The sequence below is a fragment of the Helicobacter sp. WB40 genome, from assembly GCF_027859275.1.
Classification (GTDB): domain Bacteria; phylum Campylobacterota; class Campylobacteria; order Campylobacterales; family Helicobacteraceae; genus Helicobacter_D; species Helicobacter_D ibis.
Map to the genome: position 1 here is coordinate 115,343 of NZ_JAQHXS010000003.1, position 54,339 is coordinate 169,681.

At 32.2% G+C, this 54,339-nt stretch carries 71 protein-coding genes and 2 tRNA genes (1 of these 73 running past the window's edge); 62 read left to right on the forward strand and 11 right to left on the reverse strand.

Annotation, left to right across the window (positions count from 1 at the left end; genetic code table 11):
- Positions 1 to 1,560 carry the 3' portion of an ATP-binding protein gene (locus PF022_RS03085; RefSeq protein ID WP_271020470.1) on the forward strand. Its footprint begins 90 nt before the window's first position, so only the last 1,560 of its 1,650 coding nucleotides appear in the window; the start codon falls outside the window, past its left edge; the stop codon is at positions 1,558 to 1,560.
- Here PF022_RS03085 and PF022_RS03090 read toward each other — a convergent pair.
- The 4 genes from PF022_RS03090 to PF022_RS03105 all read right to left on the reverse strand — a co-directional run bounded on the left by PF022_RS03090 (position 1,557) and on the right by PF022_RS03105 (position 4,244).
- Positions 1,557 to 2,096: a YqiA/YcfP family alpha/beta fold hydrolase gene (locus PF022_RS03090; RefSeq protein ID WP_271020471.1), complete on the reverse strand. Its 540-nt coding sequence runs from the start codon at positions 2,094 to 2,096 to the stop codon at positions 1,557 to 1,559. The two genes, PF022_RS03085 and PF022_RS03090, sit on opposite strands and share 4 nt — an antisense overlap.
- Entirely contained in the window at positions 2,096 to 2,590 is a 495-nt protein-coding gene (gene tpx / locus PF022_RS03095; RefSeq protein ID WP_271022752.1) for a thiol peroxidase, read from the reverse strand. Before tpx ends, PF022_RS03090 begins: the two co-directional genes overlap by 1 nt.
- A gap of 68 nt (positions 2,591 to 2,658) precedes the next feature.
- Entirely contained in the window at positions 2,659 to 3,654 is a 996-nt protein-coding gene (gene tsaD, locus PF022_RS03100) for a tRNA (adenosine(37)-N6)-threonylcarbamoyltransferase complex transferase subunit TsaD (protein ID WP_271020473.1), read from the reverse strand.
- Positions 3,654 to 4,244, reverse strand: a complete 591-nt coding sequence (locus PF022_RS03105; RefSeq protein ID WP_271020474.1) for a hydrogenase-4 component G — start codon at positions 4,242 to 4,244, stop codon at positions 3,654 to 3,656. Before PF022_RS03105 ends, tsaD begins: the two co-directional genes overlap by 1 nt.
- A gap of 62 nt (positions 4,245 to 4,306) precedes the next feature.
- On the opposite strand from PF022_RS03105, the gene PF022_RS03110 reads away from it, so the two are divergent.
- The 4 genes from PF022_RS03110 (at position 4,307) to PF022_RS03125 (ending at position 9,171) form a co-directional block, all read left to right on the forward strand.
- Positions 4,307 to 5,377 (forward strand): agmatine deiminase family protein, encoded by a 1,071-nt coding sequence (locus tag PF022_RS03110; protein WP_271020475.1) that lies wholly within the window; start codon positions 4,307 to 4,309, stop codon positions 5,375 to 5,377.
- A gap of 63 nt (positions 5,378 to 5,440) precedes the next feature.
- Positions 5,441 to 5,525, forward strand: a tRNA-Leu gene (locus PF022_RS03115).
- A gap of 88 nt (positions 5,526 to 5,613) precedes the next feature.
- Positions 5,614 to 7,665, forward strand: a complete 2,052-nt coding sequence (locus tag PF022_RS03120) for a hypothetical protein (protein WP_271020476.1) — start codon at positions 5,614 to 5,616, stop codon at positions 7,663 to 7,665.
- Between the two features lie 84 nt (positions 7,666 to 7,749).
- Complete coding sequence (locus PF022_RS03125; RefSeq protein ID WP_271022754.1) at positions 7,750 to 9,171, forward strand: major outer membrane protein; 1,422 nt, start codon at positions 7,750 to 7,752, stop codon at positions 9,169 to 9,171.
- Between the two features lie 25 nt (positions 9,172 to 9,196).
- On the opposite strand, the gene PF022_RS03130 is transcribed toward PF022_RS03125, so the two are convergent.
- A complete protein-coding gene (locus PF022_RS03130) occupies positions 9,197 to 9,925 on the reverse strand; it encodes a tRNA (5-methylaminomethyl-2-thiouridine)(34)-methyltransferase MnmD (protein WP_271022755.1) in 729 nt (242 codons plus the stop codon).
- A gap of 95 nt (positions 9,926 to 10,020) precedes the next feature.
- Between PF022_RS03130 and accD the strand changes: the two genes are divergently transcribed.
- From accD to fumC, 5 genes are read left to right on the forward strand one after another with little or no spacing between them, the layout of a single operon-like run.
- Positions 10,021 to 10,869: an acetyl-CoA carboxylase, carboxyltransferase subunit beta gene (gene accD / locus PF022_RS03135; RefSeq protein WP_271020479.1), complete on the forward strand. Its 849-nt coding sequence runs from the start codon at positions 10,021 to 10,023 to the stop codon at positions 10,867 to 10,869.
- Positions 10,870 to 10,872: 3 nt separating this feature from the next.
- A complete protein-coding gene (locus PF022_RS03140) occupies positions 10,873 to 11,340 on the forward strand; it encodes a 23S rRNA (pseudouridine(1915)-N(3))-methyltransferase RlmH (protein WP_271022757.1) in 468 nt (155 codons plus the stop codon).
- A 10-nt stretch (positions 11,341 to 11,350) separates the two neighbouring features.
- Positions 11,351 to 11,710 (forward strand): RNA polymerase-binding protein DksA, encoded by a 360-nt coding sequence (dksA, locus tag PF022_RS03145; protein ID WP_271020481.1) that lies wholly within the window; start codon positions 11,351 to 11,353, stop codon positions 11,708 to 11,710.
- Positions 11,707 to 12,723: a hypothetical protein gene (locus PF022_RS03150; protein ID WP_271022759.1), complete on the forward strand. Its 1,017-nt coding sequence runs from the start codon at positions 11,707 to 11,709 to the stop codon at positions 12,721 to 12,723. The genes dksA and PF022_RS03150 overlap by 4 nt, the downstream gene beginning before the upstream one ends.
- A gap of 60 nt (positions 12,724 to 12,783) precedes the next feature.
- Positions 12,784 to 14,166, forward strand: a complete 1,383-nt coding sequence (gene fumC, locus PF022_RS03155; protein ID WP_271020483.1) for a class II fumarate hydratase — start codon at positions 12,784 to 12,786, stop codon at positions 14,164 to 14,166.
- A gap of 11 nt (positions 14,167 to 14,177) precedes the next feature.
- On the opposite strand, the gene PF022_RS03160 is transcribed toward fumC, so the two are convergent.
- Both PF022_RS03160 and hypB read right to left on the reverse strand, forming a co-directional pair.
- The gene (locus PF022_RS03160) at positions 14,178 to 14,441 is read right to left on the reverse strand and encodes a HypC/HybG/HupF family hydrogenase formation chaperone (RefSeq protein ID WP_271020484.1); all 264 of its coding nucleotides are present in this window, start codon (positions 14,439 to 14,441) and stop codon (positions 14,178 to 14,180) included.
- Positions 14,419 to 15,099, reverse strand: a complete 681-nt coding sequence (hypB, locus tag PF022_RS03165; protein ID WP_271020485.1) for a hydrogenase nickel incorporation protein HypB — start codon at positions 15,097 to 15,099, stop codon at positions 14,419 to 14,421. The genes PF022_RS03160 and hypB overlap by 23 nt, the downstream gene beginning before the upstream one ends.
- 83 nt (positions 15,100 to 15,182) lie before the next feature.
- Here hypB and ribA point away from each other — a divergent pair, with 83 nt between their 5' ends.
- Genes ribA through PF022_RS03180 form a run of 3 tightly spaced genes read left to right on the forward strand, consistent with a single transcriptional unit; the run spans position 15,183 to position 18,164 of the window.
- Positions 15,183 to 15,764: a GTP cyclohydrolase II gene (gene ribA, locus PF022_RS03170; protein ID WP_271020486.1), complete on the forward strand. Its 582-nt coding sequence runs from the start codon at positions 15,183 to 15,185 to the stop codon at positions 15,762 to 15,764.
- Positions 15,761 to 16,981: a molybdopterin molybdotransferase MoeA gene (locus tag PF022_RS03175; RefSeq protein ID WP_271020487.1), complete on the forward strand. Its 1,221-nt coding sequence runs from the start codon at positions 15,761 to 15,763 to the stop codon at positions 16,979 to 16,981. The genes ribA and PF022_RS03175 overlap by 4 nt, the downstream gene beginning before the upstream one ends.
- Entirely contained in the window at positions 16,974 to 18,164 is a 1,191-nt protein-coding gene (locus PF022_RS03180; RefSeq protein WP_271020488.1) for a glycosyltransferase family 8 protein, read from the forward strand. The genes PF022_RS03175 and PF022_RS03180 overlap by 8 nt, the downstream gene beginning before the upstream one ends.
- A gap of 33 nt (positions 18,165 to 18,197) precedes the next feature.
- On the opposite strand, the gene PF022_RS03185 is transcribed toward PF022_RS03180, so the two are convergent.
- The gene (locus PF022_RS03185) at positions 18,198 to 19,271 is read right to left on the reverse strand and encodes an ATP-binding protein (protein WP_271022761.1); all 1,074 of its coding nucleotides are present in this window, start codon (positions 19,269 to 19,271) and stop codon (positions 18,198 to 18,200) included.
- Positions 19,272 to 19,428: 157 nt separating this feature from the next.
- Here PF022_RS03185 and rpsJ point away from each other — a divergent pair, with 157 nt between their 5' ends.
- The 32 genes from rpsJ (at position 19,429) to PF022_RS03345 (ending at position 35,700) form a co-directional block, all read left to right on the forward strand.
- Positions 19,429 to 19,740, forward strand: coding sequence for a 30S ribosomal protein S10 (rpsJ, locus tag PF022_RS03190; RefSeq protein WP_271020490.1), 312 nt, complete (start codon positions 19,429 to 19,431; stop codon positions 19,738 to 19,740).
- Between the two features lie 9 nt (positions 19,741 to 19,749).
- Positions 19,750 to 20,328, forward strand: a complete 579-nt coding sequence (gene rplC, locus PF022_RS03195) for a 50S ribosomal protein L3 (protein WP_271022763.1) — start codon at positions 19,750 to 19,752, stop codon at positions 20,326 to 20,328.
- Positions 20,325 to 20,939: a 50S ribosomal protein L4 gene (gene rplD / locus PF022_RS03200; protein ID WP_271022765.1), complete on the forward strand. Its 615-nt coding sequence runs from the start codon at positions 20,325 to 20,327 to the stop codon at positions 20,937 to 20,939. Before rplC ends, rplD begins: the two co-directional genes overlap by 4 nt.
- A gap of 2 nt (positions 20,940 to 20,941) precedes the next feature.
- Positions 20,942 to 21,223, forward strand: coding sequence for a 50S ribosomal protein L23 (locus tag PF022_RS03205; protein WP_271020493.1), 282 nt, complete (start codon positions 20,942 to 20,944; stop codon positions 21,221 to 21,223).
- A 10-nt stretch (positions 21,224 to 21,233) separates the two neighbouring features.
- Positions 21,234 to 22,061 (forward strand): 50S ribosomal protein L2, encoded by an 828-nt coding sequence (gene rplB / locus PF022_RS03210; protein ID WP_271020494.1) that lies wholly within the window; start codon positions 21,234 to 21,236, stop codon positions 22,059 to 22,061.
- Between the two features lie 9 nt (positions 22,062 to 22,070).
- Complete coding sequence (rpsS, locus tag PF022_RS03215) at positions 22,071 to 22,352, forward strand: 30S ribosomal protein S19 (protein WP_271020495.1); 282 nt, start codon at positions 22,071 to 22,073, stop codon at positions 22,350 to 22,352.
- Positions 22,353 to 22,361: 9 nt separating this feature from the next.
- Complete coding sequence (gene rplV, locus PF022_RS03220) at positions 22,362 to 22,682, forward strand: 50S ribosomal protein L22 (protein ID WP_271020496.1); 321 nt, start codon at positions 22,362 to 22,364, stop codon at positions 22,680 to 22,682.
- Between the two features lie 9 nt (positions 22,683 to 22,691).
- Positions 22,692 to 23,396, forward strand: coding sequence for a 30S ribosomal protein S3 (rpsC, locus tag PF022_RS03225; protein ID WP_271020497.1), 705 nt, complete (start codon positions 22,692 to 22,694; stop codon positions 23,394 to 23,396).
- A 2-nt stretch (positions 23,397 to 23,398) separates the two neighbouring features.
- A complete protein-coding gene (gene rplP / locus PF022_RS03230; RefSeq protein WP_271020498.1) occupies positions 23,399 to 23,824 on the forward strand; it encodes a 50S ribosomal protein L16 in 426 nt (141 codons plus the stop codon).
- Positions 23,811 to 24,002, forward strand: coding sequence for a 50S ribosomal protein L29 (rpmC, locus tag PF022_RS03235; protein ID WP_271020499.1), 192 nt, complete (start codon positions 23,811 to 23,813; stop codon positions 24,000 to 24,002). The genes rplP and rpmC overlap by 14 nt, the downstream gene beginning before the upstream one ends.
- On the forward strand, positions 24,002 to 24,271 hold the full coding sequence (gene rpsQ / locus PF022_RS03240) for a 30S ribosomal protein S17 (protein ID WP_271020500.1): 270 nt from the start codon (positions 24,002 to 24,004) through the stop codon (positions 24,269 to 24,271). Before rpmC ends, rpsQ begins: the two co-directional genes overlap by 1 nt.
- Positions 24,268 to 24,636: a 50S ribosomal protein L14 gene (rplN, locus tag PF022_RS03245; RefSeq protein WP_271020501.1), complete on the forward strand. Its 369-nt coding sequence runs from the start codon at positions 24,268 to 24,270 to the stop codon at positions 24,634 to 24,636. The genes rpsQ and rplN overlap by 4 nt, the downstream gene beginning before the upstream one ends.
- On the forward strand, positions 24,636 to 24,866 hold the full coding sequence (gene rplX / locus PF022_RS03250; RefSeq protein WP_271020502.1) for a 50S ribosomal protein L24: 231 nt from the start codon (positions 24,636 to 24,638) through the stop codon (positions 24,864 to 24,866). Before rplN ends, rplX begins: the two co-directional genes overlap by 1 nt.
- A gap of 3 nt (positions 24,867 to 24,869) precedes the next feature.
- Positions 24,870 to 25,424 carry a 50S ribosomal protein L5 gene (gene rplE / locus PF022_RS03255; protein WP_271022767.1) on the forward strand — a complete coding sequence of 185 codons (555 nt, stop codon included), beginning with the start codon at positions 24,870 to 24,872 and terminating at the stop codon, positions 25,422 to 25,424.
- Entirely contained in the window at positions 25,417 to 25,602 is a 186-nt protein-coding gene (locus tag PF022_RS03260) for a type Z 30S ribosomal protein S14 (protein ID WP_026943278.1), read from the forward strand. The genes rplE and PF022_RS03260 overlap by 8 nt, the downstream gene beginning before the upstream one ends.
- A 9-nt stretch (positions 25,603 to 25,611) precedes the next feature.
- The gene (rpsH, locus tag PF022_RS03265; protein WP_271020504.1) at positions 25,612 to 26,007 is read left to right on the forward strand and encodes a 30S ribosomal protein S8; all 396 of its coding nucleotides are present in this window, start codon (positions 25,612 to 25,614) and stop codon (positions 26,005 to 26,007) included.
- A gap of 9 nt (positions 26,008 to 26,016) precedes the next feature.
- Entirely contained in the window at positions 26,017 to 26,553 is a 537-nt protein-coding gene (gene rplF / locus PF022_RS03270) for a 50S ribosomal protein L6 (RefSeq protein WP_271020505.1), read from the forward strand.
- Positions 26,554 to 26,562: 9 nt separating this feature from the next.
- Entirely contained in the window at positions 26,563 to 26,919 is a 357-nt protein-coding gene (gene rplR, locus PF022_RS03275) for a 50S ribosomal protein L18 (RefSeq protein ID WP_271020506.1), read from the forward strand.
- 8 nt (positions 26,920 to 26,927) lie between these two features.
- A complete protein-coding gene (gene rpsE / locus PF022_RS03280; protein WP_271020507.1) occupies positions 26,928 to 27,368 on the forward strand; it encodes a 30S ribosomal protein S5 in 441 nt (146 codons plus the stop codon).
- A gap of 9 nt (positions 27,369 to 27,377) precedes the next feature.
- On the forward strand, positions 27,378 to 27,779 hold the full coding sequence (rplO, locus tag PF022_RS03285; protein ID WP_271022768.1) for a 50S ribosomal protein L15: 402 nt from the start codon (positions 27,378 to 27,380) through the stop codon (positions 27,777 to 27,779).
- Entirely contained in the window at positions 27,779 to 29,038 is a 1,260-nt protein-coding gene (secY, locus tag PF022_RS03290) for a preprotein translocase subunit SecY (protein ID WP_271022769.1), read from the forward strand. The genes rplO and secY overlap by 1 nt, the downstream gene beginning before the upstream one ends.
- Position 29,039: 1 nt before the next feature.
- Complete coding sequence (gene map / locus PF022_RS03295) at positions 29,040 to 29,798, forward strand: type I methionyl aminopeptidase (RefSeq protein ID WP_271022771.1); 759 nt, start codon at positions 29,040 to 29,042, stop codon at positions 29,796 to 29,798.
- Between the two features lie 2 nt (positions 29,799 to 29,800).
- Entirely contained in the window at positions 29,801 to 30,019 is a 219-nt protein-coding gene (infA, locus tag PF022_RS03300; RefSeq protein WP_006801843.1) for a translation initiation factor IF-1, read from the forward strand.
- Positions 30,020 to 30,170: 151 nt separating this feature from the next.
- Positions 30,171 to 30,284 carry a 50S ribosomal protein L36 gene (gene rpmJ, locus PF022_RS03305; protein WP_005022299.1) on the forward strand — a complete coding sequence of 38 codons (114 nt, stop codon included), beginning with the start codon at positions 30,171 to 30,173 and terminating at the stop codon, positions 30,282 to 30,284.
- A gap of 12 nt (positions 30,285 to 30,296) precedes the next feature.
- A complete protein-coding gene (rpsM, locus tag PF022_RS03310; RefSeq protein WP_271020511.1) occupies positions 30,297 to 30,665 on the forward strand; it encodes a 30S ribosomal protein S13 in 369 nt (122 codons plus the stop codon).
- A 9-nt stretch (positions 30,666 to 30,674) separates the two neighbouring features.
- On the forward strand, positions 30,675 to 31,067 hold the full coding sequence (rpsK, locus tag PF022_RS03315; protein WP_271020512.1) for a 30S ribosomal protein S11: 393 nt from the start codon (positions 30,675 to 30,677) through the stop codon (positions 31,065 to 31,067).
- A 9-nt stretch (positions 31,068 to 31,076) separates the two neighbouring features.
- Positions 31,077 to 31,703 (forward strand): 30S ribosomal protein S4, encoded by a 627-nt coding sequence (rpsD, locus tag PF022_RS03320; RefSeq protein WP_271020513.1) that lies wholly within the window; start codon positions 31,077 to 31,079, stop codon positions 31,701 to 31,703.
- A gap of 20 nt (positions 31,704 to 31,723) precedes the next feature.
- The gene (locus PF022_RS03325) at positions 31,724 to 32,713 is read left to right on the forward strand and encodes a DNA-directed RNA polymerase subunit alpha (RefSeq protein WP_271020514.1); all 990 of its coding nucleotides are present in this window, start codon (positions 31,724 to 31,726) and stop codon (positions 32,711 to 32,713) included.
- Between the two features lie 12 nt (positions 32,714 to 32,725).
- A complete protein-coding gene (gene rplQ, locus PF022_RS03330; protein ID WP_271020515.1) occupies positions 32,726 to 33,076 on the forward strand; it encodes a 50S ribosomal protein L17 in 351 nt (116 codons plus the stop codon).
- 22 nt (positions 33,077 to 33,098) lie between these two features.
- Positions 33,099 to 33,605, forward strand: coding sequence for a ubiquinol-cytochrome c reductase iron-sulfur subunit (petA, locus tag PF022_RS03335; protein WP_271020516.1), 507 nt, complete (start codon positions 33,099 to 33,101; stop codon positions 33,603 to 33,605).
- A 10-nt stretch (positions 33,606 to 33,615) separates the two neighbouring features.
- Positions 33,616 to 34,848, forward strand: a complete 1,233-nt coding sequence (locus PF022_RS03340) for a cytochrome b (protein ID WP_271020517.1) — start codon at positions 33,616 to 33,618, stop codon at positions 34,846 to 34,848.
- A 9-nt stretch (positions 34,849 to 34,857) separates the two neighbouring features.
- A complete protein-coding gene (locus PF022_RS03345) occupies positions 34,858 to 35,700 on the forward strand; it encodes a c-type cytochrome (protein ID WP_271022772.1) in 843 nt (280 codons plus the stop codon).
- 20 nt (positions 35,701 to 35,720) lie between these two features.
- On the opposite strand, the gene hypF is transcribed toward PF022_RS03345, so the two are convergent.
- On the reverse strand, positions 35,721 to 38,003 hold the full coding sequence (gene hypF / locus PF022_RS03350; RefSeq protein ID WP_271022774.1) for a carbamoyltransferase HypF: 2,283 nt from the start codon (positions 38,001 to 38,003) through the stop codon (positions 35,721 to 35,723).
- 27 nt (positions 38,004 to 38,030) lie between these two features.
- On the opposite strand from hypF, the gene PF022_RS03355 reads away from it, so the two are divergent.
- From PF022_RS03355 to PF022_RS03365, 3 genes are read left to right on the forward strand one after another with little or no spacing between them, the layout of a single operon-like run.
- On the forward strand, positions 38,031 to 38,654 hold the full coding sequence (locus PF022_RS03355) for a thiamine phosphate synthase (RefSeq protein ID WP_271020520.1): 624 nt from the start codon (positions 38,031 to 38,033) through the stop codon (positions 38,652 to 38,654).
- 55 nt (positions 38,655 to 38,709) lie between these two features.
- Complete coding sequence (locus PF022_RS03360; protein WP_271020521.1) at positions 38,710 to 40,215, forward strand: Na+/H+ antiporter NhaC family protein; 1,506 nt, start codon at positions 38,710 to 38,712, stop codon at positions 40,213 to 40,215.
- Positions 40,212 to 40,505, forward strand: coding sequence for a YciI family protein (locus PF022_RS03365; protein WP_271020522.1), 294 nt, complete (start codon positions 40,212 to 40,214; stop codon positions 40,503 to 40,505). Before PF022_RS03360 ends, PF022_RS03365 begins: the two co-directional genes overlap by 4 nt.
- Here the strand turns inward: PF022_RS03365 and PF022_RS03370 are convergent.
- On the reverse strand, positions 40,502 to 40,789 hold the full coding sequence (locus PF022_RS03370) for a hypothetical protein (protein ID WP_271020523.1): 288 nt from the start codon (positions 40,787 to 40,789) through the stop codon (positions 40,502 to 40,504). The two genes, PF022_RS03365 and PF022_RS03370, sit on opposite strands and share 4 nt — an antisense overlap.
- Before the next feature lie 116 nt (positions 40,790 to 40,905).
- On the opposite strand from PF022_RS03370, the gene tatB reads away from it, so the two are divergent.
- Genes tatB through PF022_RS03400 form a run of 6 tightly spaced genes read left to right on the forward strand, consistent with a single transcriptional unit; the run spans position 40,906 to position 44,232 of the window.
- A complete protein-coding gene (gene tatB, locus PF022_RS03375) occupies positions 40,906 to 41,322 on the forward strand; it encodes a Sec-independent protein translocase protein TatB (protein WP_407081398.1) in 417 nt (138 codons plus the stop codon).
- Complete coding sequence (tatC, locus tag PF022_RS03380; protein WP_271022776.1) at positions 41,315 to 42,055, forward strand: twin-arginine translocase subunit TatC; 741 nt, start codon at positions 41,315 to 41,317, stop codon at positions 42,053 to 42,055. The genes tatB and tatC overlap by 8 nt, the downstream gene beginning before the upstream one ends.
- Positions 42,048 to 43,088 carry a tRNA preQ1(34) S-adenosylmethionine ribosyltransferase-isomerase QueA gene (gene queA / locus PF022_RS03385; protein WP_271022779.1) on the forward strand — a complete coding sequence of 347 codons (1,041 nt, stop codon included), beginning with the start codon at positions 42,048 to 42,050 and terminating at the stop codon, positions 43,086 to 43,088. Before tatC ends, queA begins: the two co-directional genes overlap by 8 nt.
- Complete coding sequence (rsmG, locus tag PF022_RS03390) at positions 43,085 to 43,657, forward strand: 16S rRNA (guanine(527)-N(7))-methyltransferase RsmG (protein WP_271020527.1); 573 nt, start codon at positions 43,085 to 43,087, stop codon at positions 43,655 to 43,657. Before queA ends, rsmG begins: the two co-directional genes overlap by 4 nt.
- Positions 43,642 to 43,863, forward strand: coding sequence for a PP0621 family protein (locus PF022_RS03395; RefSeq protein WP_271020528.1), 222 nt, complete (start codon positions 43,642 to 43,644; stop codon positions 43,861 to 43,863). Before rsmG ends, PF022_RS03395 begins: the two co-directional genes overlap by 16 nt.
- Positions 43,864 to 43,872: 9 nt before the next feature.
- Positions 43,873 to 44,232 carry a hypothetical protein gene (locus tag PF022_RS03400; protein ID WP_271020529.1) on the forward strand — a complete coding sequence of 120 codons (360 nt, stop codon included), beginning with the start codon at positions 43,873 to 43,875 and terminating at the stop codon, positions 44,230 to 44,232.
- 6 nt (positions 44,233 to 44,238) lie between these two features.
- Here the strand turns inward: PF022_RS03400 and PF022_RS03405 are convergent, their stop codons facing one another.
- Positions 44,239 to 44,619: a histidine triad nucleotide-binding protein gene (locus PF022_RS03405; RefSeq protein ID WP_271020530.1), complete on the reverse strand. Its 381-nt coding sequence runs from the start codon at positions 44,617 to 44,619 to the stop codon at positions 44,239 to 44,241.
- Positions 44,620 to 44,729: 110 nt separating this feature from the next.
- Here PF022_RS03405 and pheS point away from each other — a divergent pair, with 110 nt between their 5' ends.
- The 8 genes from pheS to PF022_RS03445 all read left to right on the forward strand — a co-directional run bounded on the left by pheS (position 44,730) and on the right by PF022_RS03445 (position 54,149).
- The gene (pheS, locus tag PF022_RS03410) at positions 44,730 to 45,725 is read left to right on the forward strand and encodes a phenylalanine--tRNA ligase subunit alpha (RefSeq protein ID WP_271022780.1); all 996 of its coding nucleotides are present in this window, start codon (positions 44,730 to 44,732) and stop codon (positions 45,723 to 45,725) included.
- Positions 45,722 to 48,091, forward strand: coding sequence for a phenylalanine--tRNA ligase subunit beta (pheT, locus tag PF022_RS03415; RefSeq protein ID WP_271022782.1), 2,370 nt, complete (start codon positions 45,722 to 45,724; stop codon positions 48,089 to 48,091). The genes pheS and pheT overlap by 4 nt, the downstream gene beginning before the upstream one ends.
- Positions 48,088 to 49,377 (forward strand): 3-phosphoshikimate 1-carboxyvinyltransferase, encoded by a 1,290-nt coding sequence (aroA, locus tag PF022_RS03420; protein ID WP_271022784.1) that lies wholly within the window; start codon positions 48,088 to 48,090, stop codon positions 49,375 to 49,377. Before pheT ends, aroA begins: the two co-directional genes overlap by 4 nt.
- Positions 49,367 to 50,191: a 4-hydroxy-3-methylbut-2-enyl diphosphate reductase gene (locus tag PF022_RS03425; protein WP_271020534.1), complete on the forward strand. Its 825-nt coding sequence runs from the start codon at positions 49,367 to 49,369 to the stop codon at positions 50,189 to 50,191. Before aroA ends, PF022_RS03425 begins: the two co-directional genes overlap by 11 nt.
- Positions 50,192 to 50,258: 67 nt before the next feature.
- The gene (locus PF022_RS03430; RefSeq protein WP_271022786.1) at positions 50,259 to 51,923 is read left to right on the forward strand and encodes a 30S ribosomal protein S1; all 1,665 of its coding nucleotides are present in this window, start codon (positions 50,259 to 50,261) and stop codon (positions 51,921 to 51,923) included.
- A gap of 8 nt (positions 51,924 to 51,931) precedes the next feature.
- Positions 51,932 to 52,417, forward strand: coding sequence for a hypothetical protein (locus PF022_RS03435; protein ID WP_271022787.1), 486 nt, complete (start codon positions 51,932 to 51,934; stop codon positions 52,415 to 52,417).
- Between the two features lie 10 nt (positions 52,418 to 52,427).
- The gene (serA, locus tag PF022_RS03440) at positions 52,428 to 54,011 is read left to right on the forward strand and encodes a phosphoglycerate dehydrogenase (protein ID WP_271022788.1); all 1,584 of its coding nucleotides are present in this window, start codon (positions 52,428 to 52,430) and stop codon (positions 54,009 to 54,011) included.
- A 51-nt stretch (positions 54,012 to 54,062) separates the two neighbouring features.
- Positions 54,063 to 54,149, forward strand: a tRNA-Leu gene (locus tag PF022_RS03445).
- Positions 54,150 to 54,339 lie beyond the last annotated feature (190 nt).

A 54,339-nucleotide genomic window follows, 5' to 3' on the forward strand; every position in this document is an offset into this window, starting at 1 on the left:
TTTTTGGAAAGAGAGTTGTTTTTAAAGTTAGAATCCAGTGCTAAACAAGTAAAAGATTCTGCTAATAAATACATAAATGGCGAGTTAAAATATATAAGTCATCATAGATTGACTATTATTAACAATGATGGCGAGGTTTTGTATGATAACTTTGCAGATATATCTAAATTAGACAATCATATATTAAGGCATGAGGTGCAAGAAGCGTTTAAAAATGGGGTTGCTAAGAGCATTAGGTATTCAGATACATTACAAGAAAAAACCCTATATTATGCACTAATGCATGATAATTTAATTATCCGTCTATCAAATACTCATGATTATCTTTTTGGCTCCATAGTAAGATTTATGCCATATTTTATTGTTGAATTTTTTGCATTTTTGTTTCTATCACTCTTACTTGCAAAAGTCCTTACAAGAAAAATTCTAAAGCCAATTATTGAATGCGATATTGATAGTTTGAGCAAGGATAGCTCATATAAAGAATTGCATAGTTTTGTAAAAAAAATAAAATTTCAAAATAAAGTAATAAAGCAAAAGCAAAAAGAAATATTGCTATTAATAGAAAATATGAGCGATGGCATTATATGGCTAAATAGACATGGAAATATCCTAAGCGTCAATAAAAGTGTATCTTTATATTTTAGTGATATAGAATCTACTCTTAGTATATATCAGTTATCTGATTGCACATTTTTAAAAATAGCATTAGAAGCATTAGAGGAATTCAAAAAAAACAAACAACAAGAAAATAAAATTTTGCAATTAAAAATTGCACATTATGAATGTGAAGTAGTCTTATCATCGATTATTTCAAAGAATAAGTTTAAAGGAATGGTGATTGTAATACGCAATATAACAGAAAAAAAGATAGCCCAAAAACTTCAAAGAGAATTTAGTGCAAATGTAACACATGAGCTAAAAACTCCCCTTACTTCGATTCTTGCAAGTAGTGAGATGATAAGAAATAAGTTAGTAGCAAAAGAGGATTTAGATAGTTTTGTAGATAGGATTTATTGTGAATCTAGACGACTTTTGTCCATGATTGATGAAATCCTTAAAATATCATTCTTTGATGAAGGGAAGGAAGATAGATTAAAGAAGATTCGTATAAATTTAAAAAATATAGTTGAGAGAGTGAGTGAGAGATTGAGCTTGATTGCAGAAGGTGCCCTAGTGACAATTAAGCTTGATGTTTGTGATTGCCATATTTTTGGCGTTGAAGATTTAATAGAAGATAGTATTTTCAATATATGTCATAACGCAATAAGATATAACAAACCAAATGGAGAAGTGCTAATTACATTGCATAAAGAAAATGACGCAATAAAACTATCCATAAAAGATACAGGAATAGGGATTCCACAAGATAGTCTACCTAGAATCTTTGAGAGATTCTTCTGTGTTGATAAGGGTAGGAGTAAGAAGCTTGGAGGTAGTGGGCTTGGGCTATCGATAGTTGATACTGCACTAAAATATCACAATGCAACAATAGATGTAAAGAGTGAAGTTGGGATTGGAAGTGAGTTTATAATTACTTTTAAAGAAGTCGAATCTTAGGAGTTTGCAAAGCTTCTAATAATTTCTATTTTTGATTGGAAGTTTTCAAATCTATGGCTTCCACCATCTTCAATTATTGTTTTTGAATCTTTGAATCTCTCTTGTGCTTCTTTGTAGTCTAGGATATTATCGCCCTTTTGTAAGAGTAGTAAATAAAGTTCATAGTTTATGTTATTTGTTTTATAATCCTTTAAGCTCTCTACCAAGTCCAAGCTCCAAAAGAAGTGTTGTTTGTTATATGATATAGGTATTGTGCCAATAGCAGGTAGTAGTGTTTTGTAGGCATTTATTACAGGATTTATTAAGACTGATTTTATTTTGTATTTTTCTGCTAGAAATGTAGCATAATATCCACCTAATGAGCTACCTATAATACATTTTATATTGTTGTTTTTTATTATGTTTTCTGCTAGGTTTATGGCTAATTTTGGGACATATGGCAAGTCTGGCAAAATAGAATTAGGAAGGCTAGAGAAGATTATCCTCCCCTTATAGCACATTCCTATACTTCTAAATCCATGCAGGTATAAAAACATTATTTAATAGCACCAAGAGCAGCTTCGTAATTTGGTTCTGTTGTGATTTCTGATACTATTTCTTTATGCACGATTTCTCCATTTGGATTTACCACAAATACCGCTCTACTTAGCAGTCCTTCTAGTGGAGAACCATCAATAATTACACCATATTTCTCACCAAATTCTTTGCTTCTAAAATCACTTAGTGCAACTACATTGCTAATCCCTTCAGTAGAGCAGAATCTTCCTTGTGCAAATGGTAAGTCAAGAGAGATTACAAATATTTCAGCATTGCTTAGAGATGATGCTTTTTCATTGAATTTTCTTGTTTGTGTAGCACATACCCCAGTATCTAACGAAGGCACTACATTTATTATTTGGTATTTTCCACTAGCACCACCTACTGATTTTAAGCTTAAATCACCAGATACAAGCTCTACTTTAGGTGCTTTTGCTCCAACTTCTATATTTTGTCCTTTTAGATTTACAGAATTTCCTTTAAAAGTAACCATATTTTTTCCTTTTTTAAAAATAGATAAGTTTCAATTTTTAAATAATTTTGCTAAAAGAAAAATTAATTTTAAAAGCTTTGAATCTTTGGAGTTATCTTTATGTCTTTTATATCTACAAAGTCGCCTATAAGATAAGATTCAACTGCCACTCTACCTATCATTGCAGCATTATCAGAACAAAAGCTTAGAGGTGCTAGTAGTAATTGCTTATTATATGAATCTGCTAGGTTTTGAATTTGTTCTCTTAAAGATAGATTCGCACTAGCACCACCTACGATAGCAAAGTGTTGCCATGTATTTGATTGTTTGTTTAATTCAAAAAAGGTTTTGCACTTTTGCACTATGTGAGAAATTGCAACTTTTTGAAATGAGGCACAAATATCGTTAATAAAATTATCATTGATTGTATTTTTTTCTATTTCTAATCTTACGGCATTTTTTAGCCCAGAGAAGCTAAATGCTAGATTATTTTTGTTATTTAATGGTTGTGGGAGGCTGATATTTGCATTGCCCATTTTAGCTCTTAATTCAACTATCGGTCCTCCAGGATATCCTAAAGATAGCATTTTAGCAACTTTGTCAAAACTTTCCCCAAAGCTATCATCAATGCTTTGTGCAATTATTTTTGTTTCATTTAGTCCTTTTGATTCTAGTAGCATGGTATGTCCGCCAGATACAAGCAAGATTCCAAGTGGAAAGATTGAATCTTTTTCTAAAAATAAAGAGTATATATGTCCTTTTAGGTGATTTACTGATATTAGTGGCAAATTTAGTGCATAAGCTAGGCTTTGAGCCATAACCACACCTTCAAGTAAAGTTACGCTAAGACCGGGTTCTGTCGTTACTGCTATTGCCTTTAATTGATTTAAAAATTCTTTGCATTCTTTTAGAATCTGTGGAAGTAATTTTGCGTGTAATCTACTTGCTAGTTCAGGGACTACACCGCCATAGTCTTTATGTGAAGATTCTTGGGATATTTTTTTGTGGAATATTAGCTTTTTGTCTTTTATGCGTGTGATAGCTATCGAGCTATCATCACAACTACTCTCTATGCTTAGAATCATTACGCATTTTGCTCTAGGACATTAGCACCTAGTGAAGAGATTTTTTGGTCTATTTTTTCTAATGCTTTTTGTATCGTCTCTTTGCTTATATCAGGTAGCTCTCCTCCCCATGCCTTCTCTGCCATTTCATAGCCTTTTAGTATGCCTTCTCTGCCTTGTTTTAGCTTTTCTATATCATCTCCAGCACCTGCTAGGACAAAGTCAGCAATCCTATTTGATGTGTTTTTCACACCAAAGAATCCATCTTCGCTTATTAGCTCTTGTGCTTCTTTTTGTGTTAATTGATTAATAGGTTTTCCATTATAACCTATATCGCTTAGTCCAACACCATTTAAAATATCATCTAAAGTTGGCATTGGTTTGCCACTTGCTGTGTTTCCGATTCCACTTTGGATTCCGAAATTTATAGTAATTTGAGTGATGGAGATTTCAAATTGCATAGTATAGCCATTCATTATTGACTTTGCGTCTAAGTTGGAGGCCACCTCTTTTATTTTGTCTGTATTATTGCTATTGAAACTATTTGCTGTGTTAAAGTCTTTTGTATTTGCATTAAAAGTGTTGTTGTTATTTAATGATGTAATTGCCATAACTTCCTCCGTTAATAAATTTATTATAATAATATCGACAATTTTTTAAAAAAGAGTAACTAATGAAAAGATTTTATGCTGAATGGGAATATCAAGATTGTATTTTATTTAGCTTCCCTCATGAAGATTCTGATTGGAGTGCCTATTTAGATGAGGTAAGAGATGTGTATTGCAAGATTATTTACGAGGTTTTGTGTTGTGAGAGTTGTATTTTAATTGTAAAAAATAAAGATGAATCTAGGGAGTATATTAATAATTACTTTGAGATTCATAAGTTAAAAACTGATGTGTTAGATAGATTATATTTAATTGAGATTCCTAGTAATGATACTTGGACTAGAGATTTTGGGGGGATTACAATTTGCAAAGATGATAAAAATATAGTTCTAGATTATGGATTTAATGGTTGGGGGTTAAAATTCCCAGCAAATTATGACAATAACATAACAAGCAAATTAAGCAAATTTGGAATCTTTAACCACAAAATAAAAACCAAAAAGATAATTTTAGAAGGTGGAAGTATAGAGAGCAATGGAGATGGTATAGTTCTTACTAATACACAATGTCTATTAGAGAAAAATAGAAATCCAAGTTATAGCAAAAAGAAGTTAGCAAAGATTCTAAAAAAAGATTTTGGTTTAAAGGATATAATTTGGCTAAATAGTGGATATTTAGCCGGTGATGATACTGATAGCCATATAGATACTCTAGCTAGGTTTATAAATAAAAATACCATAGCATATATTTCATGTGACAATAAAGATGACGAGCATTATGGATCTCTAAAAGCTATGGAAGAGGAATTGTTGTGTATAAAAAAAGATTCCTCATACAAGATTAACTTAATAAAACTTCCTTTTACTTCTGCAAAATATTATAACAATCATAGGTTGCCCGCTACTTATGCGAATTTTTTATTCATAAATGGTGCTCTCTTGTTGCCTATATATAATGATAAAAATGATGAAAACGCCATAAGTATAATGCAAAATGCTCTGCCAAATCACAAGATAATACCAATTGATTGCTCTATTTTGATACGGCAACATGGGAGTTTACACTGCATAAGTATGCAATTTCCAAAAAATACAATAAATTTTAAAAATCTAAAAGAATTTGTTTTTGATTCGTAAAATAATTTTATATTAAGAATTATGAAGTAAAATAACGACTTTATTTTACTTCTGTAACTAAAAGCGGAAATGGCGAAACTGGCAGACGCACCAGACTTAGGATCTGGCGCCGTAAGGCATGGAGGTTCAAGTCCTCTTTTCCGCACCATTCTTTCTTAATTTTAATTGCTTTGCATTTTATGGATAATTTTAAGTCTTATGATATAATGAGCTATCTTTGTATTTTAAGGATAGTTATGGAGCAATCAACAATCAATCTTTTAAGCAGGTATATGCCTATCTTAAAGAGATATCAATCACAATTTTCTTCTTTGAACACCTTACTTGGAAAGACCACTTTGACTGGAAAAATAAGTTCTTTAGATATTGCTGAAAATTTGTTTGATTATATGGAAGAAACACAAGAGAAGTTTGAGAATCTACAAGAAAAGCTGATAAATACTATAATGAATCAAAGTTTTTTAAATAGATATGAAGAAGCACAAACTTCAATGCAAATTGCAAATGATGTACTACGGGATTATTTTCAAAAATCTTTAGAAGATGTATCTGTATTTATTAGTAGTAGGCGTGTTTTTGAGATTTCTTCACGCATAGTGCCAAATGAGTTTGAGACTGCCACAGAACTAATATCATGCATGGAGAACTTCATGTCATCGGCTAGTGGATATAAAGATATACTTTTGTATAGCAACGATGGTAGATTGATACAATCCTTAAAATACAACGCAACACCAAAAACTAGTTGTGTTGATGTTATTAATACAGATTCAATAGAAAGTTATGAGTGCTTTTACAAAAGGGTAGATTTTTACAAACAAGATGGAAGTAATGAATTTTACTTTGTGGCGCCAATACGAATTGCAAGAGAACAAAGTCCACTAGTTGTTATTGTGTTTGTCTTGAATTTAGAAGCAAGATTTAAGGAATTATCAGAGCAGTTTCCTTATCACTTTGCACATTCTAGGCTTTTAGTGGTAGATTCTAAAAATTCTATATTATTATCTGATTCTACAAAGTCATTTTCTGTTGGTCATTCTATTAATTTTATTGTAAATAAAGACTACTCCTTTGCAGAGTATAAATCTAAAGTATATATGGTAGCAAGCAAGAATATAGATAGCAAAATAGACTTTGTATCTCATTGGAGTGTGTGCAGGATAGTGCCTTTGCAGTCTGTATTTGATATAAAAAAAGAAGAAAAGAATGAAATAGAATCTTATTTGCTTGATTTGGAGACTTCGCTACTTATTACAGAAGAGCTAGATGAAGTCATAGTTGACAGCGAAAATATAAATGAAGAGCTTGGCGATGTTGTAATAAACGGTGAAATAATCGCATCAAAAAGACATTCTTACGCACTTAATCCTATTTTGAATAATATAAGAATCCTAAGCGAAGAGATGAATGGACTTTGTTTGGAACTTGCTACTTCTATACAAAAGAGTAATTATGAAACTCTATTTAATATAGTTAGATATTATTCTAAGTATTCTATTGTCTCTGTTAATGAATTGCTTGCAGAGAGTTTGTTGTCTACTATGTGGATTACAAATGCAATAGAATTTAGAAACTCTCTAGTAGAGAAGCATGAGACGAATGAAATACAGGCAAATACTATTAATGAACTAGAATCACTATTAGCAAGACTTAAGGATAGTTATAGTTTGTATCATGATGTGTTGCTGTTTGATAAGAATGGTGAGGTGATTGGTAATTCCAATAATGATTCAAGCCATGTCGGAGAAAAGGTAGCCTTAGATAGTCTAAGACATCATTCTGGTTCTTTTGTGGTTTCTAATTTTGAATCTACAAGTTTGTATGGAAATAAAAATACAATTATTATTTATTGCATGATACAAGATAAGCAGGCACTGCTAGGTGGTGTTGCATATGTATTTAATTCTGAATTGCTGCAAGATATGTTATGCAGTATCTTCCATAAAGAATCTCAAATATTCTCTAGCAAAAGTGAAGTATTTAGTGTAGTATTTGATAATACAAAGACTATAATAGCTTCTACGAATAGTGATTTTAGCTTTGAGGTTTATGGTTTAGAAGATATAGATTTGAAAAATTTTAAGAATTTTAGAAAATTTATTCAAGTGGGTAATAAACATTATCTAATTTGTGGAGAAACAAGCAACGAAAATGAAGTATATACCGAGCATACTAAGAAAAAATTATTTTCTTTAGTTTTTGTTGCTGTAAAAGAGGATAAAGTTGATATTATGGAGGTTGAAAACAGGGAAAATATTGTAGGTTTAGTTGATGTTCAAAATAATTAGAAATTTGTTTAACTTCTATTGCTTTTTAGGTAGAAAGTTAATATAATGTTTGGATAATCTTTTAGATTAAATTAAGGAGTTAAAATGAAACTTTTAAAGTTAAGTTTAGTTGCTAGCCTAGCACTAGGTGCTTTATCTACTGCTAGTTTTGCACAACCTTTAGAAGAGGCTATCAAGGGCGTTGATGTAAGTGGTTATCTAAGATATAGATATAATGATGACAGATATGATAATCAAAAAAATGTAGAAGGTGTTAAAGGTGGCAATGCTACACATAGATGGAAGGCTGTAGCTGATTTTAAAACGCCTGTTGTGGATAATGTTGCTTTTAATTTGGGTATTTTATACAACAACGAATCGCAAAATGTAAATCATGGTAAGGGTATATCTGGTGCTCCTGATACCAATGGTAATGCTACTACCATTCCATATTTAGGAAGTGGACTTGGTGCTGGTAAAGATAGTGAGTTTGGTGTTAGAAACTTCTATGCTGTTATCACTCCTGATTCAACTGCTACTACAATTATAGCTGGTAAACAAGTGCTAAATACTCCTGTGACAAATACTAGAGATGATGACAGGGGAACTGGTATCATGGTTTTAAATAGTGATATCCCCAATCTAACTTTAGGTGCTGCAGTGTTTGATTCTTGGAGTATCAATGATGTTCATAATGGTGCTGCTGGAAATGAGACTTCAGTAGATAAAATGCTATATGCTCTAGCAGCTATTTATAATAATGATACTGCATTTGGTAACATAGGAGCTCAAGTTTGGGGATTCCACATTGATGATACTGTTGATAGCTTAATTTTCAGCGAATTATCATGGAAAGGTAGCCTATTTAACGCAAAGCTTCAATATGCATTTTCTCAGCTAGCTGATGATGATAAGAGTGTATTTGGTGGTTTATATGGATTTGTTCAAAATGAAGCTGGTGTCAATGTGCCTAATATAGCATCTGATAACGATGTATTAATTGCTGAGGTTGGTGCTGATTTAAGAGCTGACTATTCATTACCGTTTGATGCAAAATTAGGTTATATAACAAACTTCCAAGATGGAACTGCGGTATCTTTAGAAGATGAAGGTGCTTATGTAAGTGTTGGTAAAATATGGTATCAAAATGCTGCAACTGGCTTTAGTTTTAGTGCATTACCGGCTTCAGGTATGAAACAATATGGATACAATAAAACAGCTGATGTAGATATTTTCTATGGTGCTTTAAACTTTGGTTTTTTAGAGGATAGATTCAAAATTGGTTTAGAAGGTGTATTTGGCGAGAACAAAATTGATACACCAGTACTTAATGCTTCAAATGTAGAAAACACAATTAAGTTTAGAGAGATTACTCCTACATTTAGATGGAAACATAGCAAGAATCTAACATTCTCTGGTTATTATGCTATGCTAACTACCGAAGTAGATACAAAGGATGTAAATGGCAACAATAACCCAGATGAAGATAGAAATAGATTAAGACTAGAGGCTAGATACAACTTCTAATCTTTCTTAGAATCCCTTGTGGATTCTAATCATATATTCCAATTAAGCTTTTATTTACTCTTATTTTATTATTTATATCAATTTCTTTAGTATTATCTACATTAAGTGTATTTTTTAACATAATTACCGAATCTTTTATTGTGTCATGTTTAAGCTTGTAGCTTTTAAAACCAGCTAAAAAGGCACTATATAGCATGGAGGAATTTAGAGAATATGTTGTAATTATTGAATCTTTTTTGGTGATTTTATATAGGTCCTTAAAGTATTCATAACTCCAAAGTTTTTTATTTTTTATTGGGCTAAATGCGTCTTGAAAAACTATGTCAAATTTTAAATTATTTTGGACAAAGCGTCTTATGGTATCTCTTGCATCTCCTATGTGAAGAAATACATTTGTTTTTTTATCTTTATAGAAGTGAGTTTTGCATAGGGACTTTAGGATATTTAGGTCAAATGCTTTTGGATATTTGTATGTATATAAATTATCTATTAGGTTTATCTCTGGCGAGTGTATTTCTATTGTTCCTTGATATAGATTTTCTTGTGCATGGTTTAGAAAGCATAGGGTATTGTATCCAAGCCCAAAGCATATATCTAAAATTTTTATATGTTGTTTGTTTTTTATGTGATTAAACGCTGGAATCACATGCTTATACAATGTTTCATTATATGCTCCATCATTGGTTGAGTGGTAGCATTCTTGGAATGTTTCATTAAAAATAGTAAAACTTGAATCTCTAGTTATAATTTCCATGTTGCTTTTATGTTTTAGTGTAATTTAACTCGTAATTCTATAAAATCATATATGCTATTTGCAAGTTATTGAAATTTGCAGTTTTAAGGAATAAAATGGGATTTGCCGACTTTTTTAAAAACTTCAAAAAAGATTCTAGAGCTACACCACAAGAAGCACCAAGTCATTGGGTTAAATGCCCTAGTTGCAGTGCTTTGATGTATTACAAAGAAATAATTGCTCAAATTTATACATGTCCAAAATGTAACTTCCATATGAAAATTAGTTTAGAAGATAGAATCTCTCTTTTGTGTGATGAAGGGACTTTTGTAGAGTATGACAAGGATCTAGCTCCTACAGATCCGCTAGGATTTGTGGATAAAAAGAGTTATAAAAAAAGAATAGAAGAATATGCCAAAAAATCAGGCAGACCTAGTTCTGTGGTTAGTGGTGAGTGCAACATAAATGGTGTTGGAGCACAAATTGTTATATTTAACTTTAATTTTATGGGAGGTTCTTTAGCGTCAGTAGAAGGGGAAAAAATTGTTAGAGCCATAAATAGGGCTGTTACTAAAAGACAGGGATTAGTTATATTTAGCACAAGTGGTGGAGCTAGAATGCAGGAATCTACATATTCTTTAATGCAAATGGCAAAAACATCAGCTGCGTTAAATATTTTACATGAGGAGAGATTGCCTTTTATATCTGTTCTTGGGGATCCTACTCTTGGTGGAGTTAGTGCTTCTTTTGCGTTTTTGGGTGATGTTATTATTGCAGAACCGGGAGCTATGATAGGATTTGCAGGTGCTAGAGTTATCAAGCAAACTATTGGTGCTGATTTACCGGATGGATTCCAAACTGCTGAATTTTTGCTTGAACATGGTCTTATAGATATGATAGTGCAAAGAAAGGATATGAAAAATACTATTTCAAAGTTATTGCAATATTTCAAAGTTGAAGTGTAGTTAGTGGTTAGAGTTTGCGTTTATTATATTGCTAAAAATACAAAAGATTTAAGTGATACTTTGTGCGAAGAACAGATTGGGTTGGTTAATTATTTTGGTGTTAAGTTAGGGTTTGTAAATTTAATGTCAAAGGGCATAAAAGAAGCTCAAAGGCAGAATCAAAGCGAATCGCAGGAGATTTACACTAAGGAATTTTTAAAAGTTTTCAGAGAAAAAGACTATAAAATATCACTCTCTCCAAATGGAAAAAAAGTAGATTCAATTAAATTTGCAAATTACCTAAAAGACAAGTCTGATATTTCATTTTTTATAGGTGGTGCTTATGGATTGAGCCATGACTTTATACAAAAATGTGATGAAAACTTATCTTTATCAGATTTAACATTTAGTCATAAAATAGCAAAAATAATACTTAGTGAGCAGATATATAGGGGATTTTGTATTTTGAATAATCACCCATATCATAAATAAAGGATGAGGAATGCGTAAGAGGGAGTTGGATAACTTCAAGAAACTTTTGATGAACAATAGACAAATGATATTGGAAAACAATAAACAACACAAGCTAGATATGGAGTATGCAAACACACAAAAAGGAGATGAAGCAGATTGTGTGGCAATGAGCATTGCACATGTGCTTGATAGTTCTATTTTTGAAAAGCACAAAAAAGAATTAGAACTTATAGATAGAGCATTGGATAAGATAGATGATGGTGATTATGGGATTTGTGAAATGTGCGATGAACCAATATCGCTTCAGAGATTAAAAGCAAAACCACATGCAAAATATTGTATAGTGTGTAGAGAGATTATCGAAAAGAAAGAAAAGGATATGCAGTGAAATTTAAATATTATTTTGGTGCTTCGTTATTTTTCATTATTATTCTTGGGCTTTATGTATATAGTCTAAGTGGATATAGTTATAGCTATAATGTGCCGTTTATGGATAGTGTCATAACTCTTCCTATTGCAGTTTGGTTTGTGATACCTATTTTTTTGTTTTTCATTGTTGTTGTCTTTTTAGAGATAGGTGGTAGCTTTAGGCTATGGCAAAAGAGACAAGCATATAAAAATGATTATAAATTATTATTAACTCAAATTGAATCTCAAATTTTAAACAAAGAATTTCCGTTAAAGCAACCAAAAATGAACCGCTATAAAGCACTATCTATAATTTTGCATAATTTAACATTTGATATAAAAGATGGTGTTCCATTAAAGAGTGGTGATGAGAGACTAGATGAGCTAATAGCTTTACTTGGTGATGTGAAGCGTGGTGAGTATGTGAATCTAAAAAAATTTAATCCAAATAATGATTCTTCGTTTATTAGACAAAATACATTAAATGAGATTCATATTGATAACAAGTTTGCAATTGAGGTTTTAAAAAAATCAATATATAAAGATGAAATAAAGCTTGAGGCATTCAAAAAACTTCTAGAGACAGAGCCAAATGACGCAAAGAGATTTTTAAATGAAGTTAAGTTTGATAAAAATACAGCTGATTTTGTAATGGAGCTGTGCAAAGCAGGTAAAATTGATCTATCTAATGAAGAGATTGCCAAGATCTGTATGAGTGTAGGTTATAGTAAAGATAACTATGTATCATTGGCACATAAATTAAAAGAAAGATATGAACCACCAGTTTGGGTTGGTATATTTGAATCTTTATCGTCAAAAGATGAAAATGCAGAGTTATCTTATATGTATGTGTTATTAGAGTTAGAAATGATTGATGAGGCAAAAGAAAGATTAAACACACATGCGCAAAACGAGTTTATAAATCTAAGAGCTTATATGGATCTAAAAACTCTTGGCAAAAAATATCCACTTGAGTTATTCTTGAAACTATAAGCAAACTTTATAGTTTTTTTGGTTTAAATATGCCTTATAAACTTTATTAAGGAGTAGGGTATGGAGTATAGAATTGAACATGACACTATGGGAGAGATTAAAGTTCCAAACGATAAATATTGGGGGGCACAGACAGAGAGAAGCTTTGAAAACTTCAAAATAGGCGTTGAAAAAATGCCTAAAGCTTTAATATATGCTTTTGCAAATCTAAAAAGATCATTAGCAGTTGTAAATAATAGTCTTGGAAAATTACCTGATGATAAAAAAGAAGCTATAGTTAAGGCTTGTGATGAAATAATCGCTGGTAAATTTGATGATAATTTCCCTCTTGCAATATGGCAGACAGGTTCAGGGACGCAAAGTAATATGAATCTAAATGAAGTAATTGCAAATCGTGCTACAGAGATTATGGGCGGTGATTTTAGAAAAGAAAAGTTAGTTCATCCAAATGATCATGTAAATATGAGTCAAAGCTCAAATGATACATTCCCAACAGCTATGAGTATAGTATCTGTTGAGCAGGTAGAAAAGAAACTTATACCTGCCATTGATGAGCTAATTGCGACATTCAAAAAGAAAGTAGAAGAATTTAAAAACATAATTAAAATTGGTAGAACTCACTTGCAAGATGCTACACCACTTACTTTGGGGCAAGAATTTAGTGGTTACTTATCTATGCTTGAGCATTCAAAAGTACAGATTTTAGCTACTTTACCAACTTTAAGAGAGTTAGCAATAGGTGGAACTGCAGTTGGAACTGGGCTCAATGCACACCCGCAGTTAAGCGAGAAAGTAAGTGAGGAGCTAACTAGACTTTTGGGTATAAACTTTGTATCAAGCCCAAATAAATTTCACGCACTAACAAGTCATGATGCTATCACAACAACCCATGGTGCTATGAAAGCATTAGCAGCAAATTTAATGAAAATAGCAAATGATATTAGGTGGTTATCAAGTGGTCCTAGATGTGGATTAGGAGAGATAAGAATTCCAGAAAATGAGCCAGGAAGTTCAATTATGCCAGGTAAGGTTAATCCTACACAATGTGAAGCTATTACTATGGTAGCAGTGCAAGTTATGGGGAATGATGCTGCCATTGGATTTGCAGCTAGTCAGGGTAATTTTGAGCTAAATGTATTTAAGCCAGTTATTATTTATAATTTCTTGCAAAGCTTAGATTTATTGGCAGATTCAATGCATTCTTTTAATATCCATTGTGCAGTGGGTATTGAGCCAAACTTAGAAAAAATAGACCATAATCTTCATAACTCATTAATGCTTGTTACAGCATTGAATCCTCATATAGGATATGAAAATGCAGCTAAAGTAGCAAAAAATGCACATAAAAAAGGAATCTCACTTAAAGAAAGTGCAAAAGAATTGGGGCTAATAAGCGAAGAAGATTTTAATAAATATGTAGATCCTAGTAAAATGATAGGTTAGTGGGGATTCCGCTACCTACCTTTTATATCTAGTTCTTGTTCTTCTTCTTGTATTGATTTTATTATCTCTTCATACATTTCTAGTGATAGCTTTGCTTCTTTTTCATCTATCTTGCCCATTACATACCCTATGTGTAATAGCACGAAATCACCAACATTAACTTCTTCTTGCATTAAGTCTAAACTTGCTTCCCTACTTACGCCTAGTGTATCAAGTGTTGCGGTGTTTGTTTCTTTGTTTATTGATATTACTTTAGAAGGTATGGCTAGACACATAGTTTTCTCCTTTTTGTTCTTGTAAAAATTTACAAAACTCTCTAATTGAATCTTTGTTATCTTTTGAGATAAAAAATAAAGGTATATCCTTTTTTATTTTTGCTAAATCGCTTTTTACTTGTTCTATTTTGAAGTTAAAATAGTCTTTTAGGTCATATTTGGAAATTAGCACAGCATCAGCACATAAAAACATAGTTGGATATTTTAAAATCTTATCATCACCTTCTGGAGTGGATAGAAGCACTATATTCATGTTTGCCCCCAAGTCATAACTAGCAGGACAGACTAAATTTCCTACATTTTCTATAAATAAAAACTCTTGTATTTTTTCTATTTTTTGTAGTTGCTCTATGGATTCTTGCACCATTTTTGCTTCTAAATGACATGCATCGCCTGTTGTTATTTGATGTGCATTAATGCCAAATATCTTTAATCTATCAGCATCTCTATTTGTTTGCAAATCTCCCTCTACAACGCTAAAGTTTAGCATTTTGTTTTCTGCTATGCATTCAAGTAGAGTTGTTTTGCCACTTCCAGGTGAGCTCATTAGGTTTATTGTAAATATGTCGTTTGATTTATAAAATTCTCTAAGTTTTGAGGCTTCAATATCGTTTTTTGAAAGTATCCTTGTCGTTACTTCAACTATTTTTTTATCCATTATATGTCCTAATTTTTGGTAAATTTTATCAAAATTAATAAAAAAATGTTATTATCAGCCACTTTATTAATTTAGGATTTATAATGATACAAGTATCTAATGAGGCAAATTTGCCAACAAAATATGGTGATTTTAAGATTCAAAGTTTTAGAGAAACAAAAAAATGTAATGAAAATTCATGCTATGTTGATCATTTGGTGATAAAGAGTAAGAATCTATCTGATAATCCACTAGTTCGTGTGCATTCAGAATGTCTAACTGGAGATGTGTTAGGTAGTTTGAAATGCGATTGTGGTGGCGAGCTTGAAATGGCTTTAAAGATGATAATAGATGATGGAATGGTAATTTACCTTAGACAAGAGGGTCGAGGTATTGGTTTGTTTAATAAGATTAATGCATATGCTTTGCAAGATGAAGGACTAGATACGGTTGAGGCAAACTTGAAGCTTGGTTTTAAAGAAGATGAGAGAGATTATAGTGTTGTAGAAGAGATTTTTAAGTTTTATAAACTAAAAAAAATAAGGCTTCTTACGAATAATCCAAGCAAGATTTCTGTGTTTTCTAATATGATAGAAGTTACAAGAGAGCCTATTATTGTGCAGTGCAACAAACATAATAGTCATTATTTAGAGATAAAAAAAGAAAAAATGGGACATCTTTTATGAGAGAAAAGATAGAGTATGATGAGGCGTTGAATCTTTTAGAAGATTCTAAAGTTGAGATTCTAGGTAGAGAGAGAGTGTTTTTGCATGATGCATTAAATAGAATCTTAGCAGATGACATCTATGCAACTATAAATATGCCACAAGTGCCACTATCTAGTATGGATGGATATGCTATTTCAAGTAAATTTAAAAACCATGCAGAGTTTGTAGTATTAGACGATAATCCTGCTGGTAAGGATATAATTCCTACTATTCCACTAGAATCCCCAATTGCTATTAAGACATTCACTGGTGCAGCTATGCCACATGGAGCTGATATTTTAGTCCCCATTGAAAATGTAGAGGTTATTGGAGACAAGATAAAGATTCTAAAATGCAGTGAAGTTGGAGAATTTATAAGAGATATTGGGACAAATTACAAAAAAGGTGAGAAGCTTCTAAGCAAGGGAACTAGTCTAAATGCAAATTATATTGGGTTGTTGGCAAGTTTGAATTGTGTATTTGTCAATGTGTATGAGAAGCCAAAAGTTGGTATTTTAGTTAGTGGTGATGAGATTTTAGAGCTTGGAGAGCAAAGTAGTTTGGAGAATAGAATCTACAATGCAAATGGGCATTTGCTATATGCAAAAGTAAAGGAATATGGCGGAATCCCAAAGCTATATCCAATACTAAAAGACAATAAAGAGCTAATAGAAGAATCCTTGCAAGATGCACTTAAGAGTTGCGATTTAGTTGTCTCAACAGGTGGAGCTAGTGTTGGGGATTATGACTTTATTAGCAAGATAGCACATGAGAGAAAAGAAGAAGTTATCTTTAAGGGTGTGAAAATCAAGCCCGGTCAGCATGTGCTTTATGCTAGATTCTTTGGTAAGCATTTTTTTGGGCTTCCGGGATTTCCTAATGCAACTTTGGTTACTTTTGAGCTTTTTGTAGTTGAGATTTTGCTTAAAATGTGCGGAAGTACAATGCAAAGGTTAGTACTTAGAGTTCCGCTTGGAGTTGATATAACAAAGAAAGATAAAAGATTAGAGCTTCGTGTGTGTAATGTAGTGGAAAAAGATGGTCAGTTTTGCATTAATTTTGATGGTAAGAAGGATTTTTTGAGTGCTATTTTGAACAATTTTTGTCCGATTACTTCATGTAAGATAGGGCTTGTTGTGTTAAGAGAAGAAGAATATAAAAAAGATTCAGTTGTTGAGGTTATTATGCTTGGATAATTATCATATTGCATTTAATAGTGATGAAAATTATATTCCATATCTATCAGTGCTTATTACTTCAATGGTTTATTCTGCTAATCGTGTAGATAAGCCATTTTGTTTTCATATTCTTATGGATAAATTAAGTGAAAATATAAAAGAAAAACTAGAAACTATGATTTTGGAATTATCAAAAATATATCATTGTAGTTTGGAGATTCATATAATTAGCGATGAAGTATTTGCTAGATATGAAGTGCCAAAGTTAAATGGAAACTATCTAGCTTACTATCGTTTGCTAATAGGTAGTGTGCTAGAAGGGATTCCTAGTGTATTGTATTTAGATGTTGATATGCTGTGTTTGTGTGATATTAGAGAGATTTTTTCATATTTGGAGGTAATGAGAGAAAAAGGGCTCGTGTGTGGGGTTGTTTATGATTATATAAATAATAATAGAAGGCTAGTATCAAAGAATGATGAATTACCTAGTATATGTGGTGATTATGCTAAGACATATTTTAACTCTGGTATGTTACTTGTTGATTTGGATTCTTGGAGAAAGTTGGGCATTGAGCAAGAATCTTTAATGATAGCTAAAAATTATAATCTAAAAGAACATGACCAAAGCATTTTAAATGCTTCTTTATTACATAAGACGCTAAAGCTTCCTTTAAGATACAATCTTTTGGTGTATATGTATATTAATGCAAATACGCTAGAGCACAAAAAGCCAAATATTGCATATACAAAAGAAGAGCTAAGTGAGAGTTTGGCAAATCCATGTATTTTGCACTTTTATACACACCATAAGCCTTGGGTGGATTCAAAGATTTATGTAGATTTGAAGGGTAATTTTTTAGGGCATTATTGGTGGGATATGGCTTGTAAGACACCTATATTTTGTAGTGAATTAGAGAAATTAAGACAAGTAGCAGATGAAAATAAAGTTTTTCAAGTGAGTTTAGGATTCATGTTATATAAATTAACTAGAATCTCTTTCGTGTTTTCACCTATTATTGTGCCTATTGTTACATGTATATATATAATGTTGAACAAAACTATAAACAAACAAATACCAAATAATCTTTATAATATTTCATATGAGATAGGTAAGGCTGGTATTTACGCACACAATAAAAGAAAAAAAGGAAAATATTTCTCACTACCATTTAAGATTTTAAATATGGTTAAAAAATATTAAGAAAAAAGCTAATATTAAAGCTTGAAGCAGTAATTATGTCGGGCTTATATGATGTGTATTTAATTTATTAAATGGGACTACCTCATATGGTGTCCCTAGATTCTCTCCTATAAAACTTTGATTTAGGCTTATTATTATGAATTTTTCACAAAATTCTCTTTCTTTGCTTATTTTGTTTAGCTTAGATTCTAGTATATGGTTTTGAATAAATGGCATACATACGATTCCTAGAGAGTATTTTGGTATGTAAAAATCTATTTTATCAGTATAAAAAATTGTGTTTATATCTCCATTTAGATACTCATATAGAATCTCTAAAAAAACCATATTTTCAAAAAGTGCAGAGAAATTTCTATCAAAACTTATAGTGTTTTTTAATGTGAAGTCATAGAAATATAACTTTTTTGCTGCAGAACTATGGTCTAGCTTTTCTAATAAAAATAAAGTTTTGCTATCTTGCAAGAATTTAGTATAGCTATAAAATCTGTCTTTACTGATTTTTCCTTCTTTTTTTAGCTTTGTATATATTTGGTGAGTTGATACTTTAGAGCCTAAATGCAAGATTAGATTTTTCAAAATCCAAAAATTAGATTCGTTATTTGCAAGTGTGTGTAAAAATTCTATTTTTTTATATTCCTTTAGAGATTCTCCTTCTAATAAATTGCCGTATTTTAGATAGTTTGTTAGAGATTCTTCACTGCTGTATTTGTGTATTTTGCTATATTCTTTAAATGTAATTGGTGGCATTTCAATATTGGTAAAATCATGTATATTATGCGGTGTTTGGCTTATTATTATTGTTTTATTTATGTTTGGTATTTTTTGTATTTGATTATTAAATGAATCTAGTATTAATAGTTGTATATCCATTTTATTGCAAAAACTATCCAATTCTTCTATGTCTTTTTGTGGATTGAATTTTGGGTTATTTAAATTTATATATATTTTGTTGTGCTCAAAATTATTGAAGTAATTTAGGATAAAGTCAGTTTTTCCTGTGTTTTTTGCCCCATATAATATGGTTTTATCATGTAGCTTTATGTTTGTTTTTCTATGTATTTTTGATATATTTTTTGGATATTGTTCGAATAACTTTTCTAAAATCATAATACCACCTCTATGTTTGTCGTATTTTATATTCTTCCTTTTAAAAAGGAAATAAAATGTCAAAATGTATTGCAAAATTATAGTTATATGTATATAATTTCAGCTTCCAAAACGATTTTAACATCACTTTGTTGATGAGTTCTTTTAAGGAAAATTCATGGAAAAAATTAGATTAAAATTAAAAGCTTATGATCATAGGGTGCTTGACCGCTCTATCGTGTCTATTGTAGAGGCTGTTAAAAGAACAGGAGCTGAAATAAGAGGTCCTATTCCATTGCCTACAAAAAAGAGAAGATACACAGTTTTGAAATCTCCTCACATCAATAAAGATTCAAGAGAGCAGTTTGAAATTCGTGTTCACACTAGAATCATAGATATCGTTTCTGCTACACCTGAAACCGTAGATAGTCTAACAAAGCTAGATATGGCACCAGAAGTGGATGTAGAAGTGCGTTCAATGGGTCAATAAGGGGTATAGATGGAATTTTTAGTAGAAAAAATTGGAATGAGTAGAACTATTGCTAAGCCTAGCATTCCAGTTACATTATTAAAGGTAAAGCAAGTTAAAGTTTGCGAAGTGTTGGGAAATAATAGAGCTATAGTTGCATATCAACAAGGTAAAACTATAAACAAATCTATCATGGGACAACAAAAGAAATATAGTCTAAGTAAAGAATTTAATAGATTTATGACTATTGATGTTAGTAACACAGAAGCTGGAGACTTGGATCTATCTGGGTTAGAATCTGCCAAGAGAGTTAAGGTATCTTTTAATACCAAAGGTAGAGGATTTAGCGGTGTTATGAAAAGATGGAATTTCCAAGGTGGTCCTGGAGCACATGGTAGTAGATTCCACAGAGCGCCGGGTTCTATAGGTAATCGTGAATGGCCGGGTCGTGTTCAACCGGGTAAGAAAATGGCAGGACATTACGGAAATGAAAAAGTAACAGTTCAAAATGAAATTGTGTCTTTTGATAAAGAGCAAGGTGTATTGGTGTTAAAAGGTTCTGTTCCGGGGTTTAATGGTGCATTTGGCAAGATAAAGGTTGTAAAATGAGTAAAGCTATTATTTTAGATAAAAATTTAAAGAAAAGCGGTGAGATTGACTTGCCAGAGAGCTATAAAAGCATAAACTCTCATAACCTATACCTATATGTTAAATCTTTTTTAGCGTCAATTAGAGCTAATAATGCTTTAGCTAAAACTAGAGGTAATGTTAGCGGTGGTGGCAAAAAGCCATGGAGTCAAAAAGGTGGTGGTAGAGCTAGAGCTGGTAGTATAACTTCTCCTGTGTTCGTTGGCGGTGGTGTATCTCATGGTCCTAGCAACAATAGAAACTACAATCTAAAAGTAAATAAAAAGCAAAAAAAACTTGCATTGCAATATGCATTACAAGAAAAAGCAAATAACGGAACTTTATTTGTAGTAGATAAGATTCAAATAGAAAGCGGTAAAACAAAAGATGCTTACTCTATGTTTAAATCATTAGAGCAAAAAAATACATTATTTGTATCAGCATTATTTGATGAAAAAACTTTCTTGTCATTTAGAAATATTAAAGATTGCTATTTGATTGATGGTGCTGAGCTAAATGCGTATTTGGTTGCTACATTTAGATCAGTTGTGATTGAAAAATCGCTTTTTGAATCTATTACTAAAGAGGATTAAGTATGGCAAGTATTACAGACATTAAATCAATAATGTATACAGAAAAATCTCTTCAGCTTCAAGAGCAAAGCGTATTAGTTGTTCAAACTTCACCAAAGTTAAGCAAGACACAACTAAAAGAGGTTTTTAAAGAATATTTTGGTGTTACTCCACTTTCTATTAACTCTTTAAGACAAAGTGGAAAAGTGAAAAGATTCCGTGGCGTTATCGGTAAGAGAAGCGATTTTAAGAAATTCTATGTGAAGCTTCCAGATGGTGCTAAAATAGAATCTTTGGCAGTATAAGGGGTGAGTGATGGCAATTAAAACATATAAACCATATACGCCTAGCAGAAGGTTTATGAGCAACCTTAGTTCAGAAAACATAACTGCTAAGCCAAGCGTTAGAAAATTATTAGTAAAGCTTCCTGTTCATGCTGGAAGAAATAACAATGGTAGAATTACAAGCAGACACAAAGAGGGTGGTGCTAAGAAGCTATATAGAATTATAGACTTCAAAAGAAACAAGTATAATATAGAAGGCAAGGTAAGTGCTATAGAATACGATCCATATAGAAACTGCAGAATCGCTCTTATTACTTACAAAGATGGTGAGAAGAGATATATCATTCAGCCTAGCGGACTTAGTGTTGGTGACATGGTTATTGCAGCTGAAGGTGGGCTTGATATTAGACTTGGTTATGCTATGAAGTTAAAGAATATTCCAATAGGAACTGTTGTTCATAATATAGAATTACACCCGGGTCATGGTGGTCAGTTAGCTAGAAGTGCAGGTGCTAGTGCACAACTAATGGGTAGAGAAGGCAAGTATTCAATACTTAGAATGCCAAGTGGTGAGATGAGATACATTTTGGGTGAATGTATGGCTACAATCGGTGTTGTTGGTAATGAGGATTTTGCAAATATTTCTATTGGTAAAGCAGGAAGAAATAGACATAGAGGTATAAGACCTCAAACTAGAGGTTCTGCTATGAACCCTGTAGATCACCCACATGGTGGTGGTGAAGGTAAAACTGGTTCAAGTGGGCACCCTGTTTCTCCTTGGGGTATGCCAGCAAAAGGTTACAAAACAAGAAGAAAGAAAGCAAGCGATAAGCTTATTATTTCAAGAAGAAAAAAATAAGGAATACAAATGGCTAGATCAATTAAAAAAGGTCCTTTTGTAGATGAGCATTTGATGAAGAAAGTTATCAAAGCTAAAGAAACAAAAGACAATAAACCAATTAAAACATGGTCAAGAAGAAGCACGATCATACCTGATATGATTGGAATTACTTTTAATGTTCATAATGGTAGAGCATTTGTTCCTGTGTATGTAACAGAAAACCATGTTGGCTACAAGTTAGGTGAATTTGCACCAACTAGAACTTTTAAGGGACACAAGGGAAGTGTCCAAAAGAAAATAGGTAAGTAAGGGGATAATATGAGTAAAGCATTATTAAGATATATTCGCCTCTCACCTACTAAAGCTAGACTTATAGCTAGGGAAGTGCAAGGAATGAATGCGGAACTTGCAATAGCTTCGTTAGAGTTTATGCCAAACAAAGCAGCAAGAATCATATCTAAAGTTATTGCATCAGCAGTTGCAAATGGTGGTTATGAGGCTGAAAATGTGGTTATCTCATCTTGTAGAGTGGATGCTGGTCCTGTGCTAAGAAGATTTACTCCAAGAGCTAGAGGTAGAGCTACTCCAATTAGAAAACCAACTTCACATATTTTAGTTGAAGTTACAGAAAAGAAATAAGGATAAGCGATGGGTCAAAAAGTTAATCCAATAGGTCTAAGACTTGGAATCAATAGAAATTGGGAATCTAGATGGTTTCCTTCATTTGCTGATGCACCACAAAATATAGCTGAAGACCACAAAATTAGAAAATTCCTAAAAAAAGAGCTTTACTATGCTGGTGTTAGTGATATTCTAATTGAAAGAACAGCAAAGAAAATAAGAGTAACAGTTGTTGCTGCAAGACCGGGTATTATCATAGGCAAGAAGGGTGCTGATGTAGAAAAGCTAAAAGATTCTTTAAAGAAAATAGTAAATAAAGATATTTTTATTAATATTAAAGAAGTTAAAAAGCCACAAAGTAATGCACAATTAGCTGCTGAGAGTGTAGCTACTCAACTTGAAAGAAGGGTTGCTTTTAGAAGAGCTATGAAAAAAGTTATGCAGGGTGCTATAAAATCTGGTGCTAAGGGAATTAAAGTTAAAGTCTCTGGTAGATTAGCAGGTGCAGAGATGGCTAGAACAGAGTGGTATATGGAGGGCAGAATCCCACTTCATACACTAAGAGCAAAGATAGATTATGGCTTTGCTGAAGCACTTACTACTTATGGAAATATAGGTGTTAAAGTATGGATATTTAAAGGTGAAGTGTTGCAAAAAGGTTTCCATAATGAAAAGCAACATGAAGAATCTGAAGATAAAGCTAGACCAGCTAGAAAAAGAAGGGGGCAATAATTATGTTAATGCCAAAAAGAACAAAATATAGAAAGCAAATGAAAGGCAGAAATAGAGGAAAAGCTTTTCGCGGTAATTCGTTGGCTTTTGGTGAATATGGCATAAAAGCTATTGAACATGGAAGAATCGATTCTCGCCAAATTGAAGCAGCTCGTATTGCTATGACGCGTGCTACAAAAAGAACTGGAATGGTTTGGATTAGAGTATTCCCAGATAAACCACTAACTGCTAAACCTCTTGAAACTCGTATGGGTAAAGGTAAAGGTGCAGTTGATAAGTGGGTTATGAATATTAAGCCGGGAAGAATCATATATGAAATGGGTAGCGTTGATGAGGCACTAGCTAGACATGCTTTATCTCTAGCACAAAGCAAACTCCCTTTTAAAACAAAAATTGTAACTAGAGAGGGCGAAAATGAAATATACTGATATTAATACAAAAAATATAGAAGAGTTAAATAGTCTTTTAAAAGAGAAAGAATCTTTAATGTTTGAATTAAGATTAAAATTAAAAACTATGCAACTTACAAATTCAAGTGAAATAAGAGTGGTTAGAAAAGACATAGCTAGAATCAAAACTGCTCTTAATGAAAAAAGGAGGGCATAATGGCAACTAAAAGTGAGCCACATAAGAGAATAATTGCCGGCAGAGTAGTTGCTAAGTCTGGTGATAAAAGTGTAGCTGTTCTTGTTGAGAGAAGAGTTATACACCCAAAATATAGAAAAATAGTTAAGAGATTCAAAAAGTATATAGTGCATGATGAGAACAATAGCGTTAAAGTTGGTGATGTTATTGAGGCAATCGAGTGTAAGCCAATTTCAAAAAGAAAGGCATTTACATTGCATAATGTTGTATCTGTAGGAGTTGAGCTATGATCCAAAGTTTTACTAGATTAAATGTTGCTGATAATAGTGGTGCAAAAGAAGTTATGTGCATCAAAGTTCTAGGTGGTAGCAAAAGAAGATATGCTACTATTGGAGATGTTATTGTTGTTTCTGTTAAAAAAGCACTTCCAAATGGCAAGGTAAAAAAAGGTCAAGTTGTAAAGGCTGTTGTTGTTAGAACAAAAAAAGAAATCCATAGAGAAGATGGTGCTTTAATTAGGTTTGATGATAATGCAGCAGTTATCCTAGATAGCAAAAAAGAACCTATCGGAACTCGTATTTTTGGACCAGTTGGTAGAGAGATTCGTTATGCTAATTTTATGAAAATAGTTTCACTAGCACCGGAGGTATTGTAATGGTTAAATGCAAAATTAAAAAAGGTGATATGGTAGAAGTTATTACCGGTGATGATAAGGGCAAGAAAGCTAAGGTTTTGCGTGTATTGCCAAAAAATTCTCAAGTTGTTGTTGAGGGTTGCAAGGTAGCAAAAAAAGCAGTAAAACCAAGTGATAAGAATCCAAAAGGTGGTTTTATTAGCAAAGAAATGCCTATTCATATTTCAAATGTTAAAAAAGCGGAGGATTAATAAATGTTTCAACTAAAAGCCGCATATAAAAATGAGATTAGAGCAAAGTTGGCAAAAGAGCTTGATATAAAAAATCCTATGCTATTACCAAAGCTTGATAAGATAGTTATTAGTGTTGGTGCTGGTATGTATGCAAAGGATACTAAAATCATGCAAAACATAGCAGATACGATTTCTTTGATTGCTGGACAAAAGGCAGTTATTACTTCTGCTAAGAAATCTGTTGCAGGTTTTAAAATGAGAGAAGGTATGCCAATTGGTGTTAAGGTTACTCTAAGAGGCAATCAAATGTATAACTTTTTAGAGAAGTTAATTGTTATTGCATTACCTAGAGTTAAAGACTTTAGAGGTATTCCTAGAAATGGGTTTGATGGTAGAGGGAATTATAGTTTTGGTATTAATGAGCAACTTATTTTCCCTGAAGTAGTTTATGATGATATTATGGTAAGTCATGGTATGAATATAACTTTTGTTACTAGTGCTACAAACGATAAAGATGCGTTTGCTTTACTAGAATCTTTTGGCTTACCTTTTGCAAAAGGAAGAGTAAATGGCTAAGAAATCTATGATTGCTAAAGCGGCTAGAAAGCCTAAATTTAAAGTTAGAGCATATACTAGATGCTCTATTTGTGGAAGACCACATTCTGTTTATAGAGATTTTGGTATTTGCCGTGTTTGTCTTCGAAAAATGGGTAATGAGGGTTTGATACCCGGACTTAGAAAAGCAAGTTGGTAAGGGGAAGAGATGGTAAATGATATTATTGCAGATTCATTAACAAGAATTAGAAATGCAAGCATGAGAAGATTGGACACGACTACTTTGTATTATGCAAAAGTTGTTGTATCTATTTTAGATGTATTTCAGGCTAAGGGATTCATTGAGGGCTATAAGGTTGTTGAAAAAGATAAAAAGCAATCGATTAATGTTGTTTTAAAATACGATGAAAGAGGTCGTTCAGTTATCAGCGAAATAACTAGAATCTCAAAACCCGGAAGAAGAGTGTATAAGGCTAGAAATGAATTAAAAAGATTCAAAAATGGCTATGGAACAATTGTGGTTAGCACTTCTAAGGGTGTTATCGCAAATGATGAAGCTTATAAAGCCAATGTAGGTGGCGAAGCTTTATGTAGTATTTGGTAGGAGAAGTTTATGTCAAGAGTTGGAAAAAAACCTATTAGCATTCCAAGTGCTGTATCTGTTAGTATAGAAGGAAGCAAAATAGTTTTTAAGAATAGTAAGCTAACAAAAGAGTTGGAGACTTACAATCGTGTTGGTATTGAATTTAAAGATGGCAGTTTAAGCTTTTCTCTAAATGGCAATAGTGCACAAGATAGAGCTTATTGGGGAACTTATAGAGCTTTAGCAAATAATATTGTAATAGGTTTAACAGATGGTTTCACAAAGCAATTAGAGATAAATGGTGTTGGTTATAAAGCTGCTATTAAGGGCAAGGTTTTAGAATTAGCATTAGGTTTTTCTCATCCTATAAATTATGATATTCCAGATGGTGTAGAGATCGTTGTTGATAAGAATCTTATAACAATAAAAGGTTCTGATAAGCAACAAATAGGTCAAATCGCAGCTGAAATTAGAGAGTTTAGACCACCAGAACCATACAAAGGTAAGGGTGTGAAATATGTAGAAGAGCATATTATCCGCAAAGCTGGTAAAACTTCTAAAAAATAAGGATAGGACATGACAAGTAAAATCATTAAACGAAAAAGAAGTTTGAGAATTAAAAGAAAGTTAAGGATTCGCTCTAGAATACATGGTGATTCTATAACCCCTAGATTAAGTATTTTTCGCTCAAATAGATATTTCTACGCACAGGCTATTGACGATGTAAATGGTGTAACTTTAGCTAGTGTTGATGGTAAGAAAATGGGTCTAAAAAACAATAAAGATGATGTAAAGAAAATAGCTTCTTCTCTGGCTGATAGCTTGAAAAAGGCAAAGATTGAAAAGGTTATTTTTGATAGAAATGGATATTTATATCATGGTGTTGTTGCAAGTTTTGCAGATTCGCTTCGCGAAAATGGAATTAGTTTGTAGGGGATAAGATGGAAATTAATAGAGAAGATTTTAAAGAAGTTGTTGTAAATATAGGGCGTGTTACTAAGGTTGTAAAAGGTGGTAGAAGATTTAGATTCAATGCTTTAGTAGTAGTTGGTAATAAAGATGGTCTTGTTGGGTTTGGACTTGGCAAGGCCAAGGAAGTTCCAGATGCTATAAAAAAGGCTATTGATGATGCTTTTAAAAATATTATTAAAATAAATATAAAGGGCACTACAATAGCACATGATGTCCAAGAAAAATACAATTCTAGTATTATTTTATTGAAGCCTGCTAGTGAGGGTACTGGAGTGATTGCAGGTGGTTCTGTAAGACCAGTTTTAGAAATGGCAGGAATCAAAGATATTCTTACAAAATCGCTTGGTTCAAATAATCCTTACAATGTTGTAAGAGCAACAATTGATGCATTGGCTAAAGTAAAAGCATAAGGAGATTTTATGGGTTTAGAGAATTTGGCTCCTGCAAAAGGTAGTGTAAAGAAAATTAAAAGAGTTGGTAGAGGTCAAGGTAGCGGTATGGGAAAAACCTCTACAAGAGGTGGCAAGGGACAAACTGCTAGAACTGGTTCAAAACAAAAAAGAGGTTTTGAAGGTGGTCAGCAACCATTGCAAAGAAGATTGCCTAAAGTTGGTTTTAAAAGCAGGGTTGTAAAACCTTATGTTATTAATGTTGAAACAATAAAGGGTATAGATTCTTTGAATGAAATAACATTTGAAAGTATAAGAACAATACATAAATTCCCTACTTATACAAACAAGATAAAGTTAATAGGAGCTAATGCTAAAAATCTTGCTTCTAAAATTAAAGATGAGAGAATTAGTACAAGCGGACAAAAATAATGGATAAAACTATTGTTAATAAAATCTTGATTACACTTGGCTTTTTATTGGCTTATAGGGTTTTGGCTTATGTGCCAGTTCCCGGTGTTGATACTGCTGTTATAAAATCATTTTTTGATAGCAATGCTTCAAATGCACTTGGCTTATTTAATATGTTTAGCGGTAATGCTGTTGAGAGACTTAGTGTGATATCATTAGGTATTATGCCATACATTACAGCTTCTATTATAATGGAATTATTAGCAGCTACATTTCCAAATCTCGGAAATATGAAAAAAGAACGAGATGGAATGCAAAAATATACTCAAATAATAAGATATGTTACTATTGTTATAACTCTAATACAGGCAGTTGGTGTATCTATAGGATTGAGAAGTATTGGTGGTGGTGCTAATGGTGCGATAATTATAGATATGAATCTATTTATTGCTATTTCTGCTATATCTATGTTGTGTGGAACAATGTTGCTTATGTGGATTGGAGAACAAATTACGCAAAGAGGCATTGGTAATGGTATAAGCTTAGTTGTATTTGGTGGTATTATATCTGGTCTTCCTAGTGCTATTTTTGGAACATTTAATCTAGTAAATACAAATCAAATTAGTTGGGTTGTGCTTTTGTTTATATTTGCAATAATTTTGGTAACGGTACTATGTATCATTTATGTAGAGCTTGGAGAAAGAAGAATACCAGTATCATATTCAAGAAAAGTAGTTATGCAAAATCAAGATAAACGAATTATGAATTACATTCCAATTAAGATGAATCTTAGCGGAGTTATACCTCCTATTTTTGCTTCTGCTGTATTGATGTTTCCTAGCACAATTTTACAATCTTCAACCAATGACATAGTCTTAAAGATAGCTGATTACTTGAATCCAAATAGTTACTCATATAATGTTTTGATGTTTTTGTTTGTTATGTTTTTTGCTTATTTTTATGCTTCAATTGCATTTAATCCAAAAGATATTTCCGAAAATCTAAAGAAACAAGGTGGATTCATACCGGGGATTCGACCGGGTGAAGGCACAATGAATTTCTTAACAGATGTTGCGAACAAATTAACATTATGGGGTGCTATATATTTGGGGCTTATAGCTACTTTACCTTGGATATTGGTTAAAGCTTCTGGTGTGCCTTTCTATTTTGGAGGGACTGCAGTTTTGATTGTTGTTCAAGTAGCAGTTGATACAATGCGTAAAATAGAGGCTCAAATGTATATGAATAAATACAAAACTTTAAGTGCAGTAGGTTTGTAGTATGGCAATTGCAATACGCAAACCTAATGAAATAGAATCCATAAGAAAAGCTAGTAAAATAGTTGCTAAAACACTAAATCACATAAAAGCTCAACTCACTCCGGGACTTACTTTAAAAGAAATAGATTTTATTGGTGAAGATTTTATTAGAAAATGTGGTGGAAGACCAGCTTTTAAGGGATTATACGGCTTTAGTGGTTCTGTTTGCACATCGGTTAATGAAGTGATTATTCATGGGATTCCAAATGATTATGAGCTTAGAGATGGTGATATAGTTGGACTTGACATAGGTGTTGAGCTAGATGGTTGGTTTGGCGATGCAGCTATTACTTGTGGGGTAGGAAATATTTCACAAGAAGATTCAAAGCTTATTGCTTGTGCTAAAGATGCACTATATTTTGCAATTAGCCAAATTAAGCCGGGTATGCACTTTAAAGAGCTAAGTGAATTAATTGAGCATTTTATTTTGGATTATGGATATGTGCCTTTGTTTGGTTTTTGCGGACACGGGATAGGTAGGAAGCCACATGAAGCACCAGAGATTCCAAACTATCTTGAAGGAACTAAGGCAAAACAGGGAGATAAAATAAAAAATGGCATGGTATTTTGTATAGAGCCTATGATATGCCAGAAACAAAGTGAACCAGTTGTGCTAGATGATGAGTGGAGTGTTGTTTCTAAAGATGGTTTAAGAGGTAGTCATTATGAACATACCATAGCAGTGATTAATGGCAAAGCAGAAATTTTATCAAAGGAATAAATTTGGCTAAAGATGATGTAATAGAAGTTGATGGTATTGTAAAAGAAGCGTTGCCTAATGCCACATTTAGGGTGGAATTAGAAAATGGGCATATTATTTTATGTCATATAGCAGGTAGAATGCGAATGCATTATATAAAGATTCTACAAGGTGATAAGGTAAAAATAGAGCTAACTCCTTATAGCTTGGATAAAGGTAGAATTACCTTTAGATATAAGTAATTTTTAATAAGATTTTAAATATAATATTTGGTTTTTTATTTTAAATTTTCATAGTCGTTTGGGTGATGAATGAGCCTTTGGAGGACTATAAACTCAATGTCTAGTTTTAGAAAGCTATTTTTAGCGATTCAATAACACATTAGGAGTAAGTATGAAAGTTAGACCTTCCGTTAAAAAAATGTGTGATAAATGTAAGGTTATCAAGAGAAAAGGCGTGATTCGAGTTATATGCGAGAATCCAAAACATAAACAAAGACAAGGATAAAAAGGAAAGATAATGGCGAGAATTGCTGGTGTTGATTTACCCAAAAAGAAAAGAATAGAATATGCTTTGACCTATATTTATGGTATAGGATTAAAGACTTCAAGAGATATATTAAAAGCTGTAAATATTTCTTGTGATAAAAGGGTTCAAGACCTTGGTGAAGATGAAGTTTCTGTAATTGCAAAAGAAATTCAAACACACCATATCGTAGAGGGTGATTTACGCAAAAAAGTTACAATGGATATTAAATCTCTTATGGATTTAGGTAACTATCGTGGATTAAGACACAGAAAAGGATTACCTGTTCGTGGTCAAACTACTAAAAATAATGCTAGAACACGAAAAGGTAAGAGAAAAACTGTTGGTAGTGCATCAAAATAAGGGGTTTATATGGCAAAAAGACAAACTAATAAAAAAAGAATTGTTAAAAAGAATATAGCTAGAGGCATCATTCATATTTCTGCCGCTTTTAACAACACATGCGTAACAATTACAGATGAAATGGGAAATGTTATTTGCTGGAGCACAGCTGGTGCGTTAGGCTTTAAAGGTAGTAAAAAATCTACTCCATATGCAGCTCAACAAGCAGTCGAAGATGCAGTATCTAAAGCAAAAGAGCATGGTATAAAAGAGCTTGGAGTTAAAATACAAGGTCCAGGTAGTGGTAGAGAGACAGCTGTTAAGAGTATTGGAAGTATCGAGGGTATTAAAGTGTTGTGGTTTAAAGATGTAACACCATTACCTCATAATGGTTGTCGTGCTCCAAAAAGAAGAAGAGTGTAAGGAGAAAAAATGGCAAGATATAGAGGTCCTGTTGAAAAAATTGAAAGAAGATTTGGTGTAAATCTAGCTTTAAAAGGTGAAAGAAGATTAGCTGGTAAAAGTGCTTTAGATAAGCGTCCTTATGGTCCCGGACAACATGGTCAAAGAAGAGGAAAAATTTCAGAATATGGGATTCAGCTTAGAGAAAAGCAAAAAGCAAGAATGATGTATGGTATTTCTGAAAAGCAATTCCGTGCGATATTTGTTGAGGCTAATAGGCTTGAGGGTAATACTGGTGAAAATCTAATCAAACTAATTGAGAGAAGATTGGATAATGTAGTGTATAGAATGGGATTTGCTACTACTAGAAGATTTGCTAGACAATTAGTTGTGCATGGACATATATTGGTTGATGGCAAGAGATTAGATATACCATCAGCAAGAATTAATGTTGGACAAAAAATTGAAGTATTTGAAAAAACTAAAAAGAATCCACAAATCCAAAGAGCAATAGAGCTAACAAAACAAACAGGTATAGTTCCATGGGTTGATGTTGATCAAAATGGTGTGTTTGGTATTTTTACTAGATTGCCAGAAAGAGAAGAGGTTGTTATACCTATTGAAGAGAGGCTCATTGTTGAGTTATACTCTAAATAATAGTTTATAAGGTAGTGGTTATGAAAAGTATTAAAACTTCACCTCATACTCCAACAAGCATTAAGGTTGAAGAAACAGGAAACAATAGTATACAGATATCTGCATATCCATTTGAAGCTGGATATGCAATTACATTGGCTCATCCTTTAAGGCGTCTTTTGTTGGGTAGTTCTGTTGGTTTTGCACCTATTGCACTTCACATAGATGGTGTTTCACATGAGTTTGATTCTGTGCGAGGAATGGTGGAAGATGTATCTCATTTTATTGTAAATTTGAAATCGATAAGATTCAAAATTAAAGACGATAGTGAATTTGTTAGCGTTGATTATAGTTTTAAAGGACCTAAAGCTATCAGTGGTGCTGATTTGTCGAATGATTTGGTTGAAATCGTTACGCCAGATATGCATCTAGCTACAATAAACGATGATGCTTCTCTTAACTTTTCTATTATAATTAGAAAAGGTATAGGTTATGTTCCTAGCGAAGAGATAAGACATGATGTAGCAGAAGGCTTTATGCCACTTGATGCTTATTTTACACCTGTTACAAATGTTACTTATGTTACAGAAAATATACTCTTAGAAGATGATCCAAATTATGAGAAAGTCATTTTTAACATACAAACAGATGGTCAAATTGACCCATTAACTGCTTTTAAAAATGCATTAAATGTTATGCATAAACAAATGTCTATATTTAATACTGAACTAAGCATAGAGATTCCTAGCATTGCTTCTAGTAATGATGAAATACCAGAAAGTAAAATTATGTTGCAAACTATTGAAAGTTTAAATTTCAGTGCTAGATGTTTTAATTGTTTAGATCGTTCTGGTATTAAATATTTAGGTGAGTTAGTCTTGTTAGATGAAGAACAGATTAAAAACATAAAGAATTTAGGTAAGAAATCATTAGATGAAATTACAGCCAAGCTAGAAGAGTTGGGCTATCCTGTTGATAAAGAAATTTCTAAAGATTTACTTGCATTCCTTAAGAAAAAATTTTCAAATTAATAAAGGATAAACATGAGACATAGACATGGATACAGAAAGCTTGGTAGAACATCTTCTCACAGAAAAGCTTTGCTGAAGAACTTATCAATTGCTCTAATTGAAAGAGAGAAGATTGAAACTACTTTGCCAAAAGCAAAAGAATTGCAATCTTATTTTGAAAAATTAATTACTAGAGCTAGAAAAGGCGATAGTATGGCACATAGAATAATATTTTCTCACTTGCAAGATAAGGTTGCTGTAAAGAAAATGGTTACAGAAATAGCACCTAGATATGCAAGTAGAAATGGTGGTTATACGAAGATTATAAAAACTAGGCTTAGGGTTGGCGACGCCGCTGAGATGGCAATTATAGAGCTCGTATAATATAAAATTTAAGGAGGTAGTCATGGGAGAGAAAGAAGTTAGTCGTAGAGATTTCCTTGGTATGACTTTAGGAGGTGTAGCAGCAGTTGGAGTTGGCGCCTCTCTTGTTGCTATGAAATCTTCTTGGGATCCATTACCTAGCGTTGTTTCGGCTGGTTTTACTACGGTTGATTTGAGTAGTATGCAAGATGGGGAGTATAGACAGGTTGAATACAGAGGTAACCCTGTGTATATTATTAAAAAAACTGCAGAAATGAAAAAGTGTGAAGATAGAGATGTAGTGGTTGGAAATGCTGATTATAGTGTTGGGATTCAAATTTGCACCCACTTAGGCTGTATTCCTTCATATAGTGCTGACACAACTGAATTTCATTGTGCTTGTCATGGTGGAAAGTTTGATGCATGTGGTAAAAATACCTTCGGTCCCCCGCCAACACCAATGACTATACCGCCATTTAAGATAGATGGTCAAAAGTTAGTTCTAGGAGAAGAGGGTCCTGAGTATTTAAAGTTGGTTAATAAAGCATAGGGGGTTATAGATGGCAGAAATACGAAAAGCAGATGGAATTGTTGATTGGCTTGATCAAAGAATAGCTATAAGACCTCTAATGAAGGTTTTAATGACTGAATATTGGATACCAAAGAATATTAATTTTCTTTGGGCTATGGGCGTTGTATTGGTTGTTTTATTTACATTGCTAGTTGTATCTGGTTTGTTCTTGCTTATGTATTATAAGCCAGATACAAAACTTGCTTTTGATAGTGTAAATTACACAATTATGCAAGAGGTAGAATATGGGTGGTTATGGAGACATTTACACGCAGTTAGTGCTTCTGTTTGTTTTTTAATTATTTATATCCATATGTTTGTTGGCATTTATTATGGTTCATATAAGAAGGGTAGGGAGATGATATGGATAACAGGTATGCTGTTATTTGTTCTTTTCTCTGCAGAGGCATTTAGTGGATATATGCTTCCTTGGGGTCAGATGAGCTATTGGGCGGCAGCTGTTATTACAAACTTATTTAGTGCTATTCCAGTTATAGGACCTGATTTGGTTATATGGATTAGAGGTAACTTTATAGTCTCTGATGCTACTTTGACTAGGTTTTTTATGTTGCATGTTGTGCTGTTACCTGTAATTATTATTGCAGTTATAGTTATGCACTTTTATACATTAAGAATTCCTCATGTTAATAACGCATATGGTGAAGAGATAGACTTTGAAAAAGAAGCAGAAAAATTCAAAGCAGGTAATAAAAAAGAATCTAAAGTTATTCCTTTTTGGCCTATGTTCTTATCAAAAGACTTCTTTGTAGCTAGTTTCTTTTTGGCTATTTTGTTTTATTTAACATGTTATCACTATAGTTTTGCACTAGATCCTATTAACTTTGATCCAGCAGATCACTTAAAAACACCACCGCATATTTATCCTGAATGGTATTTCTTGTGGAGCTATGAAGTATTAAGAGGATTCTTCTTTAGTGCAGATTTGGGTCTAATAGCATTTGGTATAGCAAATGTTATTTTTGTTCTATTGCCTTGGTTAGATAGAAGCAATGTAGTTGCACCTGCACACAAGAGACCAGCATTTATGGTTTGGTATTGGGTTTTGATTGCCGATATGATTGTTTTAACTATATGGGGTAAATTACCACCAACTGGTGTTAATGCGTATATTGGATTTGTGGCTTCAATTTTATTTTTATTCTTATTGCTTGTTGCACTTCCTGTAATTACTAAGTTAGAAGCAAAAAAGAATGGTCAATAGGGGAGTAGCATGAAAGAATTTGTAGCATTAATAGTAGTTGTATTTGTTACGGGAGTTATCTATTGGGGTGTTGAGCCATTTGCTCATAGTCAAATGAATCCAAAAGTTGAACCAGCAGATTATACATTTGCTGATTTGCAACCTATAGATACAGCAAAGGGAAATATTGGTAATGGTAAAGAATTGGTGGTTGCTAATTGTATAGCATGTCATTCAATTAATAAGGAAGGTTTGGAATCACCATTTGCACCAGAAGACGCTTTAAGTGCTTATGGTGTTGTTCCGCCTGATTTATCTTCGGCTGGTTTTATTTATGAGGCTAATTTTCTTGCAAATGCTATTAAAAATATAGCAGTAGCAACAAAGCAAACTCACAAGTTTGATGGTAATCACCCTATGCCTGCGTATGATTGGATGAGCGATCAAGAAATAGCAGATATTGTGGCTTATTTGGTAAGTATAGCACCTGCTAGTATGACTAACAAAGAAGTGTTTATTGATTCTTGTGGTAGATGTCATGATGTTAGATATGATAAGTGGCAAGCAAATGGTGGCTTAAAAACTTATTTAGGTGCTAAGGTGCCTGATTTATCCATGATGATTAGAAGTAGAAATATGGATTATTTGCATACATTCATTAATGATCCTCAAAAACGACTTGCAGGAACTGCTATGCCGCGTGTAGGTTTGACAGAGAGTGCAGAGATTCAAGTTGTAAAATATATGGAAGAAGTTGGTGATAGTAAAAAGGCAGAAAGAGAATCTCTTGGTTGGAAGATGGTTTTATTTATGCTTGTTATGGGTGTGATTGCATACTTGTGGAAACGCAAAGTTTGGCATGATGCACATTAATCTTTAGAGGGCAATTTCCTCTAAAGATTCATTTTATTCTTTAAATTCATATAATATGCTTGACCTACGCTAATACCGCCATCGTTGCATGGTATTTTTTTGTTTATATAGATATTTTTGTTTGTTTGCTGTATTAGATTTGTTAGTAGTTTATTTTGAAAACAACCACCGCTAATAGCTATACATTCATACTCATTTGCATATAACTTTGAAATTTCATTAATGATATTTACAAGTGTGATATGGAATTTTTTTGCTATATCGTTTATAGATTCTTTGTTGTGTATGTCTTTTATTATTTCTAGTAATATTTCTTTTATTGAGATTGTTTGATTATTTATTTTAAAGCTATAACCATGCGTAATATTTGAAGTTTCTGCCAAACTTTCTAGTATCATTCCGCATTCACCTTCATAGCTTTGTTTGTCTACTGCATTACACAATATAGCTACCATATCAAAAAGTCTTCCAATGGAGTTGCATCGTGGCATTTTGCCACTTTTGTGTTGTTTGTAGAAAATATCTATTGCATTCTCTCCAAACTCATCTTTTAGGCTATCGATAAGTTTATGTTGAATCTGAAATACTTGATTTCCAAATGCTAAAAACAATCCTTCAAGCCCCAATCTTCTAATGTCTTTAATGGCTTTTTCTCCACCTAATAAATAGAAGTTTTCAAAAAAGGCAATTCTTCTAAATTTTAGAGGTTGTTTGGGGTCATATAATAAGAATTCTCCACCCCATATATTGCCATCTAGTCCATATCCTGTGCCATCAAATATGATTCCTAGCGTTTTTTTATTTATTTTGTTTTCTGCGATATTTGATAGTAAATGTGCGAAGTGATGTTGTATGGTGTGTAAGTTAGAGTTTTCTGTTACTAACTTTTTATTTGAATACAAAGGGTGCATGTCGGCTATAAATTCATTTATATTTGCATTATATTGCTTTGTAAATAGTCTTATTGTCTCTTTGGCGTTATTTAGTGATTCTATGTTGTATAGATCACCTAAATGTGGGCTTAGCATTGTTTTATTGTTGATATTTATGCAAAATGTATTTTTTTGTTCTGCTCCTAGTGCTATGAAGTTTTGTTCTTTATTTAGTGTGTTTATTGTGTTATTAAACCCTCTAGCTCTCCTTAGAATCTGCATTTGATTGTTGATTGCTCTAACTAGGCTATCATCAATTGGATTTATTATATCTCTATTATATGTTAGGGCATAGTCGCATACATGTTGTAATTTTTTATAAATATTTTTGAAATCTTTGATAATAGGCTCTCCACTTATATTAGCACTTGTAAAGATTAGTGGAACTTGAATCTGACTACATAATAAATGATGTATTGGCGTGTAGGGAAGTATGATACCTAGTTTATTTAAGTTTGGTGCTATTAGATGTAGTGGTATATTATGTGATTTATTTATATCACACAATACTATTGGTGCTTGTGGAGATAGCAATAACTCTTCTTCTTGTTTGCTTATTTTTGCTAGAAGTTTTGCTATGCTTATGTCTTTACACATAATGGCAAATGGTTTTGTTGGTCTTTTTTTTCTTGCTCTTAGATTCTTTATTGCTTTATTGTTTGTTGCATCACATACTAGAGTGTATCCACCAAGTCCTTTTAGGGCTATTATATGTCCATTATTTATTGCATTTATAGCATTTTGGAGTGGATTTATACTTTCTATATTTAGGCTTGAATCTAAATTGTTATAATCAAAAATTTCCGTAAAAATAAGCCTTGGACCACATTTTTTACAACAATTAATTTGAGAGTGGAATCTTCTGTTGTTTATATCATTGTATTCTTCTTTGCAATCATCGCACATAGCAAATATATCCATAGCAGTATTATCTCTATCATATGGGAGTTCTTTTATTATGCTATATCTGCCACCACAATTTGTGCAACTCGTAAATGGATATAAATATCTTTTGTTTTGTTTGTCAAATAATTCTTCTTTGCAATCATCGCACATTGCAATATCAGGTGCAATATCCGCTGTTTTTGTATCTTTGTTATCGCTTTTTTCTATTTGGAAGTTTGTATAGAGTGTATGAGACATTATAGTTTTGGTGTTTATACTCTCTATTTGTGCAGCTTGTGGTGGGTTATTAAAAGAATCTAAAAAAGATTCTATATTTTCTTTACTGCCTTGTGCTAGTATATATACGCCTTTGTTGGTATTTTTTACAAACCCATTTATATTATTATTTATAGCACTTTTATATACAAATGGTCTAAAGCCAACGCCTTGAACTATGCCTACTATTAAAACTTCTAATGTTATCATTTAGGTATTTTAACATAAAGGAATATTGTGAAAAACCTACATGGAATATATGCTATTAGCGATGAGAAACTAACCCCATATGCAATAATTAAAGAGCAATTATTAAGTGCTTGCGATGATATTGTGTGCTTTCAGCTTAGAGATAAGAGTAGTGATGATTTATCTTTAGAATCGTGGTGTGTAGAGCTTGGCGATATTTGTGCTAGTTTTGGTGTGAATTTTATTATAAATGATAGAGTTGAGTTGGCAATTAAGATGAAAAGTAATGGATTACATGTGGGGACTAAAGATAATGGAGAATTATATTCTTTAGATGAGCTAAAGTGCATTAGAGATAGGTTTCATGGAATCTTGGGTGTATCATGCTATGGAGATATAAACTTAGCTTTACAAGCAAAAAGCATAGGGGCTAATTATGTGGCATTTGGTGCATGTTTTAAATCTCAAACAAAGCAAAATGTACAACAAATAAATTTGGATATTTTTAATAAGATAGAAGGCATTAGCACATGTGCTATAGGTGGTATTTGTGCAAATAATGCAGGAATGTTAAAGAAAGCTTCCATGATAGCATCTATTAGTTATATTTGGAATGGAGATATTAAAGAAAATTTGCATAAATTGCGTAATTCTTGGGAAGAGAATGGTTGATTTTGCTTTATTGTATAATTTCAAACTTAATTACTAATGTTATAAAAGGTTTATAATGTATGTTGATTCTGCTTTAAGTTTGGTTGTGCCTTTAGTGGTTATTTTATTGGTATTAATTACAAGACAAGTTGTTTTATCGTTATTTGTCGGTATTGTGTTGGCTGGATTTATGCTAAAAGATTCATTTTTTGAATCTTTAGAGTATGTTTATAGTTCCATTTCATCAGTGTTTTATAGTGATGGTGAAGTTTCAGTTTCGTCTTTGTATGTGTTTTTGTTTTTGGTTTTGCTTGGTATTTTGACACAAATTATGCAAAGCTCTGGTGGTATGAAAGCCTTTGTGATATGGGCTAGAGAGAGGGTTAATAGCCCAAAGGGTTCGGAGTTTTTAGCCTTTATTGCTGGGATTGTTATTTTTATAGATGATTATTTTAATGCATTAACGGTTGGACAAATAGCAAGACCCCTAAATGACGCAAATCACTCGACAAGAGAGAGGTTAGCTTATATTATAGATTCAACTTCTGCACCTATTTGTATTTTAATGCCAATTTCTAGTTGGGGTGCTTATATTTTAGGTATCACAAGCGGTCTTATTGAAGGAGAATCCGGTTTTAGTGTTTTGGTTTCTAGTATTTGGGGGAATTATTATGCTTGGTTTGCTTTATTAGCTGTGTTTTTAACAATATATTGGCAGATTAATTTATCTGTTATGAGGAATAATCAAAATGTAGGAATCGATTCTGCAGATGAGCTAAAGTATAGCGATAGATGTGGGAATATATGGATGCTTATTATCCCTATTTTTTCTCTTATTGTGTTTGTTGGATTTTTTATATTTTTTACTGGATATAAAGCTACAAATAGCCTAAATCCTATTGACATGCTATCAAGTGCAGAGACTGGTTTTTCTTTGTTTTTTGGTGGATTATGTGCATTGGTTATATCAATTTTTGTATCTTATAAAAATATAGAATTAAAAGACTATTTTCATATTGTAAAAGATGGATTTATCTCAATGCTTCCTGCGATTTTAATATTGATTCTTGCATGGAGTATAGGACCTGTTATTAAAAATGATTTGCAAACTGGAGTTTATTTGGCAAATATTAGTAAAGATTATCTAGCAACAAGTCAATTATCAATAGAGTTAATAGTGCCAGTTATTTTGTTTTTGATTTCTGGGTTTATTGCATTATGCACAGGGACTAGCTGGGGGACATTTGCTATTATGCTTCCTATTGGAGCTGCAATTGCTATACAAAACGATGTAAATATCACTCTTAGTATATCTGCTGTATTAGCTGGTGCTGTATATGGAGATCATGCATCACCAATATCAGATACTACTATACTCTCTGCAACTGGTGCTGGCTGTTCTGTGCAAAGTCATTTTATAACACAATTGCCATATGCTACTACTACTGCCTTTGTTTCTGTGATCAGCTTTGGCGTAGCTGGGTATTTTAATTCATTACTTTTAGGTTATATTGTTGGAATTGTTGGAATTGTTGGAATCTTTTGGTTTTATAAAAGCTTCTTAAGTAAAGGACTAGCATGAATTTATTTGTGATTTTAATTACATATACTAGTAGTTTAGATGAAATAAATGAGATTCTACCAACTCATAGAGAATATCTAAAGAAGCATTATGAAAGAGGAATTTTATTGGCAAGTGGTCCTAGAAAACCAAAAGTTGGTGGGATTATAATAGGTAAATTCCAAAGTAAAGATGATGCTTTGGAATTTGTTAGCAAAGATCCATACAATCTAGCAAAAATTGCAAGTTATGAAATACTAGAATTTAATGCCGTATTGCATTCTAGTATTTTAGATGATTTTTTAGGTTAATACCCAATTCCTCTTTCTATTTTGGAGGCTTGTTCAAATAGATCTTCTTCTAAATAGTGCCATTCTAGTTCAGCAGGTATAGAGGTGTCATATACTTGCCCTCTTGGCTTTTTGTTTATTCCATTTTTGCTTATACCATCTATTTTGCCGTTATTTAAAAAATAATATGTAGCACCAGCACCAAGACCAGCACCAAGCAAAAATGCATCTGTCTTTGGTGATATACATCCACTAAGGCTAATAGCTATGATTGTTGATAGTATAATCTTGCATGTGTTATTCATATAACTTCCTTGTTTATTAATTTTAAGGCTTAAAAAGCACAATTTATTCCAAAATTAGATAAAATCACTAAATTTTAATTTTCAACAATGCAAAAAGGCATATTATCGTGTTTGGAATGGGATTTTTTGAGATTTTAATGGTGGCTGTTATTGCTATTATATTTTTAGGTCCAGAAAAGCTACCAAAAGCTTTAGTAGATGTTGCAAAATTTATAAAAGCAGCAAAAAAAACAATGGACGAAGCAAAAGATAGCTTAGATAGAGAAGTGAATTTAAGTAAGATAAAAGAGGAAGCCCTAGCTTATAAAAATAGCATAACACAAGGTTTAAGTGATGTAAAAAATAACATTACAAAGGATATTTCTTTTGATAGTTTAGAATTAGATGATATAAGAGAGGAAGTTCCGGTAAAAACGCAACACACACATAGTGCAAAAGATAATAGCATAGCAGTAAAACCAGATTCAAATAAAACAACACTAACTTTTAAAAACAATGAGAAAAATGAAAAATCGGAGATAGGGAATGCTTGAGGATTTAAAGCCACATATACATGATTTGCGAAAATGCCTAATTAATATAACAATAGCATTGCTTGTTGCTTGTTGTGTTTGTTTTTACTTTTGGGAAATTATTTTAAATTGGATGGTAGCCCCACTTAGTGCAGCATTGCCAAAGGGGCAAGAGAGTGTGATTTTTACTCAAGTTGGAGAGGCATTTTTTACAGCTATTAAAGTAGCATTTTTTGGTGGGTTTATAGTCTCTTTACCTGTGATTTTTTGGCAACTTTGGAGCTTTGTAGCACCGGGATTATACGATAATGAGAAGAGATTTGTAGTTCCATTTGTTATATTTGGGACATTCTTTTTTGTAAGTGGTTGTGCATTTGCTTATTATGTGGCTTTTCCAATAGGGTTTTCGTATTTAATAAATTTTGGTAGTCAACTTTTTACTGCTTTGCCTAGTATTGGGGATTATGTTAGTTTTTTTGCAAAGCTAATGGTAGGATTTGGTATCTCATTTGAATTGCCTGTTATTACATTTTTCTTAGCAAAAATAGGGCTTGTTACTGATAAAACGCTAAGAGAATATTTTAAATATGCAATTGTGTTTATTTTTGTCTTAGCAGCGATTCTTACGCCACCTGATGTTCTGTCTCAATTTTTAATGGCAATACCTCTTGCTTTATTATATGGATTATCTATTTTTATTGCTAAAGTTGTCAATCCTTACAAAGAGGAAAAAGAAGAATTAGAAGATGAATGATTTATTGCTATCAAGCTATGATTATAACTTACCACAAGAGTTAATAGCGCATAGCCCAATAGAGCCAAAGGAAAATGCTAAATTGCTTGTTTACAATAGAAAAGATAAGTCAATTACACATACTACTTTTGCGTCATTTATTGATTTTGTGCCTAAAGATTCTACTTTGATATTTAATGATACAAAGGTGATAAAAGCTCGAATCTATGGAAATAAAATACATAAAGATTCTGCAAATGGTGCAAAAATTGAAGCTTTGTTCCATAGGGCTATTGGTGAGAGCGTATTTTTATTGCAATTTAGAGGTAGGCTTAAAGTTGGTAGTATTGTCAAGTTTGATAATGGAGTGTTTGCAAAGATTCTAAAAGATTGTGGAGGAGGATTTAAAGAAGCTTCTTTTAGTAGGGATTATAATTTTTTATCTTGTATGAATGAAGGTGAGTTTTTAGAGTTTTTAGAATATTGTGGCGTAGTGCCACTTCCGCCTTATATTAAGTCAGATTCCAATAATAAAGAAGTCGAATATAACTCGATATTTGCTAGAAATCTTGGTGCTATTGCAGCTCCTACTGCTTCATTGCATTTTAGTAAAGAATCTTTTGCAACATTGCAAAATATTTTCAAACATGCTTTTGTTACGCTTCATGTCGGGGCTGGGACTTATCTTGGTGTTTGTAGTGAGAATATTTTAGAGCATAAAATGCATAAAGAAAGATTCTTTATCCCACAAAAGACTATAGATATTTTAAAAGATTCAAAGCATATAACAACAATAGGGACGACAGCTACTAGGGTTGTTGAATCTTATTTTAGAGATGGTATTACAAGTGGAGAGTGTGATTTATTTTTGAATCCAAAAAATAAACCAATAAAGACAAATGCTATTCTTACAAATTTTCACCTACCTAAGACAACTTTGCTTATGCTTGTCTCTAGTTTTGTAGGACTTAGTGAGCTAAAAAGAATCTATAAAGAAGCAATAGACAATAAATATAGATTCTATTCTTATGGTGATGGAATGCTTGTGCTATGAATATGGAAAAATATATACAAATACTTCAAAAATGGAATAAAATCCATAGTTTAAGCGGCGCAAACAGCAAAGAAAGGATTGAAAAAAATATTCAATATTCTCTATATCCACTAACGCTAGATTCTTTAAAGATAAAAGATAAAACATGCATTTTGGATATAGGAAGTGGTAATGGATTCCCAGCAGTCCCACTTGGAATCTCTCTTAATATAACTACTATTTTGTGCGAACCAAATGTAAAAAAGGCTGCATTTTTGCAGAATCTAAAAGCAGAGTTGGAGTTGGATAATTTTTATATTTTTAGGAAAAAAGTTGAAGAACTTTCATTAAGTGAGATTGTTGCACAAACCAATAAAGAGCCTGATTTGATAACTTCAAGGGCGACATTTGAGGTTAAAGAACTATTAAATAAATGTATTCATTTGTTAAATAGAGATTCTTTATTATTGCTTTTTAAAGGTTCTAGTGTGCAAGATGAGCTATCTAAAATTAAGCTAAAATACGAAATTTTTAATAATGGGTTATTAAATTATATTGCAATTAAAGGTGCAGAATGCAGTGGCTTGTAGTTATTTTATTAATTGTTGGTGTGTATTATTTTTTTATTAGAAAAAGTAGCACAAATAAAATTTTCACAAAAACAAAAGAAAATAAAAAAAATATAGAAGAGATGTGCTTTGAATGCAAGAGATGTGGGACATTTGTCTCATCAAGCGAATCTATAATCAAAGATGGCGAATATTATTGCTCTAAAGAATGTGCGAATTTAAAATAAAGAGGCTTTATGATAATTTTAAATCATAGTTTAATTTCACCTATAAAAATAATCTATATTGATTCTACAAATGATATATCAAGCACGATTCCAAGTGATTTTTTGATTGTAAGGAATCTTGAAATTGCAAAATTTTGTAGTGAAAATAATGTCCCTTATTCAAGTGAAGTATCAACCATTTTAGAATCTTTATTATTGGTTAATTTGGGGGCTAAGTTTTTAATATGTGATTCTTTGGAGTTTGCTATTGAGTTGCAAAAATTAGCTGAATCTTATTTGTTTGATTGCAAGGTGTTATTAAAGATACAAAATGAAAATGAAATAGAGCATATAGCAAGGCATGGAATTGATGGGGTGATTTTTAGCTAAAGAAGCTTACATGCTTCTTTTTGCTTCTTCTAATCTTTCTTTTTCAGAGATATTTGGTGCTAGACTATCCCATTTTAGTTTTGCACCACCTAGTATATGAAAATGTAAATATGGTATTTCTTGCCCACCATCTAAACCTATGTTGCTTATTATTCTATATCCTGTTTTATCAAGTCCTAATATTTTTGCTACTTCTTGTATGAAAGGTGTTGCAAGAGACATTGTATTGCTATCTACTTCTTGGAAGTCTTTTGCGAATTTTTTTGGTATGACTAAGACATGTATTGGTGCTTTTGGAGAAATATCGTGAAATGCTAGAAAATTACTATCTTCATGGACTTTGTTACATGGTAAGTCACCATTTATTATCTTTTCAAAAACAGTCATTTCAAATCCTTAAATTTTAATATTTTTGCATTTTACACTTATTTATTAAGTAAAGTAAATATTTTTTTTATTACAATCCTAAAAAAGATTCTAAATATTAGGGATATATTTTGAAAGAGCAAATAAAGAAGATACAGCAGACAAATACACTTGCAGAGCTAGAAGAGATTCGTATCGCACTTCTTGGCAAGAAGGGAATTTTAACTGCTAGGTTTGCAGAGTTAAAAACTTGCAATGCAGAAGAAAAAAAGACGCTAGCACAAGAATTAAACACTCTAAAGCAAGAGGTAGAGAAAAATTTAGCAATACAAAAAGAAGTTTTGGAATTAAAAGAACTAGAATCTAGGCTAAAAGCAGAAAAAATAGATGTCTCTTTGTTTAATACAGCAAATACTAAAGGTGCAAATCACCCAGTAATGCTTATGCTTGATAGAATTGTGGAGTATTTTTTAAGCATGAATTTTTCGCTTAATATGGGTCCTTTGGTTGAAGATGATTTTCACAACTTTGAAGCACTAAATCTCCCTAAATATCACCCTGCAAGAGATATGCAAGATACATTTTACTTCAATGATGGAAAGCTACTTAGAACACATACTTCTCCTGTGCAAATCCGCACAATGCAACAACAAAAGCCACCAATTAGAATGATAGCACCGGGCAGTGTGTTTAGATGTGATTATGATATTACTCATACTCCTATGTTTCACCAAGTTGAAGGATTAGTGGTAGAAAATGGTAAAGATAGCATTAGTTTTGCGAATTTGAAGTTTATACTAGAGGACTTTTTGAAATTTATGTTTGGAGATGTTAAAGTTAGATTCCGTTCTAGCTTTTTTCCATTTACAGAACCTAGTGCAGAGGTTGATATGAGTTGTATTTTCTGCGGTGGTAGTGGTTGTAGGGTGTGTTCTCATACTGGTTGGTTAGAAGTGTTAGGTTGTGGTAGTGTCGATGTTAATGTATTTAATGCTGTGAGATATGAAAATGTAAGCGGATATGCCTTTGGTTTAGGTGTTGAGAGATTTGCTATGCTTTATTATGGTGTGCCTGATTTAAGGGCGTTTTTTGAGAGTAATTTAAAGGTATTGGAGCAATTTAGATGATTTTTACTAGAAGTATTTTAAATGAAGTTTTGTTCCTAGAAAATAGTGGCGAAGAACTTTGCAGAATCCTAAATAACATAGGTTTAGAAGTAGAAAGTTTTAAGAGAGTTTCTGCACCAAGCAAAGTTGTTGTAGGTAAGATATTAGAATGCCAAAAACACCCAGATGCAACAAAGCTAAATATATGCCAAGTTGCTATTTCTACTAATGGTGATGATTATGAGATAAGACAAATTGTATGTGGTGCAAAAAATGCACGAGAAGGGATTTATGTAGCAGTAGCACTAGAAGGGGCAGTGCTACCTAGCATTACTATAAAGAAAGCAAAATTAAGAGGTGTAGATAGTTGCGGAATGCTTTGTTCGACTAGTGAACTTGGCTTTCCTGGTTTGTACGATGGAATAGTTGAGTTAGATTCAAGCATTGGAGAGTTGGTAATTGGTAAAGAATTAAGTGAATATCCAATTTTTTGCGATGAGGTATATGAAATATCAATCACTCCAAATCGTGGAGACTGCATGAATTTGCTTGGTATTGCTAGGGATTTATCTGCAGCCTTTGGTGTGGAGATGAAAAAAATACAAAAGATCAACATACCTGATAGTTCGCCCGGCATTGGTAGAGTATTGCAAGTAGTATCTGATGAAAAGATAGATAGTTCTGTTTTGTATAGGGCATTTGAAGCGGAATTACGCCCTACAAATCTAAAGAATTCTCTATTTTTAGCTTATAATGAATCTTTGTGTTCTAATTATTTAAAAAATGCTCTAAATTTCACTACTTTGTATAGTGGTGTCATTATGAATGCATATCCTCAAAAATTTTGTCATCTTGGAGATGTAAATCAAGAAAAAATTACATTGCATGTCAAAAAAGATGAAAAAGGTTTTGATAGTGTGTATTTTAATGATTTAAAGCTTTCTACCATTGGGGTTAATAATTATATAAGTTGCAATAATGATAGTCTTGGAAATGAGTTTATAATTGTTGAGGCAAGCTATATACCACCTTATATTGTGGCATCTAATGTATGTGATAATAAACCAAAAGATTTAGATGCACATATTTTTCAGAGAACTTCAAGGGGTAGCAATCCAAACTTATTGCTTGGTTTAGATATTCTATGTGATATGATAATTTGCGATTGTAGTGATCAAAATTGTGTAATATATAAAGATACGCAAGAAATCATAACTTATACGGAAAATGAAAGTATCGCAATTGATATAAATCTAGTGGGCAAAATAATAGGCAAAGAAGTCGAAAAAACCGAAATTATAAATATATTAAAAGCTTTAGAATTTGAAGTAGAAATATCATCTGATGATACATTCTTGCTTGTTAAAGCACCTCTTTTTAGGCATGATATAAATAATTTAGCAGACATTAGTGAAGAGATAATACGATTTATAGGCATAGATAATGTAATTAGTAAGCCTTGCTTAATAGTGCAGAACAATCAAAGTACAGATTGGTCGCATATATATAAATTTCGTAGGAATCTTGCCAAGGCTGCTATTTATTCTGGGTTTAATGAAACGATACATTTTGTGTTTTTCAATAAAGAAAAATTGGAGAGTTATGGTTTTGAGACATTAAAAGAAGAGCTTGATTTAACGAATCCTATCACAAATGATTTAAACACATTGCGTTCTACTCTTTTATGCGGACTTTTGGATTCTGTGCTTTTAAATAAAAATAATGGATTTACTGGTATATCGTTATTTGAGCTTGGCAGTGCATATACAAAAGATAGAGAAGAAAAGATTTTGCTTAGCTTTGTGCAAAGCGGGTTTGTAAATAAGGAACACTTTCCTATAACAAAAGGTTATAAGGGGGATTTCTTTACTTTTGCTAATAGAATCTCAAATGTTATAGGAGAATTTGAGCTTGTAGAATGTAGCAGCAGTATTTCACTCTTTCACCCTGGACAATGTGCAAAGGTGATTCAAGATGGCAAAGAAGTAGGAGTTATCTCAACACTACACCCAAAAGTGGCTAATGCACTTGGGTTAGATACTACATATTTGTGTGAAATAGAAATTTCCAAACTTGAATCTAAAATTCCAAGCGTGAAGAATTATTCTAAGTTTCAAAAAACAACTAGAGATTTAAGTGTGGTTATAAGCAAGGAAGTGCCTTATTTTAAGATTAGGGATTCTATTGTATCTCTAAATATACAAGAGATTTTAAAATTTTATCCGCTTGATGTATATAATGATGAAAAACTTGGAGAAAACAATAGCTTGACTATCAGGTTTGAGCTTCAATCAATGGATAAGACACTAGAAGATAAAGATATAGTTAGTATTACTGATAGGATTTTGGAATCTTTAAAAAATACTTTCAACATAGAGTTAAGATGAATCTAAAAATTCATAAATGTGAAAAATTCTCCATCATATGCAATAATATAGCCTCTGATAAATCAATATCTCATAGAGTGGCTATATTTTCTCTGCTTAGCAATAAACCATCTTTTGTTAGGAATTATTTGCAAGGTGATGATACTTTGCATACTCTACAAATTGCACAAATGTTGGGCTTAAATGTTGCAGAATATGATGGAGGATTGATACTAACACCGCCAGATAAAATACAAGAGCCATGTGATGTGCTAGATTGCGGTAATGCTGGGACTGCAATTAGATTGTATATGGGATTGTTGAGTTCTCAAAAGGGAATGTTTGTGTTAAGTGGTGATCGATATTTAAATAAGCGACCAATGAAGCGGATAATCTCACCGCTTAAAAGTATAGGAGCAACCATATATGGCAGGGAGGATAATAACTATGCACCTATTGTTATACATGGTGGGCACTTAGAATCTTTTAACTATACCAGTGAAATTTCAAGTGCTCAAGTAAAGTCTGCAATGATATTAGCAGCACTATTTGCAAAAGATTCTTGTATTTATTCTGAATATGAGCTAAGCAGGGATCATACAGAGAGGATGCTTGTAGGTATGGGTGCAGAGATAGAAAACATGGATAATAACACAATAAAAATAAATCCATTAAAAGAAAAGTTAAAACCAATTGAAATTGAAATTCCTTCCGATCCTTCTAGTGCATTTTTCTTTGCAGTCGCAGTATCTATAATACCAGATTCAAGATGTATTTTAAAAAATGTCTTGCTTAACAAAACTAGAATTGAAGCATTTAAGGCTCTAGAGAAAATGGGTGTGATTATAAACTACAAAGAAACATCAAATATATACGATAGCATAGGTGATATTGAAATAATATCTCCAAGTGAGCTTTGTGCGGTTGATATTAGGGATAATATTTCATGGCTTATTGATGAGATTCCAGCATTAGCAGTTGCACTATCATGTGCTAATGGCACAAGTAGTGTAAGAAATGCAAAAGAACTTAGAGTAAAAGAGAGCGATAGAATAAGTTCTATTGTTAATAATCTTAAAAAATGTGGCATTGAAGTAGAAGAGTTAGAAGATGGTTTTGTAATTACAGGTGGGATTCCAAGGTATGCTAAAGTAGATAGTTTTGGTGATCATAGGATTGCTATGAGCTTTGCTATTTTGGGCTTAAAATGTGGCATTGATATAGAAGATAGTGATTGTATTAGTGTATCATTTCCGAATTTTGTAGAAATTTTAAAGCAAATTACAAGGATAGAGTGTGAAGGTTAAATTGGCAAATAATTATGGGTTTTGTTTTGGAGTTAGGAGAGCAATCAAACTTGCAGAATCTAAAAAAAATGGAATTACTTTAGGACCTTTGATACATAATTCAAAGGAGATAAATAGGTTAAAAGAGAATTTCAATGTAGTTGTTAATGAAAATATAGAAGAAATAAAAGAAAATGCAGAAGTAATAATAAGGACGCATGGAATCCCAAAGCAAGACTTAGAAAAACTAAAACAAAAGACACAAAATATAACTGATGCTACATGTCCATTTGTAACAAAGCCACAAGAAATATGCGAAAAAATGAGTAAAGAAGGATATCAAATAATAATTTTTGGAGATAAGACTCACCCTGAAGTAAAGGGGGTTATGAGTTATTGTCATACAACCCCAATAGTAATTGAAGATATAGAATCTCTAAAAGAAATAAAGCTACAAGAAAAGGTAGCACTAATATCACAAACCACAAAAAATGTGGAGCTATTTTCACAAATTGCTATTTTTTTAATTAAGCAATGTTCGGAATGCAGGATATTTAATACCATTTGTAATGCTACTTTTGATAATCAAGATTCAGCTAGAAAATTAGCAAAAGAAGTTGATATTATGATAATTGTTGGAGGTAAAGATTCTTCAAATACCAAGCAACTTTATAATATTTCAAAAGAATATTGTGATGATTGTTATTTAATTGAAGATTATAGTGAGCTTGATAAAGAGTGGTTTGTTGGCAAGATATTATGTGGTGTTACTGCTGGTGCTTCAACACCAAATTGGATAATTGATAAAGTGGTAAAAACAATAGAAATTTATTAAGTTTTTATACTTTTAAAAGGTTGGATTAAATACAATGGAAAATTATTTTCTTAAAAAAGGGTAAAAGATGGCTACGATAGATGAGTTTGAAAATTATGCAGGAGAAGAAGACTTTGCTTCCATGCTAGAGCAGTTTGAAAAAAAAGAAAGTCAAAGGGTTTCAGAAGGACAAATTGTAGCCATTGAAAATGACAATGTGGTTGTTGCGGTTTCTGGTGAGAAAAAAGAGGGAAATATTTCTATAGATGAGATTAAAGATGCGAATGGCAATTTATTATTTAAGGTTGGAGATTCACTGCCTATAGTAATTACTGGTAAACGAAATGAACAACCTATAATATCACACAAAAAAGCACTATCAAAACAAAAAATAAAAGAATACATAAAAACGCTAGGTGATGATTACAAAGATAAAATCATTGAGGGTGTTGTTGTAAAGAAAAATAAGGGTGGATTCATAGTTGAAAGTGATGGTATAGAGTTTTTTATGCCTAAATTTGCAGCAGCACTAAAAGATGTAAATAAGGTTGAAGGTAAGCATATAAGAGCATGTATTATAAATGTAAAAGATGAAGATGATAGTATAGTAATATCAAGAAAGAGACTATTTGAAATTGAAAACTCTGTAAAAAAAGAAAAAATAGACAAAATCATGCAACAAGAAGGGCTAATTGAGGGCAAGGTAAAGAAGATAACAAGCTTTGGTGTATTTGTGGATTTAGATGGTGTTGAAGGATTGGTGCATTATACAGAGATTAGCTATAAAGGTCCTGTAAATCCTGCTAAGCTATACAAAGAGGGAGATAGTGTATTAGTTAAAGTAATCTCTTATGATAAAGCAAAAAATAGACTAGCTCTTTCAATTAAGGGTGCAACTGATGATCCATGGAAAGAAATCGAAAATGAGCTTGAAGTAGGAGATGCAATCAAAGTTACTGTTAGCAATATAGAACCATATGGTGTGTTTGTTGATGTAGGTAATGATATAGAAGGATTCTTGCATATATCTGAAATTTCGTGGAATAAAAATATCCAAAGTCCAGATGCATTCCTAAAAGTAGGACAAGAAATAGATGTAGAGGTAATTGAGATAGATACAAACTCAAGAAAACTTAGAGTATCTTTGAAAAAATTACTAGATAAACCTTTTGAACAATTTGCTAAAAAATATAAGCAAGGAGATATACTAAAGGGAAGTGTGGCTACTTTGACTGATTTTGGTGCATTTATCAAGTTAGACGGAATAGATGGCCTACTTCATAATGAAGATGCATATTGGAATAAAAATGAAAAATGCAAAGATTTAATGAAAGTTGGCGATGAAGTTGAGGTTAAAATAGTAAAAATCGACAAAGATAAAGAAAGAATCTCGCTTACAAGAAAGGGGTTGATTGCTTCTCCTGCTGATGATTTTGCTAAAAAATACTCTGTTGATAGCCAAGTAAGTGGTGTTGTTAGGGATATAAAAGATTTTGGTGTGTTTATAAAGGTTGATGGTGATATTGATGCTTTAATTAGAAATGAGGATCTATATCCGCTAAAGAAAGATGAGATAAAAGTCGGTGATGAGATTAATGGCGTTATCTCAATGATTGATACAAATAATAATAAAATAAGAGTATCTGTTAAAAGGCTTGAGAAGCAAAAAGAAAGAAACAATCTAAAAAGTTTCAATGATAATACTGATGATAAGATGACACTAGGGGATATAATTAAAGGTCAAATCAAGTAGGATTTAGTGTGCAAATAAGAGTATTAGTTGCTATTTTTACGATTTTTACATTTATTATGTTGTTCGTTTTAATACGCAATTACTCTGATGCAATGAATCTGTACACAATACCAGATGTAATGCCTTATAACCTCGTTGATGATAATTCTACAGATTCTGTTGTTTCTAGTGGTGCTAGTTGGATTGAAAAGCTTAGTATGCAAAGTGATGTAGCTTATATTTATCCTGCTTCTGAAATGCAAGTTAGGTTATTATCTGATGCAAATATACAAAAAGAAGGTAGCAGTATTTTTAGGGTATCTGTGGGTGTTATTGATGATTATCAGTTTTTTTGTATAAATCAGGTGTTTATGTCGCACAAGATTCAGTATTCTTATTATAAGGTTGGTGATAATATTTGGCTTGTTGTCTCTACTAAAGATGAAAAATATCTAAAACAAGTCTTAGATGAACTTGCTAGATATGAAATTAGCTATACGATGACAAAATCATAGAGGAGGATTTATGTCAAAATTTAATATTGTTGTTTGTGATCATATACATAAAAGTGGCTTAGATATATTAGAAAAAGATGCTGATGTTAATTATATAAATTTTGCTTCTTTACCAAAAGATGAGTTATTATCAAAGCTTGGTGAGGCTGAAGTTGTCATTACTAGAAGTTCTACTGATGTTGATGTGAAGTTTTTAGAATCCGCACCAAAGCTTAGAGCTATAGTGCGTGCTGGTGTTGGTGTAGATAATGTTGATATAGAAGGTTCTAGTAAGCAAGGTGTTGTTGTTATGAATGTGCCAACTGCAAATACGATTGCTGCTGTTGAGCTTACTTGTGCTCATATTTTAAGTGCTGTTAGAAATTTCCCATGTGCTAATTCTCAGCTAAAATATGACAGAAAGTGGAAGAGGGAAGATTGGTATGGGACCGAACTTAAGGGTAAGAAGCTAGGAATTATTGGATTTGGTAACATAGGAAGTAGAGTTGGGATTCGTATGAAAGCCTTTGAAATGGAAGTTATAGCTTATGACCCATATATTAATCCTACTAAAGCTACTGATTGTGGAATCGCATACACAAGGGACTTTGATGATATTTTAAAATGCGATATCATAACAATTCACACTCCAAAAAACAAAGAAACAATCAATATGATAAACGCTGATAATATCGATAAATTAAAAGATGGCGTGATATTGATTAATTGTGCTAGAGGTGGGTTGTATAATGAGGATGCCATAGATTTTGCATTAAAAAGCGGAAAAGTAAGATGGGCTGGTATTGATGTATTTACAAAAGAGCCAGCAACTTCCAATAAACTTTTAGATAATAAAAATATATATGTAACTCCGCATATTGGTGCAAATACACTAGAATCACAAGAAAAAATAGCCATAGAAGCGGCAACTGCAGCCATAGAGGCAGCGCGTGGGTCTAGCTTTCCAAATGCACTTAATTTGCCTATTAAAGAAAATGAGATCCCAAGCTTTATGAAGGCATATTTAGAGCTTGTGCAAAAAATTGCCTTCTTTGCTATACAAATGAATAAAGATGAGATTCGTTTAATCACGCTTGAGGCACAGGGTGAGATTAAAGAATATTTAGAAACTTTATCTACATTTGCATTAGTTGGGATATTAAACGCAACAATAGGCGATAAGGTAAATTATGTAAATGCACCTTATGTGGCTAAAGAGAGAGGTATAGAAGTAAAGTTAGTTGGCACAGATTCTAAAGGTGCATATAGAAACAAAGTAAGAATCACAATTCTTACTCAAAATGGCGAGTTTAGCGTTGCTGGTGCTGTGTTTAATGAGATGTTGCCAAAGATTGTTGAGATTAATAATTTCATGCTTGATGTTACTCCAAAGGGCAGAATGATATTATTTAGAAATGATGATACGCCCGGAGTTATAGGTGAAGTAGGAACCATACTTGCAAAGCATAATATTAATATATCAGACTTTAGGCTTGGTAGATATGATAAAGAGGCGTTAGCGGTTATCTTAGTAGATGATGATGTTAATAAAGAAGTGCTAGATGAGCTGTCTTTAATTAAAGCGTGTCGTGCTATAAAATACGCTATTTTATAGTATTTTTTAAGTGAAAATTTTACAAATTATTGTATAATTTTCACTTCTTTTGCCGGGGTGGTGAAATTGGTAGACGCGCCAGACTCAAAATCTGGTGGGGGCAACCCCGTGTCGGTTCGATTCCGACCCTCGGCACCACTTTTGTTTTTGAGCTTTCAATATTACAATTCTTTTATAAAGTTTGTTGGAATTTGTGAAATAAACTATCTTGACTGCTGTTTGGTGAATTTTTGTGTTTGGTTGGATTCGAATGGCATACTGGATGTATGTTTGTATATATGAAGTATGTGTTTTTAGGATTTTTATTATTACTTTGTTGGATTTTATA

What these genes read in the sequence shown, in the direction of transcription:
- PF022_RS03090 (WP_271020471.1), bottom strand. Translation starts at nt 2,096, where the DNA reads ATGTTTTTATACCTGCATGGATTTAGAAGTATAGGAATGTGCTATAAG.
- tpx (WP_271022752.1), bottom strand. Translation starts at nt 2,590, where the DNA reads ATGGTTACTTTTAAAGGAAATTCTGTAAATCTAAAAGGACAAAATATA.
- tsaD (WP_271020473.1), bottom strand. Translation starts at nt 3,654, where the DNA reads ATGATTCTAAGCATAGAGAGTAGTTGTGATGATAGCTCGATAGCTATC.
- PF022_RS03105 (WP_271020474.1), bottom strand. Translation starts at nt 4,244, where the DNA reads ATGGCAATTACATCATTAAATAACAACAACACTTTTAATGCAAATACA.
- PF022_RS03110 (WP_271020475.1), top strand. Translation starts at nt 4,307, where the DNA reads ATGAAAAGATTTTATGCTGAATGGGAATATCAAGATTGTATTTTATTT.
- PF022_RS03120 (WP_271020476.1), top strand. Translation starts at nt 5,614, where the DNA reads ATGGAGCAATCAACAATCAATCTTTTAAGCAGGTATATGCCTATCTTA.
- PF022_RS03125 (WP_271022754.1), top strand. Translation starts at nt 7,750, where the DNA reads ATGAAACTTTTAAAGTTAAGTTTAGTTGCTAGCCTAGCACTAGGTGCT.
- PF022_RS03130 (WP_271022755.1), bottom strand. Translation starts at nt 9,925, where the DNA reads ATGGAAATTATAACTAGAGATTCAAGTTTTACTATTTTTAATGAAACA.
- accD (WP_271020479.1), top strand. Translation starts at nt 10,021, where the DNA reads ATGGGATTTGCCGACTTTTTTAAAAACTTCAAAAAAGATTCTAGAGCT.
- dksA (WP_271020481.1), top strand. Translation starts at nt 11,351, where the DNA reads ATGCGTAAGAGGGAGTTGGATAACTTCAAGAAACTTTTGATGAACAAT.
- fumC (WP_271020483.1), top strand. Translation starts at nt 12,784, where the DNA reads ATGGAGTATAGAATTGAACATGACACTATGGGAGAGATTAAAGTTCCA.
- PF022_RS03160 (WP_271020484.1), bottom strand. Translation starts at nt 14,441, where the DNA reads ATGTGTCTAGCCATACCTTCTAAAGTAATATCAATAAACAAAGAAACA.
- hypB (WP_271020485.1), bottom strand. Translation starts at nt 15,099, where the DNA reads ATGGATAAAAAAATAGTTGAAGTAACGACAAGGATACTTTCAAAAAAC.
- ribA (WP_271020486.1), top strand. Translation starts at nt 15,183, where the DNA reads ATGATACAAGTATCTAATGAGGCAAATTTGCCAACAAAATATGGTGAT.
- PF022_RS03175 (WP_271020487.1), top strand. Translation starts at nt 15,761, where the DNA reads ATGAGAGAAAAGATAGAGTATGATGAGGCGTTGAATCTTTTAGAAGAT.
- PF022_RS03185 (WP_271022761.1), bottom strand. Translation starts at nt 19,271, where the DNA reads ATGATTTTAGAAAAGTTATTCGAACAATATCCAAAAAATATATCAAAA.
- rpsJ (WP_271020490.1), top strand. Translation starts at nt 19,429, where the DNA reads ATGGAAAAAATTAGATTAAAATTAAAAGCTTATGATCATAGGGTGCTT.
- rplC (WP_271022763.1), top strand. Translation starts at nt 19,750, where the DNA reads ATGGAATTTTTAGTAGAAAAAATTGGAATGAGTAGAACTATTGCTAAG.
- rplD (WP_271022765.1), top strand. Translation starts at nt 20,325, where the DNA reads ATGAGTAAAGCTATTATTTTAGATAAAAATTTAAAGAAAAGCGGTGAG.
- PF022_RS03205 (WP_271020493.1), top strand. Translation starts at nt 20,942, where the DNA reads ATGGCAAGTATTACAGACATTAAATCAATAATGTATACAGAAAAATCT.
- rplB (WP_271020494.1), top strand. Translation starts at nt 21,234, where the DNA reads ATGGCAATTAAAACATATAAACCATATACGCCTAGCAGAAGGTTTATG.
- rpsS (WP_271020495.1), top strand. Translation starts at nt 22,071, where the DNA reads ATGGCTAGATCAATTAAAAAAGGTCCTTTTGTAGATGAGCATTTGATG.
- rplV (WP_271020496.1), top strand. Translation starts at nt 22,362, where the DNA reads ATGAGTAAAGCATTATTAAGATATATTCGCCTCTCACCTACTAAAGCT.
- rpsC (WP_271020497.1), top strand. Translation starts at nt 22,692, where the DNA reads ATGGGTCAAAAAGTTAATCCAATAGGTCTAAGACTTGGAATCAATAGA.
- rplP (WP_271020498.1), top strand. Translation starts at nt 23,399, where the DNA reads ATGTTAATGCCAAAAAGAACAAAATATAGAAAGCAAATGAAAGGCAGA.
- rpmC (WP_271020499.1), top strand. Translation starts at nt 23,811, where the DNA reads ATGAAATATACTGATATTAATACAAAAAATATAGAAGAGTTAAATAGT.
- rpsQ (WP_271020500.1), top strand. Translation starts at nt 24,002, where the DNA reads ATGGCAACTAAAAGTGAGCCACATAAGAGAATAATTGCCGGCAGAGTA.
- rplN (WP_271020501.1), top strand. Translation starts at nt 24,268, where the DNA reads ATGATCCAAAGTTTTACTAGATTAAATGTTGCTGATAATAGTGGTGCA.
- rplX (WP_271020502.1), top strand. Translation starts at nt 24,636, where the DNA reads ATGGTTAAATGCAAAATTAAAAAAGGTGATATGGTAGAAGTTATTACC.
- rplE (WP_271022767.1), top strand. Translation starts at nt 24,870, where the DNA reads ATGTTTCAACTAAAAGCCGCATATAAAAATGAGATTAGAGCAAAGTTG.
- PF022_RS03260 (WP_026943278.1), top strand. Translation starts at nt 25,417, where the DNA reads ATGGCTAAGAAATCTATGATTGCTAAAGCGGCTAGAAAGCCTAAATTT.
- rpsH (WP_271020504.1), top strand. Translation starts at nt 25,612, where the DNA reads ATGGTAAATGATATTATTGCAGATTCATTAACAAGAATTAGAAATGCA.
- rplF (WP_271020505.1), top strand. Translation starts at nt 26,017, where the DNA reads ATGTCAAGAGTTGGAAAAAAACCTATTAGCATTCCAAGTGCTGTATCT.
- rplR (WP_271020506.1), top strand. Translation starts at nt 26,563, where the DNA reads ATGACAAGTAAAATCATTAAACGAAAAAGAAGTTTGAGAATTAAAAGA.
- rpsE (WP_271020507.1), top strand. Translation starts at nt 26,928, where the DNA reads ATGGAAATTAATAGAGAAGATTTTAAAGAAGTTGTTGTAAATATAGGG.
- rplO (WP_271022768.1), top strand. Translation starts at nt 27,378, where the DNA reads ATGGGTTTAGAGAATTTGGCTCCTGCAAAAGGTAGTGTAAAGAAAATT.
- secY (WP_271022769.1), top strand. Translation starts at nt 27,779, where the DNA reads ATGGATAAAACTATTGTTAATAAAATCTTGATTACACTTGGCTTTTTA.
- map (WP_271022771.1), top strand. Translation starts at nt 29,040, where the DNA reads ATGGCAATTGCAATACGCAAACCTAATGAAATAGAATCCATAAGAAAA.
- rpmJ (WP_005022299.1), top strand. Translation starts at nt 30,171, where the DNA reads ATGAAAGTTAGACCTTCCGTTAAAAAAATGTGTGATAAATGTAAGGTT.
- rpsM (WP_271020511.1), top strand. Translation starts at nt 30,297, where the DNA reads ATGGCGAGAATTGCTGGTGTTGATTTACCCAAAAAGAAAAGAATAGAA.
- rpsK (WP_271020512.1), top strand. Translation starts at nt 30,675, where the DNA reads ATGGCAAAAAGACAAACTAATAAAAAAAGAATTGTTAAAAAGAATATA.
- rpsD (WP_271020513.1), top strand. Translation starts at nt 31,077, where the DNA reads ATGGCAAGATATAGAGGTCCTGTTGAAAAAATTGAAAGAAGATTTGGT.
- PF022_RS03325 (WP_271020514.1), top strand. Translation starts at nt 31,724, where the DNA reads ATGAAAAGTATTAAAACTTCACCTCATACTCCAACAAGCATTAAGGTT.
- rplQ (WP_271020515.1), top strand. Translation starts at nt 32,726, where the DNA reads ATGAGACATAGACATGGATACAGAAAGCTTGGTAGAACATCTTCTCAC.
- petA (WP_271020516.1), top strand. Translation starts at nt 33,099, where the DNA reads ATGGGAGAGAAAGAAGTTAGTCGTAGAGATTTCCTTGGTATGACTTTA.
- PF022_RS03340 (WP_271020517.1), top strand. Translation starts at nt 33,616, where the DNA reads ATGGCAGAAATACGAAAAGCAGATGGAATTGTTGATTGGCTTGATCAA.
- PF022_RS03345 (WP_271022772.1), top strand. Translation starts at nt 34,858, where the DNA reads ATGAAAGAATTTGTAGCATTAATAGTAGTTGTATTTGTTACGGGAGTT.
- hypF (WP_271022774.1), bottom strand. Translation starts at nt 38,003, where the DNA reads ATGATAACATTAGAAGTTTTAATAGTAGGCATAGTTCAAGGCGTTGGC.
- PF022_RS03360 (WP_271020521.1), top strand. Translation starts at nt 38,710, where the DNA reads ATGTATGTTGATTCTGCTTTAAGTTTGGTTGTGCCTTTAGTGGTTATT.
- PF022_RS03365 (WP_271020522.1), top strand. Translation starts at nt 40,212, where the DNA reads ATGAATTTATTTGTGATTTTAATTACATATACTAGTAGTTTAGATGAA.
- PF022_RS03370 (WP_271020523.1), bottom strand. Translation starts at nt 40,789, where the DNA reads ATGAATAACACATGCAAGATTATACTATCAACAATCATAGCTATTAGC.
- tatB (WP_407081398.1), top strand. Translation starts at nt 40,906, where the DNA reads ATGGGATTTTTTGAGATTTTAATGGTGGCTGTTATTGCTATTATATTT.
- tatC (WP_271022776.1), top strand. Translation starts at nt 41,315, where the DNA reads ATGCTTGAGGATTTAAAGCCACATATACATGATTTGCGAAAATGCCTA.
- queA (WP_271022779.1), top strand. Translation starts at nt 42,048, where the DNA reads ATGAATGATTTATTGCTATCAAGCTATGATTATAACTTACCACAAGAG.
- rsmG (WP_271020527.1), top strand. Translation starts at nt 43,085, where the DNA reads ATGAATATGGAAAAATATATACAAATACTTCAAAAATGGAATAAAATC.
- PF022_RS03395 (WP_271020528.1), top strand. Translation starts at nt 43,642, where the DNA reads ATGCAGTGGCTTGTAGTTATTTTATTAATTGTTGGTGTGTATTATTTT.
- PF022_RS03400 (WP_271020529.1), top strand. Translation starts at nt 43,873, where the DNA reads ATGATAATTTTAAATCATAGTTTAATTTCACCTATAAAAATAATCTAT.
- PF022_RS03405 (WP_271020530.1), bottom strand. Translation starts at nt 44,619, where the DNA reads ATGACTGTTTTTGAAAAGATAATAAATGGTGACTTACCATGTAACAAA.
- pheT (WP_271022782.1), top strand. Translation starts at nt 45,722, where the DNA reads ATGATTTTTACTAGAAGTATTTTAAATGAAGTTTTGTTCCTAGAAAAT.
- aroA (WP_271022784.1), top strand. Translation starts at nt 48,088, where the DNA reads ATGAATCTAAAAATTCATAAATGTGAAAAATTCTCCATCATATGCAAT.
- PF022_RS03430 (WP_271022786.1), top strand. Translation starts at nt 50,259, where the DNA reads ATGGCTACGATAGATGAGTTTGAAAATTATGCAGGAGAAGAAGACTTT.
- serA (WP_271022788.1), top strand. Translation starts at nt 52,428, where the DNA reads ATGTCAAAATTTAATATTGTTGTTTGTGATCATATACATAAAAGTGGC.